General features: G+C 34.8%; 51 protein-coding genes (2 of these 51 cut by a window edge). 48 read left to right on the forward strand and 3 right to left on the reverse strand.

Going from position 1 to position 57671, the window contains the following annotated elements; genetic code table 11:
* The 13 genes from rpsM to ctlX all read left to right on the forward strand — a co-directional run.
* Window positions 1-131, forward strand: partial view of a 30S ribosomal protein S13 gene (rpsM, locus tag ACRDEC_RS04395; protein ID WP_431497113.1) — the 3' portion only. 244 nt of this gene lie to the left of the window's left edge; 131 of the gene's 375 nt are visible here — the last part of the coding sequence; the start codon falls outside the window, past its left edge; it ends in the stop codon at window positions 129-131.
* Window positions 132-142: 11 nt separating this feature from the next.
* Window positions 143-526 carry a 30S ribosomal protein S11 gene (gene rpsK, locus ACRDEC_RS04400; protein ID WP_135527158.1) on the forward strand — a complete coding sequence of 128 codons (384 nt, stop codon included), beginning with the start codon at window positions 143-145 and terminating at the stop codon, window positions 524-526.
* 87 nt (window positions 527-613) lie between these two features.
* Window positions 614-1219 (forward strand): 30S ribosomal protein S4, encoded by a 606-nt coding sequence (rpsD, locus tag ACRDEC_RS04405; RefSeq protein ID WP_431497114.1) that lies wholly within the window; start codon window positions 614-616, stop codon window positions 1217-1219.
* A 22-nt stretch (window positions 1220-1241) separates the two neighbouring features.
* Entirely contained in the window at window positions 1242-2234 is a 993-nt protein-coding gene (locus ACRDEC_RS04410; protein WP_135527160.1) for a DNA-directed RNA polymerase subunit alpha, read from the forward strand.
* Window positions 2235-2296: 62 nt separating this feature from the next.
* Window positions 2297-2803 (forward strand): 50S ribosomal protein L17, encoded by a 507-nt coding sequence (rplQ, locus tag ACRDEC_RS04415; RefSeq protein WP_431497115.1) that lies wholly within the window; start codon window positions 2297-2299, stop codon window positions 2801-2803.
* Between the two features lie 88 nt (window positions 2804-2891).
* A complete protein-coding gene (gene carA / locus ACRDEC_RS04420; protein ID WP_431497116.1) occupies window positions 2892-3998 on the forward strand; it encodes a glutamine-hydrolyzing carbamoyl-phosphate synthase small subunit in 1107 nt (368 codons plus the stop codon).
* A 90-nt stretch (window positions 3999-4088) separates the two neighbouring features.
* Window positions 4089-5381: a phosphopyruvate hydratase gene (gene eno, locus ACRDEC_RS04425; protein ID WP_431497117.1), complete on the forward strand. Its 1293-nt coding sequence runs from the start codon at window positions 4089-4091 to the stop codon at window positions 5379-5381.
* Window positions 5382-5663: 282 nt separating this feature from the next.
* Window positions 5664-7652 carry a tetratricopeptide repeat-containing sensor histidine kinase gene (locus tag ACRDEC_RS04430; RefSeq protein ID WP_431497118.1) on the forward strand — a complete coding sequence of 663 codons (1989 nt, stop codon included), beginning with the start codon at window positions 5664-5666 and terminating at the stop codon, window positions 7650-7652.
* Between the two features lie 38 nt (window positions 7653-7690).
* A complete protein-coding gene (locus tag ACRDEC_RS04435) occupies window positions 7691-8452 on the forward strand; it encodes a LytR/AlgR family response regulator transcription factor (RefSeq protein WP_431497119.1) in 762 nt (253 codons plus the stop codon).
* A gap of 118 nt (window positions 8453-8570) precedes the next feature.
* Window positions 8571-11099: a DUF7619 domain-containing protein gene (locus tag ACRDEC_RS04440; protein ID WP_431497120.1), complete on the forward strand. Its 2529-nt coding sequence runs from the start codon at window positions 8571-8573 to the stop codon at window positions 11097-11099.
* A gap of 191 nt (window positions 11100-11290) precedes the next feature.
* Complete coding sequence (locus ACRDEC_RS04445) at window positions 11291-12574, forward strand: citrate synthase (RefSeq protein WP_431497121.1); 1284 nt, start codon at window positions 11291-11293, stop codon at window positions 12572-12574.
* A 106-nt stretch (window positions 12575-12680) separates the two neighbouring features.
* Window positions 12681-13595, forward strand: a complete 915-nt coding sequence (locus ACRDEC_RS04450) for a dimethylarginine dimethylaminohydrolase family protein (RefSeq protein WP_431497122.1) — start codon at window positions 12681-12683, stop codon at window positions 13593-13595.
* 43 nt (window positions 13596-13638) lie between these two features.
* A complete protein-coding gene (gene ctlX, locus ACRDEC_RS04455) occupies window positions 13639-14595 on the forward strand; it encodes a citrulline utilization hydrolase CtlX (RefSeq protein WP_431497123.1) in 957 nt (318 codons plus the stop codon).
* 68 nt (window positions 14596-14663) lie between these two features.
* On the opposite strand, the gene ACRDEC_RS04460 is transcribed toward ctlX, so the two are convergent.
* Window positions 14664-15287 carry a MarC family NAAT transporter gene (locus ACRDEC_RS04460; protein ID WP_431497124.1) on the reverse strand — a complete coding sequence of 208 codons (624 nt, stop codon included), beginning with the start codon at window positions 15285-15287 and terminating at the stop codon, window positions 14664-14666.
* A gap of 126 nt (window positions 15288-15413) precedes the next feature.
* On the opposite strand from ACRDEC_RS04460, the gene ACRDEC_RS04465 reads away from it, so the two are divergent.
* On the forward strand, window positions 15414-15779 hold the full coding sequence (locus ACRDEC_RS04465; RefSeq protein ID WP_431497125.1) for a CoA-binding protein: 366 nt from the start codon (window positions 15414-15416) through the stop codon (window positions 15777-15779).
* 122 nt (window positions 15780-15901) lie between these two features.
* On the opposite strand, the gene ACRDEC_RS04470 is transcribed toward ACRDEC_RS04465, so the two are convergent.
* A complete protein-coding gene (locus tag ACRDEC_RS04470) occupies window positions 15902-17404 on the reverse strand; it encodes a sodium:solute symporter (RefSeq protein ID WP_431497126.1) in 1503 nt (500 codons plus the stop codon).
* A gap of 156 nt (window positions 17405-17560) precedes the next feature.
* Between ACRDEC_RS04470 and recR the strand changes: the two genes are divergently transcribed.
* The 25 genes from recR (at window position 17561) to ACRDEC_RS04595 (ending at window position 47552) form a co-directional block, all read left to right on the forward strand.
* Entirely contained in the window at window positions 17561-18181 is a 621-nt protein-coding gene (recR, locus tag ACRDEC_RS04475) for a recombination mediator RecR (protein ID WP_431497127.1), read from the forward strand.
* 75 nt (window positions 18182-18256) lie between these two features.
* A complete protein-coding gene (locus tag ACRDEC_RS04480; RefSeq protein WP_431497128.1) occupies window positions 18257-19048 on the forward strand; it encodes a polysaccharide biosynthesis/export family protein in 792 nt (263 codons plus the stop codon).
* A 9-nt stretch (window positions 19049-19057) separates the two neighbouring features.
* Window positions 19058-21502, forward strand: coding sequence for a polysaccharide biosynthesis tyrosine autokinase (locus tag ACRDEC_RS04485; protein ID WP_431497129.1), 2445 nt, complete (start codon window positions 19058-19060; stop codon window positions 21500-21502).
* 6 nt (window positions 21503-21508) lie between these two features.
* Window positions 21509-22489: an SDR family oxidoreductase gene (locus ACRDEC_RS04490; protein WP_431497130.1), complete on the forward strand. Its 981-nt coding sequence runs from the start codon at window positions 21509-21511 to the stop codon at window positions 22487-22489.
* Between the two features lie 4 nt (window positions 22490-22493).
* The gene (locus ACRDEC_RS04495) at window positions 22494-23765 is read left to right on the forward strand and encodes a nucleotide sugar dehydrogenase (protein WP_431497131.1); all 1272 of its coding nucleotides are present in this window, start codon (window positions 22494-22496) and stop codon (window positions 23763-23765) included.
* A gap of 53 nt (window positions 23766-23818) precedes the next feature.
* Window positions 23819-25204, forward strand: a complete 1386-nt coding sequence (locus tag ACRDEC_RS04500; protein ID WP_431497132.1) for a UDP-glucose 6-dehydrogenase — start codon at window positions 23819-23821, stop codon at window positions 25202-25204.
* Window positions 25205-25213: 9 nt separating this feature from the next.
* Window positions 25214-26260 (forward strand): dTDP-glucose 4,6-dehydratase, encoded by a 1047-nt coding sequence (gene rfbB, locus ACRDEC_RS04505; RefSeq protein ID WP_431497133.1) that lies wholly within the window; start codon window positions 25214-25216, stop codon window positions 26258-26260.
* A 6-nt stretch (window positions 26261-26266) separates the two neighbouring features.
* Window positions 26267-27145 (forward strand): glucose-1-phosphate thymidylyltransferase RfbA, encoded by an 879-nt coding sequence (rfbA, locus tag ACRDEC_RS04510; protein ID WP_431497134.1) that lies wholly within the window; start codon window positions 26267-26269, stop codon window positions 27143-27145.
* Between the two features lie 349 nt (window positions 27146-27494).
* Window positions 27495-27950 (forward strand): hypothetical protein, encoded by a 456-nt coding sequence (locus ACRDEC_RS04515; protein ID WP_431497135.1) that lies wholly within the window; start codon window positions 27495-27497, stop codon window positions 27948-27950.
* Window positions 27951-28054: 104 nt separating this feature from the next.
* Window positions 28055-29950 carry an asparagine synthase (glutamine-hydrolyzing) gene (asnB, locus tag ACRDEC_RS04520; RefSeq protein WP_431497136.1) on the forward strand — a complete coding sequence of 632 codons (1896 nt, stop codon included), beginning with the start codon at window positions 28055-28057 and terminating at the stop codon, window positions 29948-29950.
* A gap of 19 nt (window positions 29951-29969) precedes the next feature.
* Window positions 29970-31145 (forward strand): hypothetical protein, encoded by a 1176-nt coding sequence (locus ACRDEC_RS04525; RefSeq protein WP_431497137.1) that lies wholly within the window; start codon window positions 29970-29972, stop codon window positions 31143-31145.
* Window positions 31146-31153: 8 nt separating this feature from the next.
* Entirely contained in the window at window positions 31154-32521 is a 1368-nt protein-coding gene (gene wzx, locus ACRDEC_RS04530) for an O-unit flippase-like protein (RefSeq protein ID WP_431497138.1), read from the forward strand.
* 55 nt (window positions 32522-32576) lie between these two features.
* Window positions 32577-33158: a CatB-related O-acetyltransferase gene (locus ACRDEC_RS04535; RefSeq protein ID WP_431497139.1), complete on the forward strand. Its 582-nt coding sequence runs from the start codon at window positions 32577-32579 to the stop codon at window positions 33156-33158.
* Window positions 33159-33168: 10 nt separating this feature from the next.
* Complete coding sequence (locus ACRDEC_RS04540) at window positions 33169-34335, forward strand: hypothetical protein (RefSeq protein WP_431497140.1); 1167 nt, start codon at window positions 33169-33171, stop codon at window positions 34333-34335.
* Complete coding sequence (locus ACRDEC_RS04545) at window positions 34310-35407, forward strand: glycosyltransferase (RefSeq protein ID WP_431497141.1); 1098 nt, start codon at window positions 34310-34312, stop codon at window positions 35405-35407. The genes ACRDEC_RS04540 and ACRDEC_RS04545 overlap by 26 nt, the downstream gene beginning before the upstream one ends.
* Before the next feature lie 26 nt (window positions 35408-35433).
* Entirely contained in the window at window positions 35434-36531 is a 1098-nt protein-coding gene (locus tag ACRDEC_RS04550) for a right-handed parallel beta-helix repeat-containing protein (protein ID WP_431497142.1), read from the forward strand.
* A 3-nt stretch (window positions 36532-36534) separates the two neighbouring features.
* The gene (locus ACRDEC_RS04555) at window positions 36535-37428 is read left to right on the forward strand and encodes a glycosyltransferase family 2 protein (protein ID WP_431497143.1); all 894 of its coding nucleotides are present in this window, start codon (window positions 36535-36537) and stop codon (window positions 37426-37428) included.
* Window positions 37429-37443: 15 nt separating this feature from the next.
* Window positions 37444-38679: a hypothetical protein gene (locus ACRDEC_RS04560; RefSeq protein WP_431497144.1), complete on the forward strand. Its 1236-nt coding sequence runs from the start codon at window positions 37444-37446 to the stop codon at window positions 38677-38679.
* Window positions 38680-38734: 55 nt separating this feature from the next.
* A complete protein-coding gene (locus ACRDEC_RS04565) occupies window positions 38735-39889 on the forward strand; it encodes a glycosyltransferase family 4 protein (protein ID WP_431497145.1) in 1155 nt (384 codons plus the stop codon).
* A gap of 2 nt (window positions 39890-39891) precedes the next feature.
* Entirely contained in the window at window positions 39892-40494 is a 603-nt protein-coding gene (locus ACRDEC_RS04570) for a sugar transferase (protein WP_431497196.1), read from the forward strand.
* A gap of 1 nt (window position 40495) precedes the next feature.
* The gene (locus ACRDEC_RS04575; RefSeq protein ID WP_431497197.1) at window positions 40496-41089 is read left to right on the forward strand and encodes an acetyltransferase; all 594 of its coding nucleotides are present in this window, start codon (window positions 40496-40498) and stop codon (window positions 41087-41089) included.
* Window positions 41090-41094: 5 nt separating this feature from the next.
* Entirely contained in the window at window positions 41095-42234 is a 1140-nt protein-coding gene (locus ACRDEC_RS04580) for a DegT/DnrJ/EryC1/StrS family aminotransferase (RefSeq protein WP_431497146.1), read from the forward strand.
* A 109-nt stretch (window positions 42235-42343) separates the two neighbouring features.
* Window positions 42344-44308 (forward strand): polysaccharide biosynthesis protein, encoded by a 1965-nt coding sequence (locus tag ACRDEC_RS04585; RefSeq protein WP_431497147.1) that lies wholly within the window; start codon window positions 42344-42346, stop codon window positions 44306-44308.
* 68 nt (window positions 44309-44376) lie between these two features.
* Window positions 44377-45174: a polysaccharide biosynthesis/export family protein gene (locus tag ACRDEC_RS04590; RefSeq protein ID WP_431497148.1), complete on the forward strand. Its 798-nt coding sequence runs from the start codon at window positions 44377-44379 to the stop codon at window positions 45172-45174.
* Window positions 45175-45182: 8 nt separating this feature from the next.
* Entirely contained in the window at window positions 45183-47552 is a 2370-nt protein-coding gene (locus ACRDEC_RS04595; RefSeq protein WP_431497149.1) for a GumC family protein, read from the forward strand.
* A 45-nt stretch (window positions 47553-47597) separates the two neighbouring features.
* Here the strand turns inward: ACRDEC_RS04595 and ACRDEC_RS04600 are convergent, their stop codons facing one another.
* On the reverse strand, window positions 47598-48332 hold the full coding sequence (locus ACRDEC_RS04600) for a tyrosine-protein phosphatase (RefSeq protein ID WP_431497150.1): 735 nt from the start codon (window positions 48330-48332) through the stop codon (window positions 47598-47600).
* Between the two features lie 297 nt (window positions 48333-48629).
* Here ACRDEC_RS04600 and ACRDEC_RS04605 point away from each other — a divergent pair, with 297 nt between their 5' ends.
* The 9 genes in view from ACRDEC_RS04605 to ACRDEC_RS04645 are tightly spaced (at most 43 nt apart) and all read left to right on the forward strand, a layout consistent with a single transcriptional unit that may run on beyond the window.
* The gene (locus tag ACRDEC_RS04605) at window positions 48630-49499 is read left to right on the forward strand and encodes an ABC transporter permease (protein WP_431497151.1); all 870 of its coding nucleotides are present in this window, start codon (window positions 48630-48632) and stop codon (window positions 49497-49499) included.
* 43 nt (window positions 49500-49542) lie between these two features.
* Entirely contained in the window at window positions 49543-50829 is a 1287-nt protein-coding gene (locus ACRDEC_RS04610) for an ABC transporter ATP-binding protein (RefSeq protein ID WP_431497152.1), read from the forward strand.
* 1 nt (window position 50830) lies between these two features.
* Window positions 50831-51649, forward strand: coding sequence for a class I SAM-dependent methyltransferase (locus ACRDEC_RS04615; RefSeq protein ID WP_431497153.1), 819 nt, complete (start codon window positions 50831-50833; stop codon window positions 51647-51649).
* A 1-nt stretch (window position 51650) separates the two neighbouring features.
* Window positions 51651-52556, forward strand: a complete 906-nt coding sequence (locus ACRDEC_RS04620) for a glycosyltransferase (RefSeq protein WP_431497154.1) — start codon at window positions 51651-51653, stop codon at window positions 52554-52556.
* Window positions 52553-53503: a DUF6625 family protein gene (locus tag ACRDEC_RS04625; protein ID WP_431497155.1), complete on the forward strand. Its 951-nt coding sequence runs from the start codon at window positions 52553-52555 to the stop codon at window positions 53501-53503. The genes ACRDEC_RS04620 and ACRDEC_RS04625 overlap by 4 nt, the downstream gene beginning before the upstream one ends.
* Entirely contained in the window at window positions 53503-54531 is a 1029-nt protein-coding gene (locus ACRDEC_RS04630; protein WP_431497156.1) for an acyltransferase family protein, read from the forward strand. Before ACRDEC_RS04625 ends, ACRDEC_RS04630 begins: the two co-directional genes overlap by 1 nt.
* A gap of 16 nt (window positions 54532-54547) precedes the next feature.
* Window positions 54548-55672 (forward strand): polysaccharide pyruvyl transferase family protein, encoded by a 1125-nt coding sequence (locus ACRDEC_RS04635; RefSeq protein ID WP_431497157.1) that lies wholly within the window; start codon window positions 54548-54550, stop codon window positions 55670-55672.
* Between the two features lie 4 nt (window positions 55673-55676).
* Window positions 55677-56822 (forward strand): glycosyltransferase family 4 protein, encoded by a 1146-nt coding sequence (locus ACRDEC_RS04640; protein ID WP_431497158.1) that lies wholly within the window; start codon window positions 55677-55679, stop codon window positions 56820-56822.
* Window positions 56819-57671, forward strand: the 5' portion of a protein-coding gene (locus ACRDEC_RS04645) for a glycosyltransferase (protein WP_431497159.1). The gene runs 275 nt beyond the window's last position; the window shows 853 of its 1128 coding nt (coding positions 1-853); the start codon lies at window positions 56819-56821; its stop codon lies off the right edge, out of view. The genes ACRDEC_RS04640 and ACRDEC_RS04645 overlap by 4 nt, the downstream gene beginning before the upstream one ends.

The following is a 57671-nucleotide window of genomic DNA, read 5'->3' on the forward strand; positions in this document are numbered from 1 at the left end:
ATATCGGTTGTTACAGAGGGATTCGTCACAGATCTGGACTTCCATTAAGAGGTCAAAGAACTAAAAACAATTCTAGAACAAGAAAAGGTAAGAGAAAAACTGTTGCTAACAAGAAAAAAGCAACTAAATAATAAGTAGTAATATGGCGAAGGCAAGTACAAAAAAACGTAAAGTTATAGTAGAGTCAACTGGAGAAGCTCATATTAGTGCAACTTTTAACAACATCATCATTTCTTTGACTAATAAGAAAGGTGAAGTAGTTTCTTGGTCATCAGCTGGTAAAATGGGCTTTAGAGGTTCTAAAAAGAACACTCCGTATGCTGCTCAAATGGCTGCTGAAGATTGTTCTAAAGTTGCATTAGAAGCTGGATTGAAGAAAGTGAAAGTTTTTGTTAAAGGACCAGGTAACGGTAGAGAATCTGCTATCAGATCTTTGCATAATTCTGGTATCGAAGTAACAGAAATCATTGACGTTACTCCACTTCCACACAATGGATGTCGTCCTCCAAAAAGACGTAGAGTTTAATTTTATATTTAAGTATAACTAGGTAGAACATAGATTATCGGAGGATTTGACCTGAATTCATAATCTCTACCTTAATAATTTTTAGAAATGGCAAGATATACTGGTCCAAGTACTAGGATTGCTCGTAAATTTGGCGAAGCAATCTTCGGTGATGATAAATCATTCGAAAAAAGAAATTATCCTCCTGGGCAACATGGTTTGGCTAAAAAAAGAGGTAAAAAATCTGAATATGCTGTCCAATTAATGGAGAAGCAAAAAGCTAAATATTCTTATGGAATTTTAGAAAAACAATTCAGAAACTTATTTGAAAAAGCAGCTGCTTCAAAAGGTGTAACAGGTGAAATCCTTTTACAATTATGTGAAGCTCGTTTAGACAATGTAGTTTATAGAATGGGTATTGCTCCATCAAGAAGAGCAGCAAGACAAATCGTTTCTCACAGACACGTTACTGTAAACGGTGAGCTTGTAAACGTACCTTCATACCATTTAAAACCTGGTGACAAAGTTGCTGTTCGTGAAAAATCTAAATCTTTAGAAGCTATCGAACGTTCTTTATCAAATTCAAGTCATGTTTATGAGTGGATTACATGGAATAACGACACAAAAGAAGGTACTTTTGTTTCTGTTCCTGCAAGATTGCAAATCCCAGAAAACATTAAAGAACAACTAATCGTCGAATTGTACAACAAATAATAATTGACATCAGTCGAAATTTATGGCAATATTTAATTTTCAGAAGCCCGATAAAGTTATCATGATCGATTCAACCGATTTTGAAGGTAAGTTTGAATTCAGACCTTTAGAACCTGGTTACGGATTGACTGTTGGTAATGCACTTAGAAGAGTTTTACTTTCTGCATTGGAAGGTTATGCAATCACATCTATTCGTATAGAAGGTGTTGATCATGAATTCTCTACTATTTCCGGAGTGGTTGAAGATGTTACCGAAATTATCCTTAATCTTAAACAAGTACGTTTTAAGCGTCAAATTGAAGATGTTGATAATGAATCTGTATCTATTTCAATCTCTGGAAAAGATCAAATTACAGCTGGTGATTTCCAAAAATTCATTTCTGGATTCCAAGTCTTAAATCCTGAATTAGTAATTTGCAATCTTGATAGTAAAGTTAACCTTAATATGGAACTGACTATCGAAAAAGGTAGAGGTTACGTTCCTGCAGAGGAGAACAAAAAACAAAATGCTGCAATCGGTACTATATTTACTGATTCTATCTTTACACCTGTAAAGAATGTGAAGTATGCAATTGAAAATTTCCGTGTAGAGCAAAAAACAGATTACGAAAAATTAGTTTTTGAAATCAAGACAGATGGATCTATTCATCCTAAAGATGCTCTTACTGAAGCTGCAAAAGTATTAATTCACCATTTCATGTTGTTTTCTGACGAAAGAATTACACTTGAGGCTGATGAAATTGCTCAAACAGAATCTTACGATGAAGAATCATTACATATGAGACAATTGCTTAAAACTAAGCTTGTTGATATGGATTTATCTGTTAGAGCTTTAAATTGCTTGAAAGCAGCTGAAGTTGATACATTAGGAGACTTAGTATCGTTCAATAAAAATGACTTAATGAAATTCCGTAATTTCGGTAAGAAATCGTTGACAGAGCTTGACGAATTGGTTGCCGTTAAAAATTTAACTTTCGGAATGGATTTAGCTAAATACAAATTAGATAAAGAATAAATTACTTCATATTTTGCTCTCCAAAGAGGATTGAAGCAAGATGAAGTTAAAAAAAACACGTCATGAGACACGGAAAAAAATTCAATCACTTAAGCAGACAGACTGGACATAGAAAAGCTATGTTAGCTAATATGGCTTGTTCTCTAATTGAGCACAAACGTATTAACACTACAGTTGCTAAAGCTAAAGCGCTTAAACAATTCGTTGAGCCGCTTATTACAAAATCAAAGGAAGATACAACTCACAATCGTCGTATATGTTTTTCTTACTTACGTAGCAAATATGCCGTAACTGATTTATTCAGAGACGTAGCAGCTAAAGTAGGAGATCGTCCAGGAGGATACACACGTATTATCAAATTAGGTAATCGTTTAGGAGATAATGCTGATATGGCAATGATCGAATTAGTAGACTTCAACGAACTATACAATGGTGGTAAAAAAGAAGAGAAAAAAGCTAAAAGCCGTCGTGGTGGAAAAGCTAAAAAAGCGGATACGCCAGTTGCTGAAACTCCAGCTCCTGAAGCTCCAGCTGCATCTTCTGAAGAAACTACTGATAGTGCAGAATAATATGAATCTTACTTCATAAATATTAAGGATAAACTTTTACTAGTTTATCCTTTTTTTTTGAATTATTTTTGCAAAATAAATAACTACAATGCAACACACAACAAAACAAAAAGCCATTTTATTATTAAGCGACGGAACCATCTTCCATGGCAAGTCAATTGGAATCAGTGGAACGACCTTTGGGGAAGTTTGCTTCAATACCGGGACAACCGGTTACCAGGAAATCTTTACTGATCCGTCTTATTTTGGGCAAATCATGGTAGCTACTAATGCTCATATTGGTAATTACGGAGTAAACGCTAACGAAGTAGAATCAGATAGAATCATGATTTCCGGATTGGTTTGTAAAAATTTTTCGGTGAACCACTCTCGTCCTGATTCAGAAAGCGATTTATTCGATTATTTTCAAAAGCAGAACCTGGTTTGCATTTCTGATGTTGACACCAGAGCTCTTGTGAGTTATATTCGCGATAATGGAGCTATGAATGCTGTTATTTCTACAGATGGAACTTCGGTTGAAGAACTTAAAAAACAACTGGATCTGATCCCGGATATGAATGGATTGGAATTGGCTTCGAAAGTATCTACTACAACTCCTTATTTCTTTGGAGATGAAAATGCAACGTATAAAATCTCTGCTTTGGACTTAGGAATCAAGAGAAACATCTTGAGAAACCTGGCTAAGAGAGATTGCTATATCAAAGTTTTCCCGTACAATGCCACTTTTGAAGAAATGAAAGCTTTCAATCCTGACGGTTATTTCCTTTCCAACGGACCTGGAGATCCTGATCCTTTATTTGAGGCAATTGCTACAGCAAAAGAAATTATTTCAGGGAATTATCCGCTTTTTGGTATCTGTTTAGGACATCAGGTTATTGCCTTGGCTAACGGTGTTTCAACATATAAGATGTTCAACGGACACAGAGGGATTAATCATCCGGTTAAGAATCTGATTACCGGAAAAGGAGAAATCACATCGCAAAACCACGGATTTGCAGTGAATAAAGAAGAATTGGACAATCACGCTGATTTGGAAATTACGCATTTACATATCAATGATGAGACAGTGGCGGGAATGCGAATGAAGTCTAAAAATTGCTTTTCGGTGCAATACCATCCGGAAGCAAGCCCTGGACCTCATGATTCGTCGTATTTGTTTGACCAATTTATTGAGAATATAAAACTTTCAAAATAGTAATAGTATCATTAATAACATTCGATTTTTGAAGAAAAGCATTTTCAGGGATTGAATATATTTGTAATAACCTTAAATTTTAAAAATACTATGAGTATCATCATAAAAATACATGCAAGACAAATCCTTGATTCAAGAGGAAATCCAACTATTGAAGTAGATGTAATCACTGAAAACGGTGTTTTAGGCCGTGCTGCTGTTCCTTCAGGAGCGTCAACAGGTGAGCATGAAGCAGTTGAATTGCGTGACGGCGGAAAAGCCTTTATGGGTAAAGGAGTACTGAAAGCTGTTGAAAACGTTAATATAACTATTGCTAATGAATTGATGGGGACTTCTGTTTTTGAACAGAATCTTATTGATAAAACGATGATTGAATTAGATGGTACGCCAAATAAATCCAATTTGGGAGCCAATGCTATTCTTGGAGTTTCTTTGGCAGTAGCCAAAGCAGCAGCCAACGAATTAGGATTGCCATTGTACAGATATATCGGAGGTGTTTCGGCAAATACATTGCCTGTACCTATGATGAACATCATTAATGGAGGATCACATTCTGATGCGCCAATCGCTTTTCAGGAGTTTATGATTATGCCGGTAAAAGCCACTTCGTTTACACATGCAATGCAAATGGGAACGGAAATTTTTCACAACCTTAAGAAAGTGTTACACGACAGAAACTTATCTACGGCAGTAGGAGATGAAGGAGGATTTGCACCTAATTTACCAGGAGGAACTGAAGATGCTTTGGATTCTATTAAAAAAGCAGTTGAAAATGCAGGTTATACTTTTGGGGATGATATTATGATTGCTTTAGACTGTGCTGCTTCTGAGTTTTATGTAAACGGAAAATACGATTACACAAAATTTGAAGGAGAAACAGGAAAAGTAAGAAGTTCAGAAGAACAAGCAGATTATCTGGCAGAATTAACGCAGAAATACCCAATTGTTTCTATTGAAGACGGAATGTATGAAGATGACTGGGCTGGCTGGAAATACTTAACAGAGAAAATAGGTGATAAAGTACAATTGGTTGGAGATGATCTGTTTGTAACAAATGTACAGCGTTTGTCCCGAGGAATTTCGGAAGGAATTGCTAACTCGATTTTAGTAAAAGTGAACCAAATTGGAACTTTGACAGAAACTATTGCAGCTGTAAATATGGCGCATAATGCAGGATATACTTCAGTAATGTCACACCGTTCAGGAGAAACAGAAGATAATACCATTGCAGATTTAGCAGTAGCATTAAACTGTGGTCAGATCAAAACAGGATCAGCTTCCCGTTCGGATCGTATGGCAAAATACAATCAATTGCTTCGTATTGAAGAAGAATTGAATGAGGTAGCGTATTTCCCTGGAGTACGTGCTTTTAAAGTGAAATAATCTTAGATTATACATAGTATATGCACCCGTTGGCTAATTAGTCAGCGGGTGTTTTTGTTTGGAAGAGGCTGGATAACTTTCACGGAAGTGCTAAAATGACTTCCGGCTGAGCTAATCAGGCTTTTGGGGAAGACAATATGAAAATAGGAAGGACAAATAAGAAGATAATGTAACGGCAGTTTATCGAATTCTCATTCAAACCCGTCAAATTCTCATTTGTGCTTTGCTGTATGAAAGTAAAGATTATTTTTGTTTATCCCAATTTTTGGCAAAAAACCAGTTATGAAAATATACCATTACTTTCTTTTCCTGCTTCTTGTTTCTACTACTCGTGTTGCTTCTCAGAATAAAGCAGCTGACAGCCTGATTACTGTTTTTAAAAATGCAAAAAATGATATCGACAAGGTAGAATTGCTGAACGCTATTGCAAGCGAATACCGGACAGACAGTCCTAAAAAGATGCTGGATTATGCAGAAAAAGCACTGCAATTATCTCAAAAGATCCAATACAGATTGGCAGAAGGGAATGCGTATCTGAACAAAGGAAATGCATCTATTATTCTGGGAGATTATGTTTTGGCCCTGCAAAATTTTTCGAATGCACAAGCTGTTTTTGAAAGTGAAGAAGAAAAGAGAACCGGAGGAGAAAAAGCGGAAGTCAATAATGGATTGGCCCGTGCTTATGGAAGTGTTGGGATTGTTTTTTCGGAACAGAGCAATTATTCGAAAGCCCTTCAGTACCATTTGAAAGCCCTGAAGATTTATGAAGAAAGCAGGAATTATGAAAAAATGGCCAGAGTATATAATAACGTCGGTATTGTGTACAAAGCTCAGGGCGAGGATTTTAAAGCCCTGCAATATTTTATAAAATGCTTAAAAATACAGCAGAAAATAGGAGACAATACCGTAGGAATTACCACAACGAATATTGGAAGTATTTACCAGAACCAGAAGAATTATCCGAAAGCCTTTGAATACTATACCAAAGCCCAGCAGTTATTTGACAAACACCCAAATAATAGAGGGCTTGGAGAATTGTACAACAATATCGGGTTGTATTATAAAAATACGAATAATCAATCTAAAGCATTGGAGAGTTATTCGAGAGCGCTGGAACGGTTTGCTTCCATTGAAGATAAATTTGGTGTGTCAGATACTTATTTTTATATCGGAGATATTTATTATGAGCAGGGAAAATACCAGGAAGCTTTGGTGAATACCTCTAAATCGTTAGAACTTGCAAGAGCGCTTGATATTACGGAGCAGGTAGAGCATGCAGAAAAAAGATTGAGTGAAATTTATGAAAAGCAAGGCAAATCTGCGGAAGCGTTACAACACTACAAATTGTACAGCATTGCCAAAGACAGCGTGAGCAATCATGAAAGCATCCGCAACAGCGTGAGAGCCGAAATGAATTTTGAGTTTGAAAAGAAAGAAGCCATACAGAAAAAGGAGCAGGAGAAAAAAGAAATCGTTTATAAAGAACAAGTAAAAAGACACAGTCAGCAGATCGTGTTTACTGCACTTTTGATTTTATTGTTATGCGGTATCGTATTTCTGATTTATAACAGACTGCAACTTAAAAAGCACTTGACACTTCAGAAAGAATTGGCAGAATACGAGCAAAAAGCGCTGCACTTGCAGATGAATCCGCACTTTGTGTTTAATTGCTTAGGATCTATTTCGAGTTTTATTGTACAGAACGGTACGGATTCAGCGATTAAATACCTTTCTAAATTTTCGAAACTGATGCGACTTACTTTGGAATATTCGAAAGAGTCTTTAATCCCGATTGACAAGGAAATTGAAAGTCTGCAGAATTATCTTGAACTGGAGCAGCTTCGCTTCAATAAAAAATTTGAATTTGCCATTACCAAAAGTGGAGAAATAGAAGATGATATGGGACTGCCTCCTTTGTTGCTGCAGCCGTTTGTAGAGAATGCGATTATTCACGGTTTGATTCCGAAAAAAGAATCAGGGAAGCTGGATGTAGATTTTGCACTAAACGGAGAGAACCTGATTTGCACGATAACTGATAATGGTATTGGGTTTAATAAATCGAAAGAATTAAAAGAGAATCTTGTTTCAGTGCATAAATCTATGGCATTGGACATTACCAGAAAGCGATTGGAAATGATGGAAGCTTATACCTCCAAAAAAGCCAAGGTAGAAATAGAAGAACTTACCGAAAACGGAGTGGTTTTAGGAACTAAAGTGGTTTTGAATTTGCCGATACAGTTTGTGGGTGAAGAAGGAAGAAGCAAACGATAGAGAATAGATATAAATAGTTTTTAGCTTAAAGCAAGAATATGATAACAGCCCTATTAATAGATGACGATGCTAATTTGCGAAATGGAATGAAAAGCCTTTTGGAAAGATACGCGCCGGAAATAAAGATTATTGGAGAAGCCGATAGCGTGAAAACCGGAATCGAGACCATGCAATTGCTAAATCCGGAAGTTGTTTTTCTGGATATTCAGTTGGGTGACGGAACTGGGTTTGATGTTCTGGAAGAGATTGCAAATAAGAAAGGGAAGTCAACATCTCATATTGTGTTTATTACAGCTCATGAGCAATATGCTGTGAAGGCATTCCGATTTAGCGCGCTTGATTTTCTTTTGAAACCGGTTGATCCGGAAGAATTGGAAAAAGTAGTGGTGAAGCTTAAGAATGTGCTGCATAAAAATGACAGTTATGCCCACATAGATTTGTTGCTGGAAAACATTCGTAAAAAGGTAGACAATTTCAGGAGGATTGCGCTTTCAACTTCCGATGGAATCCATTTGTTTGAGATCAGTGATATTATCCGATGTGAAAGTGAAGACAATTATACGAAGTTCTATATTAAAAATAATAAACCGATTCTGATTTCGAAAACACTGAAAGAATACGAAGATATGCTGACAGAACATGGATTTGAAAGGATTCATCAATCGCATCTGATTAATCTTTCGTATTTGAAATCGTATATCAAGAAAGACGGTGGTTATGTTGTGATGGCAGATAACAGCAATTTGCCTATTTCGCAGCGGAAGAAAGAACGATTACAGGAATTATTAAAAACCATGTAGCAAATTCTAACCGAAACCAGTCGAATACTCAATTGCCGGAATAAACCATTTGTAAGTTTTTATTTTTACAGAAGAGAACCAAAACAAAAAACAACCAACCAAAAAATACACGATGATTATGAAAAAAATACTACTCTTACTTTTCTTGCTAACCGGAATTGCACAGGCCCAGATTGTGAATATTCCCGATGCTAATTTAAAGACGCAATTGCTGCAAGCAAGTCCGACATATTACATTGCCAAAAACTTAAGCGGGAATTTTTTTAAGATTGACAGCAATTCTGATGGTGAAATTCAAGTTGCAGAAGCTTCGCAAGTAAGTTATTTGTATTTAAGAGAAATGAATATTTCTAATATGACTGGAATTGAAGATTTTGTAAATGTAAATGAACTGATTTGCGAGAAAAATGAAATCAGTTCTTTGAATATTTCATCATTGCCAGGGTTAAGGATTTTAAGATGTGGAGAAAATAACCTTTCCAGTATTGATGTTTCCTTATTAGGTAATTTAGTACAGTTTGATTGTGAGAGAAATCAAATTACAACGTTAAATGTGTCTAACTTAAACAATCTGTTTAACTTTAATTGTTCACATAATCAACTTTCGTCATTGAATGTGAGTAATATGGCTGTATTAAGCCAGTTCTTTTTTAATGACAATGCAATAACTACAATAGATTTATCTGCGAATAATAGTCTGCGAGTTTTAGATTGTCAAAATAATCAGTTGTCCGCTCTAAATGTTTCAAACTTGGTGGAAGTTTCGGATATTTCTTGCTATGGAAATTTATTTACAAATTTAAATTTTCAAAATCTTCCCCAACTAAAATGGTTAGTATGCGGAAATACTCAATTAACCGCAGTGAATTTGGATAATCTGCCAGCTTTGAAACATTTATCAATTGGCGGAAGTGGTATAACATCATTGAACCTGTCTGCTCACACCGGATTAACAAGTTTAGGTATTGGAGGAACAAGTATAACGGCTGTAGATTTATCGGCATTGGTTAATTTAGTCACATTAGATGTAAGTGATAATCCAAATCTTTTATCGCTGGATTTGTCTTCAAACAGCAATCTTTACAATATTAGTATCCATTCGGATATTGCGCTTACCCATATCAATTTAAAAAATGGGAAAGTTCAGAATATTGACCAGTTATTCTATGATACTTCATTGCTTAGTTTACAATATATCTGTGGAGATGATGCCGAACTTGGGATTTTACAAAGCGAAATCGATTATTTTTATGCCCCATACAATATTTCGGTTAATACGTACTGCTCCTTCACACCGGGAGGAAATTACAATACGATCTCAGGAAATATGATTTTTGATTCCAATAATAATGGTTGTGATATCGCTGATTTGCCACAGTCTTTCCTGAAAGTGAAAATTAATGATGGGACAAATGAAGGATTTTCGCTTCTAAATGACAATGGCGAGTATGCTTTTCATACCCAAGCCGGTAATTTTACCTTAACACCAAATGTAGAAAATCCAACATTTTTTATTTTCTCTCCACCGAATGCAGTAATTAATTTTGGAAACAACAATAACAATAACGCGAATCAGAATTTCTGTATCACGGCAAACGGGTTTCATCCTGATCTGGAAATTGTGATCGCTCCGATTGTTCCTGCAAGGCCCGGCTTTGACGCGGTTTATAAGATAGTATATAAAAACAAAGGAAATCAGGTGATGACGCAATCTTATGGCATCAACTTTATGTACAACCAGAACCTAATGAATTTTGTTTCGGCTTCGCAAACTCCTTCTTCGCAAGGTGCTGGAGGGATCAGTTGGGATTATGCTAATCTAATGCCTTTCGAATCCAGAAGCATTACCGTTACCATGAATGTAAACAGTCCTACAGCGACAAATCCCGTAAATATTAATGATGTGCTGCAATTGACAGCGACTATTTTACCAATGGCAGGAGATGAAACAACGATGGATAATTTGTTTCAGTTCAATCAGACCGTTGTAGGTTCTTTTGATCCAAATGATAAATTATGTGTTGAAGGAAAAATCATTTCGCCTGTAAAAATAGGGGGATACCTGCATTATGTAATTAATTTTGAAAACACAGGAACGGCACCAGCAGAGAATATTGTGGTGAAAGATATTATCGATACGGTAAAATTTGATGAAAAAACATTGCAGGTATTAGACAGTTCGCATCCGGTGACTGCCAGAATTTCGGGAAATAAAGTAGAATTTATTTTTCCAAACATTAATCTTGGATATGGAGGGCATGGAAACATTTTACTGAAAGTTAGAACCAGAGATAATTTGATTGATGGAGATGCAGTGGAGAATAAAGCGGATATTTTCTTTGATTACAATGCTCCAATCGAGACCAATGTAGCCCGAACAACCTTCCAGTCTTTAGGTATTGATGAAAATACAATAGATAATGCAATAGCTATTTATCCTAACCCGACAAATGGTATGATTCATATAAAATCAATAAATACCATTCAGTCTGTCCAGCTTTTTGATGTACAGGGAAGAATATTGATGACAAGGGTTTCGGATGAACCAAGTGAATTGATTGATTTGACTTCAAGGGCTGCCGGAATCTATTTTATCAAGATTAGTACTGAAAAGGGAACCAAAGTTGAAAGAATAATTAAAAAGTAAATAATTTGTTTTAAGTTGGAAAAGGCTCAAAAGTTTCACTTTTGGGCTTTTTCGTTTTTTGGCTCATTGTCATTGAAATTGCTTTTTTGAAAGAATTAACTAAAACCTTACTTCAAAACTTTTTTATTTAGTTAAGAATTTATTAGATTTGTTAAATTATATTTTTTTAAGATTAATTCCCAAATTATATTATGTCAAAAACAGCAATATTAGAATTTGATGGCAATAAGTATGAGTTTCCGGTTTTAGTAGGAAGCGAGAATGAAGCAGCTATCGATATAGAAAAACTACGTGCCCTAACCGGCGCAATCACTCTTGATCCGGGGTATAAAAATTCTGGTTCTTGCCAAAGTGAGATTACATTCCTTGACGGAGAAGAAGGAATCCTGCGTTACAGAGGGTATGCCATTGAAGATTTAGCTGAAAAAGCGAATTTTCTAGAAGTATCTTACCTGGTTATTTTTGGAGAGTTGCCTGCAAAAGCAGAGTTGGCGCAATTTGAAACAGACATCAGGAAATATACTTTGGTAAACGAAGAAATGAAAAACATCATTGATGGTTTTCCTAAAACAGCGCACCCAATGGGCGTTTTGTCTTCGTTGACCAGTGCATTAACTGCTTTTAATCCAAAAGTTGTCAATGTAGAAAACGAAAAAGAAATGTATGAGGCAGTTTGTAAAACAATGGGTAAATTCCTTGTTATTGCTACCTGGACATACAGAAAATGCATGGGTTATCCTTTGAATTATTACGATAATACGAAAGGATATGTTGAAAACTTCATGCGATTAATGTTCGAATTGCCTACTGGACCGTATACAGTAAATCCGGTTGTGGTAGATGCTTTAGATAAATTATTTATATTACATGCGGATCACGAGCAAAACTGTTCAACATCGACAGTAAGAATCGTAGGTTCATCACATGCTGGTTTATTCGCTTCAATTTCTGCAGGAGTTTCTGCTCTTTGGGGCCCGCTTCACGGTGGTGCTAATCAGGCGGTACTTGAAATGCTTGAAGAGATTCAGAAAAATGGAGGTGATGCTGATAAATATTTGGCTAAAGCCAAAGATAAAGATGATCCGTTCCGTTTGATGGGCTTTGGTCACAGAGTGTATAAAAACTTTGATCCAAGAGCAAAAATCATTAAAAAAGCAGCGGATGAAGTTTTAGCAACTTTAGGTGTTGATGATCCGATTTTAGGAATCGCTAAGAGACTGGAAGAATCAGCTTTAGTTGATGAATATTTTGTGTCAAGAAAACTATATCCGAACGTAGATTTCTATTCAGGAATCATTTATCGTGCATTAGGAATTCCTACGGATATGTTTACGGTACTTTTCGCTATTGGCCGTCTTCCGGGATGGATTGCGCAATGGAAAGAAATGCGAGTAAACAAAGAGCCGATAGGCCGTCCGCGTCAGGTGTATACCGGACATCCTTTGAGAGAGTTTACTCCGATGGATAAGAGATAAATTAAATCAATTAAATAAATGAAAAGCTTCTCCCATCGAGAAGCTTTTTTTATATTTGCTTACAAGAGCGTCAGCAAACTGACCAAGTAAAGCCAAAAGCTATTTTATGCTACAATTAAATGTAAAAAACGAATCATCAAGATTAAGAGCCGTTGTTTTAGGTTCGGCAATAAATAATGGGGCAACGCCTTCAGTAGACGAAGCGTATGATCCTAAATCATTAGAACATATCCTTGCCGGAACCTATCCTGTAGAAGTCGATATGGTAAATGAAATGGAAGCTTTCAATAAAGTATTCCAGAAATATGATGTTAAAGTGTTTCGCCCGGAAATGATTGAAAATTACAATCAGATTTTCGCCAGAGATATTGGATTTGTTATCGATGATACTTTTATTAAAGCTAATATTCTTCCGGACAGAGAGCGCGAGTTAGATGCGATACAATATGTTATCGATCAGATAAACCCGTCTAAAATAGTCCGTCCTCCGGAAGAAGTACATATTGAAGGAGGAGATGTTATGCTTTGGGACAATTATATTTTTATAGGAACTTACAAAGGAAGCGATTACAAAGATTACATTACAGCAAGGACTAACATGGAAGGTGTACAGTATATCAAAGAATTGTTCCCGAACAAAATTGTCAAAGAATTTGATTTGGTAAAATCTAAAATTGAAGCCAGAGATAATGCATTGCATTTGGATTGCTGTTTTCAGCCTGTGGGAAAAAATAAAGGAATAATCTACAAAAGCGGTTTCCGTGAAGAAGCAGATTATATGTTTTTAGTACATCTTTTTGGGAAAGAAAACCTGTTTCATATTACACGGGACGAAATGTATCACATGAATTCCAATGTGTTTTCCATTGCGCCTGATGTAGTAGTTTCCGAAAAGAATTTCACAAGATTAAACAACTGGCTTCGTGAAAACGGATTTACGGTAGAAGAAATTCCATATGCCGAAATCGCTAAGCAGGAAGGACTTTTAAGATGTTCTACTTTGCCTTTAATTAGAGACTAATTTTATGTCATCCAAAAAAAGGATGAACTTAAACTAAAATAAAATGAAACAAACTACAAATTCAATATTGATGATTCGTCCAGTTGCTTTTCGCATGAACGAACAAACGGCTGTAAATAATTACTACCAAAAAGTATTAGACGGATTGTTGCCCGCTACAGTAAATGCTAAAGCACAACAGGAATTTGATGTTTTTGTTGAAAAATTGAGAGATGTTGGTGTCGATGTGACTGTCGTTGATGACACCTTAGATCCTGATACGCCGGATAGTGTTTTTCCAAATAACTGGATTTCGTTCCATGAAAATGGAGATGTAGCATTGTATCCGATGTTTGCCGAAAACCGAAGATTGGAGCGTCGTGAAGAAATTCTGGATTTGCTCGAAGATAAAGGTTTTCAAATTGAAAATATTGTCGATTATACTTCGGCGGAGGAAGATGGTATTTTTCTTGAAGGAACAGGAAGTTTGCTTTTAGACAGACAAAACGGAAAAGCCTATTGTGCGCTTTCGCCTCGTGCCGACGAAGAATTGTTTATCGAATTTTGTGAAGATTTCGAATTGACTCCGGTTATTTTTGAAGCATTTCAAACCGTAAACGGTGAGCGTAAATTAATTTACCACACTAACGTAATGATGTGTTTGGGTGAAACCTACGCTGTAATTTGTGCCGACAGTATCGATGATAAAAAAGAACGAAAAATGGTGTTGGATAGCTTGCGTGGGGATGAAAAAGAAGTAATCTTAATTACCGAAGATCAGGTGAATAATTTTGCCGGAAATATGCTGGAAGTAAAAGGAGCTAACGACAGAAGGTATTTAATAATGAGTGCTTCAGCACATCAGAGTCTGACTAAAAAACAAATTGCTCAACTGGAAGAACATGTAACCATCTTAAGTTCAAGTTTAGATACCATTGAAGCCTGTGGAGGCGGAAGCGCACGTTGTATGATGGCGGAAATTTTCTTGCCAAGAGAAGAAGAAGAAGAAGAAGAAGAATAGAAAGTCTTAAACATAAAAAAAGCCCGTTATAATTCATCATGACGGGCTTTTTTTATGTTTTATAGGAATTATATTCCTCTTATAATACTCAAAATAGAACTTATAATGTATTGAATTCCAATTGCGATGGTTAGGAATCCGACAATTCTTGAAATAGCAACAATTCCTGAGGCACCTAATATTTTTGACAGGTAATGTGCGCTTCTTAAAACCAGATAAATACTAAAAGAAACCGCGATGATTGATAATGTCGAGATAATCATTTCGTTAGGTTCATGATGTTCCTGGTAAAACGCAATCAATAGTGAAATAGAACCGGGACCGGCAAGCATCGGCATGGCAAGCGGAGTCAATGCAATATCGTTTCTGCTTTGCACATCAGTCTTTACTTTTTTATTAATACCCCTTTTTTTGCTGAATTTACCGGAGAGCAAAGAAAACCCTGAACTGGCAATAATGATACCTCCTGAAATTCGGAGTGCATTAATCGTAATCCCAAAAAAAGACAAAACATATTGGCCTATAAAAAAAGAGATAATCAGAATGATACTCACATTAATTGAGGTCCAAAGCGAAATCCGCGAACGCTCTGCTTTGTCATCATGTTGGGTAAGACCAACGAAAATTGGCACTGTTCCAATTGGATTTAATACTGAAAATAAAGCAAAAAATAGATAAATAAATAATTCCATGTTTTTTTGGCAAAAGTATAGGTTGGACAGTGATTGATTATTACGAAATCATCAATAATTTATAAAGATATAGATTTTAGTTTAAAGCAGCAATTTTGAGTACTTTTGTGGAAAAATAATCAAGAAATGAAGAATAAAAAAACTGTCGTACTTGGAGCATCTGCAAAATCGGATCGTTATGCTTTTAAAGCCGTTACTATGTTAGTCGAAAAAGGGCATTCGGTTATTGCAATAGGTCAAAACGCAGGAGAAGTGGCAGGAATTACAATACGAACAAAAAATATTCCATTGGCTAATATTCACACGGTGACACTTTATCTTAATCCGGCACGCCAACGCGATTATTATAACTATATTCTGGAGACCAAACCCAAACGTGTGGTTTTTAATCCGGGAACTGAAAATCCGGAATTTTACCAACTGCTCAAAGCAAACGGAATTCAGGTCGAAGTGGCTTGTACTTTGGTTTTATTGGCTACTAATCAATACTAAAAGGTTCAGGAGCTATTCCTGCTATCCGTTACAATCTGTTATTGCAGAAGAGTAATCTTTTGAATCGGATTTCTTTTTTTTTGCAATAACAGGATTTTCACTTCTATCAGGGCTAAAAAAAACTAAAATCGCGTTTCTTTTATCGCTGGCCTGCTGATTAATAACAACCCAAGGAAAGTAATGAGGCCATTCACAATGATGATTTCATAGGAGAAAACATATCCGTTAGGCCGTGTTTTGAAGTTTTCGTTAATTAAAAAAGTAATCAAAGGAGCTGCTACACAAATAACAGGAACAAGTTTGTCATTGACGGTTTTGGATTTCATGAACAAACCAAAAGCATACAATCCCAATAATGGGCCATATGTATAGCTTGCTACTGTGAAAATCATGGCAACAACTGAGCTGTCATTAAAAGAATTGAAAATTACAATTACCAGAAACATTAAAAAAGAAAACCCAATATGTACCAAATGGCGTTTTCTTACAATATTAGGCTTGTTTAAGTTTTCTTCTTTGTCCATTCCCAGAAAATCAACACAGAAAGAAGTTGTTAATGCTGTCAGCGCTGAGTCTGTTGTAGCGAAAGTAGCCGCAGTCAGTCCTAATAAAAAGACAATTGCAGGAAATAAACTCAAATGATGGAAGGCAATTTCAGGGAACAATAAATCCGTTCTTGGTTTTCCGGTGATTAAATCATTCGGTACATCAATTCCGTTTTTAGCTGCATAAATATAAAGCAAAGCTCCTACGCTTAAAAAGAAAATATTGATAATCACAAAAATCCCTGTAAAAGTGTACATGTTTTTTTGTGCTTCTCCAATGTTTTTGCAGCTCAGGTTTTTCTGCATTAAATCCTGATCCAGTCCAACCATAGCAATAGTTGTAAAAATCCCGCCCAAAAGCTGTTTCCAGAAATAGTTGCCTTTCAGATAATCTTCAAAAAAGAAAATCTTAGAATAACTGCTGTTTTTTACTTCTTCAAAAGCGCTGACGATGCTCAAATCCAAACTTCTGCAAATGAAAAAGATGGTCAGGAATACCGAAGAAACTAAAAAGAATGTCTGCAAAGTATCAGTAATAATAATCGTTTTTAAACCGCCTCGATACGTATAAGCAAAAATCAGTAAAAGCGACATTAATACAGTAAATGTAAATGGAATTCCGTAATACTCAAATACATAACGTTGCAAAACGATGACAACAAGATACAGTCTGAATGCTGATCCGATGGTGCGGCTAATCAGGAAAATAGTCGCTGCGGTCTTATAACTGATAACTCCTAAACGCTGTTCAATATAACCATAAATAGAAGTCAGATTCATTCGGTAATACAACGGAAGTAAAACTTTGGCAACGATAATAAAACCGATGGCATTACCTAAAATAAACTGGAAATATTTGAACTGAAGGTCCGGATTTCCTACTTCTCCCGGAACAGATATAAAAGTTACGCCCGAAAGCGCAGTGCCAATCATTCCAAAAGCAACCAGATACCATTTAGAGTTTTTATTTGCTTTAAAAAACGCATCATTTCCGCTGTTTTTCTTACTCACAACATGTGAAATAAGGAATAATAATCCAAAATAAATTACAATAAGTGATAAGATGGCGAATGGCGTCATTTTTAATACAATTTTAGTAGTGCCAAAATACAAAAAATATGTTCATTTGATTGTCTTGCTTATTTGTTTATTTAGAAAAAATGAAACTTCGGTCCGCTCTTTTTTAAAAAGCTAAAAATCCGACTCTCTAACGATCTAAATAACTATTTTTGTACCATGGAATTCTCATCAAAATTATTAGAAAACGCAGTTAATGAAATGTCTCAATTACCGGGTATTGGTAAGAGAACGGCTTTGCGATTGGTTTTACATCTGTTGAAACAACCCAGCGAACAAGTCCGGTTTTTATCGGAATCTTTGCTTAAAATGCGAGAAGAGATTAAATTTTGTAAAAACTGTCATAACATTTCAGATGTCGAAGTTTGTGAAATTTGCCGTAACCAAAGCCGTAACCAGGAAATTATCTGTGTTGTAGAAGATGTACGTGATGTGATGGCAATTGAGAATACAGGACAATTTCGAGGCATTTATCACGTTCTTGGTGGTAAGATTTCGCCTATTGATGGCATTGGACCTAGTCAGCTGAATATTTCTACTCTGGTTGAAAAGGTAAAATCCGGTCATGTGAAGGAAGTTATTTTTGCGCTGAGTTCAACAATGGAAGGAGATACGACTAATTTTTACATCTATAAGCAAATTAAGGAAACCGAGGTTGTAACTTCGTCTATTGCCAGAGGGATTTCGGTAGGAGATGAACTGGAATATGCAGATGAGGTTACTCTTGGGCGAAGTATTGTAAATAGAATTCCTTTTGAGAATTCTTTCAAAAATAATTAATTGAATTAAATGGATTTAGGGTTTTATTTTTGCAAATGAAAAACCTATATTTGTTTCCCAAAATTGTCACTAAAAATGAATAAAATATATAGTTTTCTGGGCCTTGTTTTTCTTTTTCTGGTTACCTCCTGCGTATCAAATAAAGATTTGGTTTACCTTCAAAAAACAAGTGGTTCCAGTCAACAGTCTGCAGTAGAGCCTATTAATTTAAAGCCGTATCGGGCTCAGGTAAATGACATCCTGACTGTGAAAATAAAAGCACTTGATCAGAAACTGGTTGAGATGTTTAATACTACCGAAGGAAGCGCTACACAATCAAATACTCCGGATAAATTGTATTTTGATGGTTTTTCAGTAGATGATCACGGGAATATCCGTGTTCCGGTTTTAGGCGAAGTTGCTGTAATCGGCTTAACACTTGATGAGATTCGGATTAAAATCGAAAAACAATTGTTAGACCAATATTTCAATAAAGAAGCTGATATTTTTGTTTCGGTAAAATTAGCCGGAATGCGTTATACGGTCAATGGAGAAATAAGCAGTCCGGGAACCAAAACACTTTTTCAGGATAAAGTAACGATTCTTGAAGCTATCGCAAATAGTGGAGATATAACTACTGTTGGTAATCGCAAAGAAGTAATGGTAATAAGGCAGTATCCGCACGGTACTGAAATGCATTCGTTAGATTTAACCAATGTTGATGTAATGAAATCCCCTTATTATTACATTCAGCCAAACGATTTTATCTATGTTAAGCCTTTAAAACAGAAATCCTGGGGGTTTGGAGTTAATGGTTTGCAGTCATTTACCACTATTTTAAGTGCTTTTACCTTATTGGTAACCACCTATTTTTTGATAAAAAAATAATTTCATCTGATGCTTGACACGAAAGACTTTTCTTTTTTTGAAAATCAAAACAGTTTTGATTTCAAGGCTTTTTTTACAAAAATACTGGGCTATTGGAGTTGGTTTCTGGTAAGTTTAATCATTGCCTTTACAATCGCTTATCAGGTAAATATCAGAAAGCAGAAAATATACGGCGTGTCTACAACTATTGCCTATAAAGAAGAAAACAATCCTTTTTTTACTTCAAATACAAGCTTAGTTTTCAATTGGGGAGGGACTTCAGATCAGGTTCAAACCCTAACAACCACCATAAAATCCCGTTCACATAACGAAATGGTTGTTAAAGAACTTAATTATTTTATCGAATATTTAAGACAAGGAAAATACAATATTGAAGATGCTTATGGTGAAGTACCTTTTTATGTAAATATCAATAAAAACCTTCCACAGCTCAAAGGACAACTAATCAACATCAGATTTGTGAGCCCAAATGAGTACGAGATGGTCATTAATTTTGAAGAGCCAAGTGTTGCGTTGTTAAATTATACTACTGAAACAGAAAGTAAAACAAATGTTGTCGTTGGGGAGTTTAAGAAGCGGTATAAAATCGGTGAGCAAGTTTCATTGCCATTTTTACATTGGAAACTGGAGCTGACTAATAATCCTGGTTTTTATGAAGGATCAAGCCACATGGTGCGATTTGCTGATTTTAATAGTATTGTAAATAAATACAAAGATATTGACATTCAGACAGATGTAAAAGGAGGTGCTATTTTAGAGTTAAACCTGCAAGGTACAAACAAGGCCCGAATGGTTGATTATTTAAATGGAACTGTAAAAAAACTTATCGACAGGCAACTACAAGCTAAAAATCAATTTGCAACAAATACTATTGCTTTTATCGATAGTACTTTAGTTGCTATGGAAGGACAGCTGAAGAATACAGAAGATGAGTTAAAAAACTTCAGCAAAGACAAAAATATATTTGAAGTCGAATTAGGAGGTGAAAAATACACAAGCCAAATTACCGATTTAGATGTTGAAAAAGATTTAATCAACAGAAAGCTGGCGTATTACAATACTTTAAAAGCGTATCTGATAAACAGCACTGATTTTTCTAAACTTCCTGCTCCATCCGTTGCCGGGATAGATGATCCTAATATTGTTGCGAATGTTACAAAATTAACGGCCTTATCTACAGAACGTTCGGAACTGTCGTACGCAGTTAAAAACGATAAAAAGTTTAAGGACTTCGATTCGCAAATGGAAGCGCTTAAAAAAGTATTGCTGGAAAATATTTCTTCAGCAAAAGCATCTATTCAGTATGATCTTTCCGCGGTCAACAGAAAAATAGGCTATGCCGAAAGTACAATTAAGAGATTGCCGGAACAACAGCAGGAATTGGTTAAAATCAATAGAAAATACGATTTAAATAAAAATGTTTACAACTCATTTCTTGAAAAAAGAAGTGAAGCTGATATCGTAAGAGCTGCCAATTTATCCGATATTCAATTTATTGATTCTGCAAAAGATACCGGAGGTGGATTAATGGGGCCTAAAACAAGTGTAAATTATGTTCTGGCTTTGTTTTTAGGATTGTTATTACCACTTCTGCTGGTTTTCGGAATTACTATAATCGATAATACTATTAAAAACACTGACGATATTACTAAATTGACAAAAATCCCTATCCTTGGTGTGGTGGGTAAGAAAAATACGAGAGGTAATCTGTCAGTGTATGAAAAACCTAAATCTGCCTTAGCCGAAAGTTTTAGGGCAGTTAGATCATCATTACAGTTTTTATATAAAAGGCAACAGGCTGGTTCTAAAACTTTGATGCTGACTTCTTCCATCAGTGGGGAAGGGAAATCATTTTGCAGTATAAACATTGCTACTGTTTTTGCTTTAAGCGAAAAGAAAACGGTTATTGTCGGTCTGGATTTAAGAAAGCCGAAAATTTTCGATGATTTTAACATCGAAAATACAGTTGGTGCTGTCAATTATTTAATTGGGCAAAAAACACTGGAGGAAATTACACAGTCAACTTCGATTCCCTATTTGGATTTTATTCCGGCAGGGCCAATTCCTCCCAATCCAGCCGAATTGATCATGGGTGAAACCATGAAAGAAATGCTAGATGAACTGAAAGAAAAATATGATTATATCATTCTGGATACACCGCCGGTCGGATTGGTTTCAGATGCATTAGAGCTGACTCCTTTTTGTGATGCGACATTGTATGTGGTAAGACAAAATGTAACAAAAAAAGAAATGCTGTCATTAGTGAATAATAAGCACAAAAGAGGTGAATTAAGTAACATTAGTATTGTATTTAACGATTTCGAACAAAAAGCGAAATACGGTTACGGTTACGGCTATGGTTATGGTTACGGAAATTATTCTGATGGGTATCATGAGGTTGAGAAACCTGAAAACCCAATAAAAGTATTCATTCAAAAATTATTCAAAAAATAAGTGCTAATGCAAGAGATAAAGAGTAAAATAGTAATAACAGGAGGAGCGGGTTTTATTGGATCGAATTTGTGTGAACATTTCTTGAGCAAAGGCTATCAGGTTACATGTCTGGACAATTTTGCAACGGGTCATCGTCATAATATTGAACACTTATTAGGTAATACTGATTTTACTTTAATAGTTGGCGACATTAGAAATTATGAAGACTGCAAAAATGCAGTTGAAGGAGCTCATTATGTATTGCATCAGGCGGCATTAGGCTCGGTGCCAAGATCTATTGCTGACCCAATTACATCTAATGAGGTCAATGTTTCCGGTTTCTTGAATATGCTGTCAGCCGCTAAAGAAGCTAAGGTGAAGCGATTTGTTTACGCAGCAAGCTCTTCTACATACGGAGATTCAGAATCTTTACCTAAAATCGAAAATGTAATAGGGAAACCACTTTCGCCTTATGCTATTACAAAATATGTGAATGAGTTATATGCGGAAATTTTCAGTAAAACTTACGGTATAGAAACTGTCGGTTTGCGTTATTTTAACGTTTTTGGAAGAAAGCAGGATCCAAATGGAGCGTATGCTGCGGTTATTCCAAAATTTGTAATGCAATTCATGAAGCATGAAAGCCCTGTTATCAATGGAGACGGAAATTATTCAAGAGATTTTACATACATTGATAATGTAATTCAAATGAACGAGCTGGCAATGACTTCACAAAACCCGGAAGCAGTGAACACCGTTTTCAATACTGCTTATGGAGACAGAACGACGTTAAACGATTTAATTCAATATTTACAAAAGGAATTGGCTAGGTTTGATCCTAAAATTGCCGATGTAAAAATAATTTATGGACCAACCAGAGCAGGTGATATACCGCATTCGTTGGCCAGTATAGATAAAGGAAAAAAAATATTAGGTTATAACCCACAATTCTCTTTGCAGCAAGGGTTGCAGGAGGCTGTTCAGTGGTATTGGGATAATTTAAAATAAGAAAATGAAAATAGGAGTTATAGGATTAGGGTATGTAGGCTTGCCATTAGCCAGATTGTTTGCTACAAAATACGATGTGGTTGGTTTTGATATTAATACCAAAAGAGTTGCTGAGCTAAATTCAGGATTAGACAGTACTTTGGAAATTAGCGCCAGTTTGCTTCAATCAGTTTTGAAAACTGAAAACTCATCTGAAACAGGACTATATTGTTCTACTTCAGTTGAAGATATGAAAGACTGCAATTATTATGTAGTTACAGTTCCTACACCAGTAGATAAAAACAATAAACCGGATTTAACACCGCTTTACAAATCAAGTGAAACCGTAGGGAAAATACTTAAAAAAGGTGACATCGTTATTTATGAATCTACTGTTTATCCTGGAGTAACGGAAGAAGAATGCGTGCCTGTTTTAGAACGTGTTAGCGGATTGAAATTTAATGTTGATTTCTTTGCCGGTTATTCGCCCGAGCGTATTAATCCAGGAGATAAAGAGCATACAGTTGAGAAAATTCTAAAAGTAACTTCAGGTTCAACTCCTGAAATTGGAATAAAAGTTAATGAGCTATACAAATCGGTTATAACAGCCGGAACGCATTTGGCTCCAACTATCAAAGTGGCTGAAGCCGCAAAAGTGATTGAAAATTCACAACGTGATATCAATATTGCTTTTGTAAATGAATTGTCTAAGATCTTTAATATTCTAAATATTGATACACAGGACGTTTTAGAAGCAGCCGGTACAAAATGGAATTTTCTGCCTTTTAAACCAGGCTTGGTTGGCGGACACTGTATAGGAGTTGATCCATATTACCTAGCTCAAAAAGCGCAAGAAATGGGGTATCATCCTGAAATTATTCTGGCGGGAAGACGACTTAATGACAGTATGGGTGAATATGTAGCTTCGCAGGTAGTGAAATTGATGATTAAAAAAGGAATCAGCATTAACGGTGCTCAATTATTGATGTTGGGAATTGCTTTCAAAGAAAACTGTCCTGACGTTAGAAATACTAAAATTGTGGATGTAATTGCGGCTCTGAAAGAATACGGAATTCAGGTTACGATTTATGATCCATGGGTAAATCCGGAAGAAGTTATGCATGAATATAACTTGGAAACTACGACTGAATTACCTTCTGCTATTTTTGATGCCGTGGTTTTAGGTGTGGCTCATAAAGAGTTTTTAGCGACTGATTTGAAATCGCTGCAGAAACAAAATTGTGTTTTATATGATGTTAAAGGGATTTTAGGCAATCATGTCGATGGAAAACTTTAATTTTACGGAAATTTTAAATTAATCTAAAGCTCACTTTAGAAGAAAATATACTAATGAAAATTAATTCTATTTGTTGCATTGGAGCAGGTTATGTAGGAGGTCCTACTATGGCAGTTATTGCTCAAAAGTGTCCTGATATAAAAGTTACTGTTGTCGATTTAAATGAAAATAGAATTGCAGCATGGAATGATACTAATTTGGAAAATCTGCCGGTTTACGAGCCTGGTTTAGATCAGGTTGTTGCGGAAGCAAGAGGAAGAAATCTGTTTTTTTCAACGGAAGTTGATAAAGCGATTGATGAAGCCCAAATGATTTTTATTTCGGTGAATACGCCAACAAAAAATTATGGTGCAGGAAAAGGAATGGCAGCCGATTTAAAATATATTGAATTGTGTGCCCGTCAAATTGCAAGAGTAGCCAAATCGGATAAAATTGTAGTTGAAAAATCAACTTTGCCGGTTCGTACTGCAGAAGCTATCAAAACAATTTTAGACAACACAGGGAACGGGGTACAATTTCAAATATTGTCCAACCCTGAATTCTTAGCCGAAGGAACAGCTGTACAAGATTTGCATAATCCGGACAGAGTACTTATTGGCGGACATGAATCTCAAGCTGGGAAAGAAGCCATACAGGCATTAGTTGATGTTTATGCACAATGGGTTCCTAAAGACCGGATTTTAACCACAAACGTATGGTCCTCAGAATTATCAAAATTGACGGCAAATGCGTTTTTGGCGCAAAGAGTTTCGTCTATCAATGCAATTTCTGAACTGTGTGAAAAAACCGGAGCTGACGTTTCTGAAGTAGCTAAAGCCATTGGAATGGACGCAAGAATCGGTTCTAAATTTTTAAAATCATCTGTTGGTTTCGGAGGATCTTGCTTTCAAAAAGATATTCTTAATTTGGTTTACATTGCAAAATCATATGGTTTGCACGAAGTAGCTGATTATTGGGAACAGGTGGTTATTATGAACGATCATCAAAAAAGCCGTTTTTCGAAAAATATAGTCAAAACATTATATAATACGGTGTCCGGAAAGAAAATTGCACTTTTAGGATGGGCTTTCAAAAAAGATACTAACGATACAAGAGAATCAGCGGCTATTTCGGTAGCAACCGATTTAATTGCAGAACAGGCACAGGTAGTTGTGTATGACCCGAAAGTTTCGGAAGAACAAATTATTTCGGATTTGAATTATTTGGAAAAAGAAGATTTGCAGCATATCAAAGTTATTGCAAATCCGTATGAAGGCTGCAAAGATGCGCATGCAATCGCAGTTCTTACCGAGTGGGATGAATTTAAAACTTACGATTGGCAAAAAATATACGATAGCATGTTAAAACCTGCTTTTGTTTTTGACGGAAGAAATATATTAGATAAGCAACAAATGAAATCGATAGGATTTACGTATGTTGCAGTAGGAAGCTCTTCATAAATAGAAAAGATGAAAAATGTATTAATCACAGGAGGAGCTGGTTTTATCGGTTCGCATGTTGTCAGGAGATTTGTTCAAAATTACCCGGATTATCATATTTTTAATCTCGATGCCCTGACATATGCCGGGAATCTGGAGAATATTAAGGATATTGAAAATGCGGACAATTATACTTTTATTAAAGGAGATATTGTTGATGAAGTTTTTATTAACGATATTTTTGCTAAGTACCGTTTTGACGGTGTTTTGCATTTAGCAGCTGAATCTCACGTGGACAGGTCAATAACGGATCCTTTATCTTTCGTAAAAACCAATGTTATTGGTACGATGAATTTACTCAATGCGGCTAAAAATCTTTGGAAAGATAATTTTGAAGGAAAAAGATTTTATCATATTTCTACTGATGAGGTTTATGGTTCGCTTGGTGCCGAAGGATTGTTTACTGAAACGACTCCTTACGATCCAAATTCACCTTATTCGGCATCGAAAGCCAGTTCAGATCACTTTGTAAGAGCTTATGGAGAAACGTACGGATTACCTTATGTTCTGACCAATTGCTCCAATAATTACGGGCCATTTCATTTTCCGGAAAAATTAATTCCATTATTCATCAATAATATCATCAATAACAAACCGCTTCCGGTATATGGAGACGGAAATTATACCCGTGACTGGCTATTCGTAAAAGACCATGCGGTTGCGATTGATTTGGTTTTCCATAAAGGAAAAAATCATGAAACGTATAATATTGGTGGTTTCAATGAATGGAAAAATATTGATCTGGTAAAACTGCTGTGTGGTGTAATGGATCAAAAACTGGGAAGACAGGAAGGCGAATCAGCAAAATTGATTACCTATGTCAAAGACAGACCAGGACACGATTTGCGTTATGCTATTGATGCATCCAAGATTAATAAAGAATTAGGCTGGAAACCGTCTGTCACTTTTGAAGAAGGACTTGAGCAGACTATCGATTGGTATTTAAGCAATACAGAATGGTTAAATAATATCACTTCGGGCGAATATGCTAAATATTATGAAAAACAATACAATTAGAAAAGTATGAAAGGAATTATATTAGCAGGAGGTTCCGGGACAAGATTACATCCTTTAACCCAAGTGGTTTCTAAGCAATTGCTGCCTATTTATGATAAACCGATGATTTATTATCCGCTATCAGTATTAATGTTGGCAGGAATCAATGAAATTCTGATTATTTCTACACCACAGGATTTGCCTAATTTCAAACGATTATTTGGAGATGGAAATCAAATCGGACTAAAACTTTCTTATGTTGAGCAACCTTCGCCTGATGGTTTGGCACAAGCTTTTATTTTGGGAGAAGAATTTATTGGTGATGATGATGTTTGTTTGGTTTTGGGAGATAATATTTTTTATGGAGCCGGATTGCAAACGTTGCTTAATAATTCGGTAACTATTGTCAAAGAAAAGCAGGAAGCCGTTGTTTTCGGGTATTACGTTGATGATCCGGAGCGTTATGGTGTGGCTGAGTTTGATAAAGACGGAAAAGTATTGAGCATCGAAGAAAAACCTACTGATCCAAAATCTAATTTTGCAGTTGTAGGCTTGTATTTTTACCCGAATTCGGTGGTGGAAATAGCCAAAAATGTTAAGCCCTCACATCGTGGAGAATTAGAAATCACCACTGTAAACCAGGAATACCTCGAAACTGAAAAACTTAATTTGCAATTAATGGGGCGTGGATTTGCCTGGCTGGATACCGGAACTCATGAATCTTTGACAGAAGCAACTGAGTTTGTTAAAGCGGTAGAGAAGCGTACAGGCCTTAAAATTGCCTGTATTGAAGAAGTTGCCTTCAGAAAAGGCTTTATTGATGCTGAAAAATTCCAAGATTGTGCCAGCAACCTGGGAAAAAGCAGTTATGCTGATTATTTGAGGAAAATCTCTAAAAAAGGTTAAAAATTATATAAATCGAAAAAAAAAGCTAATTATCTCCGGATTAATTGGCTTTTTTTTATTTAATGAAGTAAAATTAAGAAATGCTTTGAGAGGAATTAATCGTTTTTCTTATTTTTCCTCTCATTGTTTATAAATTTTATGATTTATTTAACTGATTATGGCGGTATTCTTATTTTATTTTTATATTTTTCACCTCGTGATTTTATTGGTGCTGAATAAAATTTGGGCCAAAAAAATAATCGAAGTTTTACTTCTTCAACAAGGAAAAAGTATTTCGGATTTTATTTTTTAAATATGTTTAACTGATTGATTGATGAGTTGGATTAAGAAATTATTTTTTGTAATACTGATGATAATATCATCAGCGGACTTCGTTAAGGTTTATGCTGAAAATTCTGAAGACAATTTAAAAAAAGAACAAATTACCTCTTCGGATTTCAGTAATGGAGTTGCTGTTACATGTGCTGTTGAAATAAAACCTTTGATTGGTATTGAGGCTACATCTGCCAATCATCGGGATAATTTTATTCTTTGGGATTTTAATACTGTTTCGCAAGATTCTGAGATTAGTTTCAGTAATCAGCAATTAAAAGCATACCGTCGCTACGCCCTTAAAAAAGAGACAAGAGTCAAGAAAAAAAAACACAAATTAGGAAAGGCAAACTTTCCGTCTTATACTGCAAATAAAGAAAATCTGATTCTGGATGAAGTAACAATTCAAATGCCTTCAAGGCTTGTAACCAATTTTGAAGGAAATAAAAAACAATTCGAACGTTTTTGTAATATTGAAATAACGCCTGATTAACCTACTTAGAAAAATAGTACTGATTATTATTACTATGATTCAATGGCGTATTTTTAATAAAATATTAATTGCAAATAAAATTTGCTAAATATAATTACATTCAAATGTGTGGTATAAACGGTTTTATTACGAACCTCGAATTAAATAAAGACAAAGGGCAATCTATTTTAGATGATATGAATAGCTTAATTCGTCATCGCGGCCCTGATGAGGATGGAAGCTTTTTTGACCAAAGCGATTCTTATAAAGTAGGTATGGCAATGCAACGCTTGTCCATCATAGATTTGTCTACAGGGAAACAACCTATATTTTCCGAAGACGGACAAAAAGTAATTGTTTTTAACGGAGAGATCTACAATTATCCTGTCATTAAAAAAGCTCTTCTGGGGCAAGGGATTGAGTTTTCGACTACTTCGGATACCGAAGTTATTCTGAAACTATATGAACTGGAAGGGCCTTCCTCATTTTCAAAACTTGATGGAATGTTTGCTTTCAGTATTTACGATAAATCAATCGACAAACTTTTTATTGCACGTGATTTTTTTGGTGAAAAACCATTGTATTATACGATTCAAAATCAATCGCTGTATTGGGCTTCTGAATTAAAATCGATTGTAAAAGTACTGCCTCAAAAACCTGAAATTTGTACAAAAGGACTTAATTTGTTTTTGCAGCTGAGTTATACTCCTGCACCCTTTACTATTTATAAGGGAATTCAAAAACTGAATGTGAGTCATTATTTGGAAATCGATTGTACTAATTTGGCTGTAATAGAAAGAGAAATTCCTTCCGTTGCACATACAAGTTATAAAGGAATCTCGAAAGGAGAAGCTGTAACACTTACGGCTCAAAAAGTGCGTGAAAGCGTAAAAAGCCGTTCAATTGCGGATGTGTCATTAGGGACGTTTTTATCCGGTGGAGTTGATTCTTCCATTGTGTCACTATGCCTGGCAGAACAATCGTCATCAAAAATAGATACTTTTTCAATTGGGTTTGAAAAGAAGGAATTTGACGAATCCGGAAAAGCGAGAACGGTATCGGAATTAATTGGAAGCCAACATCATGAACTGATAATTTCTGAAAAAGATTTAGAGAAGGATTTACATAAGATTATTTTGAATTTTGATGAACCTTTCGCGGATTCTTCAGCTCTGCCAACTTATCTGGTTTCTCAGCTTGCATCAGGAAGTGTTAAAGTTGCGCTCACTGGTGATGGTGGTGATGAAGTGTTTGGAGGATATAATAAATATTTTATTGGCCGGTTAAATCATCGATACACTAACATTGTTCCTAAATCCGTACATAGGTTTGGTCAGGAAAAAGTCGAAAAGCTATTACGGGTTCATGAAGATAGCCGAGGGATTAAATTTAAAGTGAACAGATTGGTAAAAGCCATAAATTACGAAGGGAACTTTTATCTGAATATCATTTCGCTGGCATTTCAATCCTATGAATTGCCCAAAATTTTAAAACCGGAGTATTTACAGAAAGACAGTTTTAATCATTTCAAAGAAAGCATCGGAAGTCAAAACAAGACGCTGACAGATTTCAGAAATATAGACAGAAGATTAAGTTTAGAAGGAGATCTGCTGGTAAAAGTCGATAGAACCAGTATGCTGAATTCAATAGAATGCAGGGCACCTTATCTCAATCAGGAACTTTGGAATTTTACTTCTCAGCTGCCAGAATCGTTTCTGATAAGAGGATGGGATAAAAAGCACATCCTGAAAGAAGCTTTCAAAGATCACTTCCCAAAAGATTTTCTGGATAAAAGCAAAAAGGGATTTGGTGTTCCAGTAGGGGATTGGCTGAGGACACATTTACAGAAAGAGTTACTCTCTTTTATAGATCCGGGGTTTATTGAGAAACAGCAAATTTTTCAATTAGAAGCAGTTTCAAAATTAGTGGAACAGCACATTTCAAAACAAGTCGATAATACATTTAGAGTTTGGACATTTTATTGTTTTCAATTATGGTATAAAACTACTTTTCAAAAATAATTTTTATAAAAATAAGTGAATGAATTTCATTTTTCTTTTAGCATTGCTGATTTATATTGGTTATGTTACTAAATCTTATTACCAATACCAAAAACAGCCTCAACAAAGGCTGTTTTTGGTATTACTTTTTATAATTCATTATTTAGGGGTGTATCTTGCCTATAAACATACTGATGGAGTCATTGGTACAGACGCTTTTAGTTTTTATCTCAATGCATTGTATGCTGATTCCTGGTTTTCCTTGTTTAATATTGGCAGTCGTTTTTTTTCTTTTTTAATTTATCCTCTGGTAAAATCAGGAGTTTCAATGTTTACTCTTACTCTTTTATTTGGAACATTAAGTTATCAGGGGTTTCTATGGTATTTCAGACAAATGGCCAGAACTTCGGTTAATTATTTTGCTGTTTTGAAAATCCCTGTTACCCAATGGATATTATTGTTGCCTTCTTTGCATTATTGGTCTGGTTTTTTAGGTAAAGATGCCTTGGTATTTTTTATCTTAACTCATTTGTTATTCCGATTTAAAAAAGTAGTGTATTATAATTTTACAGATGTATTGTTTTTATTAATCTTAGCATTATTAAGACCTCATATTTTTACTGTATTAGTCCTGGTTTTATCCGGATTTTATCTGACGAACACTCAAATACAAAAGAAAACCAAAATACGACTGGTCTTTCTTTCACTGACAGTAATTGGTGTGATTATTCCTGTTCTGATGCGATTCATTAAGATGAAAACGTTCACTTATGATGCCTTTTTACAGAAGGTAAGTAATCTGAATACTTTAGCAATTAGTACTGGCAGCGGAATAAATTTGTCAGAATCTTCGTTTATAGAACGAATTTGGCTGCTATTATTCAGGCCTCTGTTTTATGATGCGGATTCTGTTTATCAATGGGTCGTCTCAGTCGAAAACGGAATTGTATTGTTGTTTTTTGTCAGTATAATAATTATTTTATTTACGAACAGACATAGGATTGTTTCTTCAAAAGATGTTAAATTTGCACTGTTTTCCGGGATAGGGATATTCCTGATGATTGCGTCTTATATATATAATCTAGGTTTGGCGAGTCGGATGAGGCTTATGTTTCTGCCTTTTTTATTTTATGCCATTAACCAAATGATTAATTTAAGGAGTGTTGAGGCTAAGTCGTCATTATTTAATGAGGAGAAAGAACAAAATGTTAAGTGAAATAATATATGATAATAACTAAAAATGATGTTTTGTGGAATTATGGAGCCACTTTTCTTAAAATTGCATCTTCAATTATTATCTTGCCTTTGATATTAAAGATGATGCCTCCGGAAACGGTTGGCGTCTGGACTGTATTTACTACAATTACGACATTTGCAAATTTACTCGATTTCGGATTTAACCCTTCTTTTGCCAGAAACATCACGTACGTATTCAGTGGAGTAAAAGAATTGAATGTAAGCGGATTTGAAAAAATTGATTCTTGTGATTCGGTCGAGATAAATTATGGGCTACTGAAAGGCGTAATAAGTGCCATGAAATGGATTTATTTAAGAATGGCTTTGGTTCTATTGGTCATTTTGTCTACAGTTGGGACATATTATATTTACACCATACTTCAAAATTACAAAGGAGACAAACAGGAAGTTTATATTGCCTGGATTTTGCTGTGTGTGATCAATACCTATAATTTATTTACACTTTACTATGATTCTTTACTACAAGGGAAAGGGCTCGTAAAAAGATCAAAGCAAATTATCATTATTGGTTACTTGGTTTATTTGGCCATTGCCATGCTTTTTATCCTTTTTGGATTTGGGCTGATTGCTATAGTCACGGCACAAATATCGTCTACTATTATTATAAGGATATTGTCGCATCGCGCTTTCTTTACTGCTGAAATGAAGCAAAAATTATCCGATTCTACTCCAAGGGACAAAAAACAAATTCTGGATATTATTTACCCGAATGCTTTGAAGGTTGGTCTGACATCGCTTGGCGGTTTTGTGATTCAAAAATCCTCCATGATTATTGGAGCTTTGTATTTGTCACTAGAAAATATAGCTTCCTATGGAATCAGTATGCAGTTTATTGCTGTAATTTCAAGCTTGGCCAGTATTTATTTAGCTACATTTATACCCAAAATTGTGCATTTGAGGGTTGTTGAAGATATTAAATCAATCCGGAAAATATACCTTCAAGGAGAATTGGTTCTGGTGCTGTCTTACTTAGTTGGAGGTGGGATGTTCCTACTGATTGGTCCATTTTTATTAGGTTTAATCGGAAGTCAGACAAAATTAATGCCTTTGAGCTTATTGGTTTTGGCATTGTTGCTCTCTTTTGTAGAAACGAATTTGAGTAATGCGGGGAATATTTTACTAACTAAAAATGATGTGCCTTTTTTTGTGTCATCGTTGGTTTCAGGGGTTTTTATAATTGCAGGATTGTTTGTTTCCCTTCGGTACATGCAAGCTGGATTATTGGCCATTTTGGTAGTTCCGCTGCTGGTAAATTTATTTTATCAAGGATGGAAATGGCCTGTGGAAGTGATGAAAGATTTAAAAGTCAATATGTTGGATTTGTTTAAAAATTAAGATGCTAATGGTTTTGAGTTTTATAGTTTCAAAGATAAATATGATTCGGTTTCGCTTGAAGTGGAAAAGTGCAAACAAGCATAATTACATTGTCCCATGGGCTATTTTTCCAATGGAGAAAGTACGTGTAGGCAAAATGAGTTATGGCCCTTTGGATGTCAAATGCTTCGGAAATACTGATGAAAGCCTCATTATTGGAGATTATGTGTCTATTTCAAGCCATGTGATTTTTATTTTAGGCGGAAACCATCAAATAAATACTCTTTCGAATTATCCGTTGCATTCAAAACTTATCGGACTTTCTCCACAAAGAGACGCAGCAGTAAAAGGACCGATTATAGTAGAAAATGAAGTTTGGATAGGCACTGGCGCTATAATTTTATCCGGGGTTACATTGGGCAAAGGCTCTATTGTTGCTGCTGGAGCAGTAGTCACAAAAGATATCCCTCCATATGCTATTGCAGGAGGAAATCCGGCCAAGGTAATCCGATACCGGTTTGATGAAGCTACAGTCAACCAGTTGAAGGATTTGTCGATTTCAGATTTTGATGAAAAGACTATAAAGGACAATATCGATGAATTTTACAAGCCATTAAGTGATGACCAAATTAATGTGCTGAAAAAATTAAAGAAATAAAATACCTATAATGACATCAGAAAATACTTTAATTTCGAAGGTTAAGTGTATCGTTTTGGCTTTATTGCCGGTACTGGGCATATATCACTATTTGCAGGGCATATCATTGGGTCTTTTTGTGCTTTTGGTTTTCATTCCATTTGATTTTATCTTCTTAAAGACAAAGCGGGACGTTAATTGGCCTATTATTTTATTAATCAGTACTTTCATTATGATAAACCTATTCTCTTATCATATAAACTATAAACATATAAAGTACGATATTTTTGTTAATAATTTACTGTATCTGGTTTTCTTCATGTTTATTTCCGTTTACTATACTTCTAAAGAAATCAATACAGAATTTTTCGAGAAAACGCTTGTTTTTTTGGGTGTCTTATTTAGTGTAGCTGTCTTGATTCAGGCATTTTACTTCCTGATAAAAGGGGAGTCGATCAGTTTTTTATTGCCTTTAGCAACAGATTTAGATCAAAATGTAGATTCGATCCAATTTAACGGAAGACCTAATTCAGTATTTCAGGAACCTGCTCACTTTGCTATATTCATGGTTCCGTTGCTTTATACTGTGTTGAACAAAAAGAAAGTATGGCTTACCGTGCTTTTTACGGTAAGTATATTCCTTTCGACAAGTACCTATGGATTAATATTAACGCTCATCGTTTATTTAATTTATGCTTTGAGGAATAAGAATGGTAAAATTTATTTTTTATTGATTTTAATATTCTGTGCGTTGTTATTTTTCTTCTTTTATGACTTTTTTCAGGCGGTATTGACAACTAATATCAATAAAACCCAGGAATCAATGGATTTAACAGCGAATACCAGATTTATGGGTGGTATAGAAAGCGTTGAATTTATGGATTTCTTTCAGGATTTGTTGGGCATCGGTTATAATCAGACTAAAGATTTCATGGAGTGGCATTATTTATCCAACCCTACAAATTATTCCAATTCGTTTTTATTTTCTTTTTATGCAGGAGGAATTTTAGGATTTACCTTTTTGCTTTTATATTTAAAGAAGCTGTATAAAATTAATATTGATAAAATTTATTTTTTCATTTTTTTTCTAACGCTATTAACAGACCAAATCATATTTAATCAGAACTTTTTGTACCTCTTGTTTGTTATTTATTTTATAAAACCTAATTATAATGAAAATTCTCCATCTGATAAATGATTTAGGCTCCGGTGGTGCTGAAAAACTGCTTACAGACATACTTCCAATCATGAAGGAGGAAGGTCACGAGGTAAGTCTGATTATTCTAAATCAAAACAACAGTTTAAGTTTTTATAAAGAAAAACTTGAAACTATAGGTGTTAGGGTAATCGATTTTAAAAAATCATTTTACAGTCCAATCAATATTTTTTATTTAATACAATTACTAAAGAAAGAAGGTTATGATATTGTTCATGCCCACTTATTTCCTTCTTTTTATCATTTGGCAGTAGCGTCCCTATTCATATCGAAGAAAACAAAGTTATTCTATACAGAACATAGTGTTACCAATAACAGAAGAAAATATATTTCATTAAAACTTCTGGACAAATGGGTTTATAATAAATACGACCGGATTATCTGTATCACTGATGTAGTAAAAAAACGATTGAACGAATGGATAAATGAATCATGGAAATCAGTTGTAATTAACAACGGAGTCAATCTGAAAGAAATTTCTTCTGCTCATAAAAATATAATTGAAGAAGATTATAATTTTATTAATTTTAATAAAAAAAATCTTTTGATGGTGGGTAGGTTCAATCTGGCCATAAAAAACCAGGAATGTTTAGTAAAAGCATTCACCCTGTTGGATGATACCTATCATTTGTATTTTGTCGGGATTGGTGATGGTGTAGATGATATTAAGAATTTGTGCACACAGTTAGACATTGATAATCGTGTTTTTTTTCTGGGGCTGCGAACAGATGTATACCAATTAATGCATTTAGTCGATCTGAATATTCTTTCTACTCACTATGAAGGTTTGTCTGGCGTTGCATTGGAAGGCTTGGCAAGCGGTAAACCATTTATTGGTTCAGATGTTGAAGGTGTTAAAGAAGCGGTGCCTAATAAGGATTTTTTATTTCCGGATGATAATCCTCAAGTATTGGCTGATACCATCCAAAAAGTTCTTAATGATAAGGCAATCAGTGATTATTTGGTTTCAGAAGGCTTGAAATTTGTTGAAAACTATTCAATAGATAAAATGGCATTGTCTTATCTTTATGTTTATAAAGAGATTCTCAATTAGTTTAAATGATTTTTTTCAAACAGAAGATGAAAAAGTGCTTACTACTATTATTTTTCACCATGTCTTTCTGCTCTTCACAGAAGCAGGAGCATTCAGGCAGCTTGCCTGCTAAATATTTGACACCGTTCAAAATTTCAGAAACAGAAAGAAAAGCTGTAATTAAGCAATTTAAGCCGGTAGACCTAACCCGTTATTTACCCGAAAAATATGTGACTAACGGTTCTGTTGACTATACAGAATACTTACAAAAGGGAATTGATGTGAACCATAATGTATTGCTGCCCGATTTTCCAGTTAAGATTAATCAAAAAGGATTGGTATTGAATAGCAATTCTAATGTAATATTCAATAAAAAATCAAAGCTTATCATTATGCCTAATTCCCAAACAAATTATGGGATTTTAAGCCTGGTTGAAAAAGAAAATATTACCGTTTATTATGCAAATATAGAAGGGGATAAGTATTCCCATTTGAATCAAAAGGGAGAATGGGGAATGGGAATTAATATACTTGGTTCTAAAAACATTACAATAAAATACCCTAAAATTGAAAAATGCTGGGGTGACGGTATATATATTGACGCTTATAAAGAGAATCAGTCAGAGCATATTACTATTTATAAAGGAATCCTGAATGATAACAGAAGAAACGGTTTAACCATTATTTCAGGATCATTTATAACAATAGATTATCTTTTATCAGCTAATACAAAAGGCACTCTGCCGGAAGCAGGAATAGATATCGAGCCGGATGATAATAAAAGGGTTTTAAATAATATTACATTGAATAATGTTACAACATTCAAGAACGGAAGAGATGGTATTCTGATTGCATTAGAAGCTTTTGTGGGGCTTCAATCAAAGAAAGTTGCCATTGATATTAATAATCATTTTGATGATTCTTCCGCTGTAGGGCTCCATTTTTATAATACGACTTATAAGTTGCCAGCTCATGGGAAATTGTTGGAAGGCGCAGTAAATGTAACGAATAGCGAGTGGATTAATAACAGTAAATTGCCTTTATGGTATGATACGGATAAGGTAAAAATGCCTTTGGTTCTCAAGCTGAAAAAAACAAAGTCAGGGAATAAGTCATTGGATAAAACGATAGAAGGCGGGGAATAAAGTATGGATGTTTCAGTTATCATTGTCAATTATAATACTTGTGAATTAACGCTGCAGGCTATTGCATCAGTTTATGAACATACTCAAGGTGTGGATTTTGAAATCATATTAGTTGATAATTTTTCAAAAGACGCTACCGTATCAGAAGTAAGAAATAAATACCCATTAGTTAAAATTATTGAGAATTTAACCAATGAGGGTTTTGGAAGAGCAAATAATGCCGGCGCAGCCATCGCAATAGGAGAGTATATTTTCCTGCTGAATTCAGATGCTTATATTACATCCAACGCTCTACAACTATTTTATGAGTATATGAAAGCCAATAAACAGGTTGGAGTTGTTGGTGGCGAATTGTCGACTGGGAGGGATTTCGATACGGTTTCGTATGGAAATTTACCTTCTCTGCTGGAATATTTCAGTTACCTGGGCTTTAAAAAAATGTATAAAAATTATTTTGAAACCAAACTGGCAAGCGGTATAGTTAACAAAAGCAGTGAAATCAAAAAAGTAGGCTATGTTAATGGCGCCGATATGTTTATCAGAAAAAGTGTTTTTGATGCAGCAGGAGGTTTCGATAAGGATTTTTTTCTTTATTTTGAAGAAACAGAATTGTCATATAGGATTCAGCAGCAAGGATTTGATTCTATGATATTGCCTTCGGTTAAAATCGTACATTTGGTCAGTTTTTACAGAGACAGTTTTGCAACTTTCAATTATAACAAACACCGGATTTATTCCAAAAGTCGATTTATGTATTTTCAAAAATGCAATGGATTGCTTGTAGCATACTTAACCAATGTTATTACCGCTTTACTTTTTGTTTTACAAGGTGTTCTCGGAAAGGATAAGGATAATTATATGAAAAAAGCCTTAATTTGTCTGACTTCCCATTCTTAATGTTTTCCAAGTTTTATGATTGAAACAGTAAATACGAATACTTCCGATTCCAATAGTAAAGCAATTATTATTATGGACAATGTGATAATTGGCAATAACCATTTGGTTGTTAATTCATCTATTATAAACATTGCGCAAAATTTATTAAATGAATCAGGTTCTGGCCAAATACTATTTTACGGCGAGTCCCGGCATATGGAAACATTGGCCACTCTTGCAGATACCGAAAAAGATATTTCGCTGCAATTTAATTCCATTGAAGTTACTCAGCCACATTTTAATAAAGTATTACGGATAATTTCCTGGGGCAAAAAATTATACAAAGATGCTGTCTGTCTAAAACAAATAGTAAAAGAAGCCGATAGAATCAAACCGCGTTTTTTTATCGTTTCTACAATGATTCCGTTGAATATTTATCGGTTTATGAGTATAATGAATAGCCATAAGAAGCAGAATTTCCTGATGTTCCTTCATGGTGAATTGGAATTTATTTTCAAAAAAAAGCCAACAACAGGCCAAAGGATAAAAGGTTTTTTTATTGAAAAAGCCATTCAAAAGGCCGGTCCGAATGTCCGTTTTATTGTTCTAAGTGATTATATAAAAAAAGAGCTGGTTCGAAAACTGTCTTTAGATTCAAGACAAATAATCAGTATCAATCATCCGGTATTGCAGTACACCAGAAAGAACATACAATTGTCCGATCCGATAGTTTTTGCTCATTTAGGTGTTGCCAACAAAAGGAAAAATTCGAAATTAATTTTCCCGTTAGCTGATGCTGTTCAGGAATCGAATTATTCTGAAAACGCCCGTTTTGCTATCATTGGAAGGATTGAAGAGCAGGAAATTCAGATAGCATCGGATCATGTGGATGTCATGTCAAAAAACAAACAGGCTATTTCTCAGGAGGCCTATATATCACATATTGAAGCAGCGCATTATTCGCTTATCTTTTTATCTGGTGATGAATATGTTTATCGTATCAGCGGATCATTATTGGACTCGGTGCAATTTCAGATTCCAATCATAGCGCTGGAACACCAATCGGTTGTTGAATTATTTGAAAAAGGCGGTGATATTGGCTTTCTATGTAAAGATTTTGATGAAATGAAACAAGTTGTAATCAAGTTGTCTCAGAAAGATCCTTTATGTACAGACCGATACGCAACTCAAATAATTAATTTGAAAAAATTATCAGAAAAATTTTATTCCAAAAATGCCTCTGAAATTATTTCCGAAGCGACAAAATCATAACAGATGTTATTTTTTTGTTTTATTTTGTTTAAAATTAAAATCCCGAATTCGTAAAATGAAGCAAAAACTGGTCAGAATTACTACAGTCCCGATTTCACTTGAAAAATTATTGACAGGGCAGTTGCGTTTTATGAATTCATTTTATGATGTTGTTGCTGTTTCTTCTGAAAAAGAAAATCTGGAAAAATTTGGGAAAGCAGAAAGTTTATCTGTATTTCCAATTGAAATGACAAGAAAAATCACACCCATAAAAGATTTTTTGGCCATCATCAAATTATTTTTCTATCTCAAAAAGCAAAAACCTTCGATTGTTCATACACATACTCCTAAAGCCGGTTTAGTTGGTATGATTGCCGCAAAAATGGCTGGAGTTCCGCATCGTTTGCATACGGTTGCCGGGTTGCCACTTCTTGAAGCTGTCGGAACAAAAAGAAAAGTGCTTGATTTTGTTGAAAAAATTATTTACAGTTCGGCTACTGTCATTTATCCTAATTCGTATGGATTGTATAAAATCATTGAAGAAAATAAATACTGCAGTTCTGGAAAAATGAAGGTTTTGGCCAATGGAAGCTCCAACGGAATTGATACCGCTCATTTCGATCGGGCATTGTTTTCTGACGCACAAAACCAGGAATTAAAAATGCAATTGGCTATTTCAAAAGATGATTTTGTCTTTATCTTTGTTGGCCGATTGGTGAAAGACAAAGGAATTAATGAGCTGGTGAAAGCTTTTGAAGTACTAAATTCTGAGAATCAACAAGTAAAGTTGTTGTTAGTGGGGAATTTTGAAAGCGATTTAGATCCTTTGGATGAAATTACAATGAATGCAATCAATACCGGGAAAGGGATAATCAAAGCCGGGTATCAAAACGATGTAAGGCCTTATCTGTCCATTGCTGATGCTCTTGTCTTTCCTAGTTACAGAGAAGGGTTTCCTAATGTGGTAATGCAGGCTGGTTCGATGGGATTACCTTCGGTAGTTTCAGACATTAACGGTTGTAATGAGATTGTCATCGAAGGTAAAAACGGAATCATCATCCCTGTCAAAAACAGCGATGCGATTTATACAGCAATGAAAACAATCATTTGTGAAAAAGAATTGATGTATTCCATGAAGCAAAATGCACGTCCTATGATTGTGTCACGATTTGAACAAAAAGTGGTTTGGGAAGCCATTTTGAATGAATACCGCCAACTTGAAAATAAATGAAATTGTACCAGAATACCATAAAACCTCTATTTGATTTTATCTCGGCGCTTATTGGCTTGCTGCTCTTATTGCCTTTTTTTATTATCGTCTACATTTTACTTAAGATTGCTAATAAAGGAAATGCTTTTTTTATTCAGGAAAGACCGGGTAAGGATGGTAAAATTTTCAAAATCATTAAATTTAAAACCATGACAGATGAAAAAGACAGTCATGGTGTTTTGCTTCCGGATGCGGAGAGATTGACCAAGATAGGTTTGTTTGTGCGTAAAACATCATTGGATGAGATTCCACAGCTTATTAATATTCTGAAAGGGGATATGAGTTTGATAGGGCCAAGGCCATTGCTGACACATTATCTGCATTTATATGATGACTTTCAAAACCGACGCCATGAAGTTAAACCGGGAATAACCGGATGGGCTCAAGTCAATGGACGTAATGCTATTAGCTGGGATCAAAAATTCCAATATGATGTCTGGTATGTAGATCATTGTTCGTTTTTGGTTGATGTCAGAATTCTCCTGAAAACAGTATTGAAAGTAATAAAGAAAGAAGGTATTAACGCGGCTGATGCTGCCACAATAGAACCATTTAATGGACAATAACATCGTTTTATACGGCGCAAGCGGACATTGCAAAGTCATTATTGATATATTGGAATGTAATAATCAATCAATTGAGACTATAATAGATGATGCGCCAAAATCATCTGTGATTCTTAAGAGACCGGTGCTAAATTCAAAACAATTTGACTTTTCTTCGGTTCAAAATATGATTTTATCTATTGGAAACAATAAAGTCAGAAAGAGGCTGGCTGCTGAACTGAAATTCAACTTTGCAAAAGCGATCCATCCTAAAGCGATAGTCTCAAATCATGCTAATCTAGGAGAAGGAACTGTGGTCATGGCTGGAGCGATTGTCAATCCTGACGCGCAGATAGGAAAGCACTGTATCATCAATACCGGAGCAGTTGTTGAGCATGATTGTTTAATCAGCGACTATGCTCATATTTCTCCAAAAGCTTCGCTGGCAGGAGGAGTTATTGTTGGAGAAGGTACGCAGGTGGGAATTGGCGCTTCGGTAATTCAAGGGGTAAAAATAGGGAAATGGACAGTAATTGGAGCTGGAGCAGTAATCATAAATGATATTCCGGATCATGTCACTGTCGTTGGAAATCCGGGTAGAATATTAAAAAAATAACGTAAATGAGTAATAATTCAAAAATATGGCTTTCATCACCACATATGGGTGGAAGCGAACAGCGGTTTGTGAAAGAGGCCTTCGATACTAATTGGGTTGCGCCATTAGGACCTAATGTTTCAGGATTTGAAAAAGATTTAGAACAATATATCGGACAAAACTCCCATGTAGCTGCTTTGAGTTCTGGGACTGGAGCAATTCATTTAGGTCTTATTCTGTTAGGTGTTCAGTCAGGTGATGAGGTGATTTGTCAAAGCATGACTTTCTCAGCATCAGCGAACCCTATTATGTATTTAGGAGCTATACCTGTCTTTGTTGATAGCGAGCCGGAAACTTGGAATATATGTCCAATTGCTTTGGAAGAAGCTATTATTGATAGAATTGCCAAAGGAAAAAAACCGAAAGCAATTATTGGTGTACATCTTTATGGAATGCCTTTTAAGGTAGATGAAATTAAAGCGGTTGCCAGTAAATACCAAATTGCTCTTATTGAAGATAGCGCTGAAGCTTTAGGGAGCACTTATAAAGGGCAAAAATGCGGTACTTTCTGTGATATCGGTGTTTTGTCTTTCAATGGAAATAAAATCATTACTACTTCTGGCGGAGGTGCTTTGGTTACTTCAAAACCTGAGATTAAAGAAAAAACAGTCTTTCTGGCTACCCAAGCAAGAGATAATGCACCTCATTATCAGCACACTCATGTAGGTTATAATTACAGGATGAGTAATATTTGCGCTGGAATAGGAAGGGGTCAAATGGAGGTTTTAGACAAGCATGTAGGTTTAAGAAGAGATATGCATCAGTTTTATGCTGACTTTTTTGCAACCGTTGATGGAGTGACAGTTTTTTCAGAACCTTCGTCTGATTTTTATTCCAATCACTGGTTAAGTGCCATTGTTATTGATCCTTCGAAAACTGGAGGAAAGACCAGTACTGATTTGCGTTTGGCTTTGGAAAAAGCAAATATTGAAAGCCGTCCATTGTGGAAACCAATGCATTTGCAGCCTATTTTCGAGCATTATTCGTATTACGGAAGCAGTATTTCTCAAAATTTATTCGAGAATGGCTTGTGTTTGCCTTCGGGTTCTAATACCACAGAGGAAGAAAAAAACAGAATATTTACCGAACTTCAACTATTTTTTTAGTATTTTGCGAAACCTTTTAGAAAGGGATAGGTAGTTGTCAACAGCTTATTTGTGAGTTGTTTAATGGAGCTGATTTTTTTTGAATAACGCGTTTTAAAGTGTTTTTACTTTGGATATAGAAGAGAGAGCTAAAATAAAATCTATTTTACATCAGATAGTGATGTTCAATACCAAAGCAGGATTAAGCTTAAAGAATTTAGGATACTTACCTCGTTGGGTTATTCTGCTTTTTGATATTTTAGCTGTTGGTTTTTCAGGAACTTTAACATTTTACTTGCTTAAAGGAATTGGATTGAGTTACTTTTCTCCTTTTTATGGGTTTAAAGTCGGGTTGTATTTTGGGGTTAATATTTTCTTTTTCTGGTGGTTTAAAACGTATTCCGGAATTATCCGACATTCTTCGTTTTTAGATGCAATCAAAATTTTACTGTCTCAAACTTCCGTGTTTTTTGTACTGGTTACAATTAATTTGATTTTTTCTCTTTTTAATAAAGAAAATCTGTTCTTGACCACAGCGTTGCTAATCAACATTATTTTCTCTTTTTTTCTCTTGTTTTTGTATCGCGTTTTGGTGAAGCAATTTTTTGAGGTTTATATTAAAGGATTTAATGAAGGGAAGTTGGTCAGGGCTATTGTTTATGGTTCAGATGCTAATGCTATTTCGGTTTCGAATGCTTTGGTTTCAGAGGTGCCAACTCGTTTTAAGTTAGTTGGATTTATAGATAAATATAACCTGAATGAATCCAAAAGGATCTTAGATTTACCTATTCTGAACCTGAAGAAAAAGATTTCAGTAATTATGCGTTCCATGAATGCAGAAGCTTTAATTATCGCAGACAAAGGTTTGTCTAAAGATGAACAGCTGGCTATTGTAGACGAATGTTTAGAATACAATTTAAAAGTATATACCGTTCCGCTTATTTCCGATTGGGAAAATCAAAAAGAAATTTCAAAGAAAATCAAAAGCTTTCAGATTGAAGACTTACTGGAACGTAAACCAATAGTATTGGATAACAAATCTATTTCATCTCAGATTAAGCGAAATGTTATTTTAATTACCGGTGCAGCAGGTTCTATCGGGAGCGAAATAGTAAGGCAGGTTATAGATTTTGAACCGGAATTGTTACTTGTTCTAGATCAGGCAGAAACTCCTTTGCATAATCTTACATTGGAAATTCAAAAATTAAATTCAAAAATTAAAATTGTTTCTGTCATTGCCGATATCAGAAATAAACCTTGCTTAGAAAAAATATTTCAGAGGTACAACCCTAATTTGATTTATCATGCGGCAGCTTATAAACATGTGCCTCTGATGGAAGAAAACCCGTCTCAAGCTATTTTTGTAAATGTGATGGGGACCAAAAATCTGGCCGATTTGTCGTTGCAATACGGTGTGGAAAAATTTGTAATGGTTTCTACTGATAAAGCGGTAAATCCTAGCAACGTTATGGGTGCCAGTAAGCGTATTGCTGAAAAATATGTACAATCTCTTTATTTCAACGAGCTCAAAAATAATTCAGATACAACTAAATTCATTACCACACGTTTTGGAAATGTTTTGGGTTCAAATGGCTCTGTTGTACCACTTTTCTCGAAGCAAATTGCTGAAGGAGGACCAATCACGATTACACATCAAGAAATTATAAGGTATTTTATGACAATTCCGGAAGCCTGTCAGCTGGTTCTTGAAGCCGGAGCTATGGGTAGAGGAGGAGAAATTTATATTTTTGACATGGGTAAGCCGGTTAAAATTTACGATTTAGCTACTAAAATGATACGTTTAGCGGGCTATGTTCCTGGAAAGGATATCAAAATAAAAATCGTAGGCTTGCGCCCAGGTGAAAAATTATACGAAGAATTATTAAATGATACTTCCAAAACATTGCCTACACATCACGAAAAAATAATGGTGGCACAAGAAGAGATCGACAATTATAAGTCAGTTAATGAATCGGTATTTGATATTATTGAAGCTTCTGGGAAGTTTGACAATAATGTGGTGGTTTCAAAAATGAAATTGCTTGTTCCTGAGTTCAGAAGCATGAATTCAACTTTTGAATTTTTAGATAATTAAATAAAAATCGCACAAAGAAGAAGCTTTTTTATTCAAAAATGTATCTTTGTATGCCAAATCAAAAAAAAATGAAAAAAACCTGCTTTTATAACTACGTGCTTTTAGTACCTATAATTTTACTCACTTTTTCATGCAGTCAGAATAAGCAAATTGCATATTATCAGAATATTGACAAAATGAGCAGCGAGCAAAGTGCGGTTTCTTATGAGTCGACAATACAACCGGATGACTTGTTAATGATTATCGTTTCAGCTCCTGATGCAGAAGCGGCTATGCCTTTCAATCTTGAAACTACCAATGTTCCTGCTATGGGAGGACAATCAGGATTAGCACAGCGTCAACAACAACTTTATTTAGTTGATAAAAACGGAATGGTTGATTTTCCGGTTTTAGGAGCCTTGCAATTTGGCGGAAAAACAAAAGTAGAAATCGTAGCATTTCTTAAGGAAAAACTCAAGACGTACCTGAAAAACGCTATCGTAAATGTCAGGATTATGAACTATAAAGTATCGGTACTTGGTGAAGTTGTCAGACCTGGTTCATTTAATATAAACAGTGAAAGAATTACATTACCTGAAGCATTAAGTTTAGCTGGCGATCTGACTATTTACGGAAGAAGGGAAAACGTGATTCTGGTTAGAGAAATTAACGGAAAGAAATCATTTAACAGAATAGATTTGACCAAAGCAGATTTTATGAATTCCCCTTACTATTACTTAAACCAGAATGATTTGATTTATGTTGAACCAAACAAGGCAAAATCGAATACATCATCTGTTTTTAATCAAAATATACCAGTCTGGATATCAATTGCGTCGTTAGTGTCATCAGCCGTTTTTTCCATTCTATTAATTAATAAAAATTAAGCATTTCCATGCAAAACAACAATATTCCAAATCTTACGGAAGACACCTCCTTACATTTGCGTGACCAGTTATTCAAATACTTAATACACTGGAAATGGTTTTTATTAAGTCTCCTGGCTTTCTTGACTCTTGCAAAATTGTATTTGCGTTATTCAATACCTGAATACATTGCACAAACGACGATATTAATTAAAGATGAGGATTCGGGAGGGATAGCTTCAGAGCTTTCGGCATTTAAAGACTTAGGGTTGTTATCAGGTGCCAAAAATGATATTGATGACGAGATAGAGATCTTAAAATCAAGAACATTAGCAGAAAAAACGGTTAAAGCTGGAGATTTTAATATTTCCTATATCTCCGAAGGACGCATCAAGTCATCGGATGCTTATGGGAAAAGTTTCTTTAATATTGATTTCAAAAGGAAGAACGAAGAATTCTATGCGAAGGATACTATTCTCAATATTAATGTGTTGTCCTTTGATAAATTCGAATTATTCAATCAGGAAAATAATCCTTTAGGTGTTTATAAATTCGGACAAATTATAAAATCTAAAGTTTTAGGGGAATATGTAGTCAATAGAAAAGAACTTTTAGTTGAAGATGATAAGGCGCTTGAGGAAGTAAAAGGAAAAACTATTGTAAGGTTGTCATCCTTAAAAAATGCTACGGATAGCTTCAGAGGCAGGATTAATGTGGTTCCTTTAAACAAATTAACCAATGTTCTGGAGATTTCCTGTATTGATCAGGTGAGCGAAAGAGCTATCGATTTCTTAAATCTGTTGGTGACCATTTATAACAATGATGCCATTACTGATAAAAACATGATTTCTGAAAAAACGGCTCAATTTATCAATGAGAGATTAGGTATTATTACCAAAGAACTTGATGGTGTTGAGAAAGACGTGGAATCATACAAGAAAAATAATAAAATTACAGATTTACCTACGGAAGCCGAATTGTATCTGCAAAATGCAAGCGAATTCAAAAAGAGTTCTCTGGCAGTAGAAACGCAAGCACGGATAGTAGATATTATGATTGATTTTATGCGCACGAATAAAGGATCAGATATTATTCCGGCTAATATTGTGCCGGATGATAATGCTTCCTCAGTCTTAATTGCGGATTATAACGGCTTGGTTGTAGAAAGAGACAGAATCCTGAAAAGTTCTACTATGGAAAATCCAATGGTAGTGAGAATGAACGATAAGATAAAGGCATTACAGTCGAGTATCAATGAAAGCCTTAGGAGACTGAAATCTACACTTGCTGTAAAAAGCAGTGATGTAAACAGACAGACAAATATCTTAGGAGGAAGAATATCTCAAATACCAAAACAAGAGAGAGAGTACAGAGGAATTTTCAGACAACAGCAGATAAAAGAAGAATTGTATTTGTATTTGTTTAAAAAACGAGAAGAAACTGCAATAACGCTTGCCGGAACAGCTCCTATCTCAAAAGTGGTCGATTCCGCCTATTCTTCAGATTCGCCGGTATCTCCAAAAAAATCGGTGTTTTACCTGATTGCTTTTATGATGGGTATTCTTGTTCCTACGGCAGTTATCTATTTGCGTAATTTATTAGATACTAAAGTAAAAACACGTTACGATGTAGAACGTCTTGGCATTCCTTTTATTGGAGATGTTCCACATTCGGACTCTCATAATGAAATTATCCAATCAAATAGCAGGACAAGTTCTGCAGAAGCAATACGTATTGTAAGAACCAATTTGGAATTTATCCTTAATTCGGTTGAGAAAAACAAAGCGAAGACTATTTTTATGACGTCAACACTTCCTAAAGAAGGAAAGACATTCATTGCAGTTAATCTGGCAGCTACCATTGCTATCTCAGGTAAAAAAGTTTTACTCATCGGAATGGATATTCGTAATCCTAAATTAGATGAATACATCAAATTGCCTTCAAGAGGTTTGACAAATTATCTTTCGTCAAATGATGCTGTCCTTAAAGATTTTGTTGTAAGACAAAAAGGGTATGAACATTTTGATATTTTGCCAGCGGGAATTATTCCTCCGAATCCTGCAGAGCTGCTAATGGGGCAGAAAGTTGAAGCAATGTTTGAACAGTTCAAAACCGAATACGATTATATTGTAGTGGATACTGCACCTGTGAGTCTGGTTACTGATACACTGTTGATTTCTAAAAACGCGGACACTTTTATTTATGTTGTACGTGCTAATTATTTGGAAAAAGCACTGCTGAAAACACCGGAAGTACTTTACAGAGAGAGAAAGCTGCCTAACATGTGCGTATTGCTTAATGACACCGATTCTATAAATGGGTATGGATATGGCTACGGTCAGGAAGTTGTGAAAAAACCATGGTATAAAAAAATATTCAGTTTTTCTTTCTTCGGATAAGAATAGGGGGAATACATATAAAAAAAGAGGCAAATGCCTCTTTTTTTATATAAATAACTGATTGTTGCTTATTGCTTCTTTCAGCGGGAGTAGGTCCTTTAATAATACTTTTTTATTAAATGATTCAATGTGTTTTTTGTGATGAATATCGGAACCGACAAAATCAATTAAACCTTTTTTAAGTAATTTTTTTGCAGTTTCAGCGACACCTTCATTGTAATATCCTACTATAGATAATAAGTTAAGCTGAAATAAACAACCGGCATTTTTTAATTTTAAATATTCGTCAAAATTCTGGTGGTAAAAGGAATATCGTTCCGGATGTGCTAAAACAGGCTTGTAACCGGCTACCTGCAAATCGAAAATAATGTCGTAAAGCTGAATCGGAGCATTTAAATAGGACATTTCAACCAATACATAATTGTCTTTCAAAGTCAGTATTTCTCCTTTTTTAAACAAAGACACAAAATGATCATCCATTAAATATTCGGCAGCAGCGCGAATGGGAATATTGATATTATTTTTTTCTAAATTGGAAACAGTCTCTTTTTCAGTTGCCTGAATCTTGTCTTTTGTATTATCCCAAAAACCGCTGAAAATATGCGGAGTAGTAATTAGGTTAGAAAATCCGAAGCTTTTCATGCTGTTTACTAAAAAATGGGTGTCTTCAAATGTTTGAGCACCATCATCAATACCGGGCAGTATATGAGAATGGATGTCTATATGGTTATCAGGAATTAAGTCCCGAAGAATGGATTTATTTTTCTTAAAAAACAACACTTTGATTTGGATTTAGATAGGTTAATTGCAAAAATAAGGTTTATATGTGAAATTTAGCCATGTTATTTTCGAGTTTGCAAATAGGGTTATTCTTATTTATATCAAAAAACATGATTTTTGGCATTTCAAAAGAAACAGCATTCTTTTGTTACCAACAGTCGATTCCTTAAGAGATGAGATGTTATTCAGATTAGGAGAAGCGTCTTTTTTATTGCCGTTGTCGGGTTATTTTTTCAGTTTTTTGCTTCACTATTTCAATTAAATTTATAGTTTTACCGAAAATATATTTAAGATTTCGTGGTTACAAAAAATGATGATAAAGATGCGTGGTTGTTTGAAATCACTCCAAAGAATGACTTCTTTTCACTGCATCTTGGCGAAGTGTGGCGTTATAGGGACTTACTAATGCTTTTTGTTAAAAGAGATGTGGTCACAGTATACAAGCAAACTGTTTTAGGTCCGTTATGGTATTTGATACAGCCCTTGCTGACCTCAGTGATGTTTACCCTTATTTTTAATACGGTTGCAGGAATCAATACAGGAACTACACCTCCTTTTTTATTTAATTTAGCTAGTATTACAATTTGGAATTATTTTACCTCCTGTCTGAATGATACTTCCGATACATTTAAGAAAAATGCTTCTATTTTTGGTAAAGTATATTTTCCAAGGGTGATTATGCCTATATCAGTAGTGATATCCAATTTACTGAAATTTGGAATTCAATTTGTCATTTTTATTGTTTTCTATATTTATTTCTACTTTAAAGGTGCTGATATAAGTATTTCATATTTAGTATTGTTTTTTCCATTACTGGTTTTATTAATGGGGATTTTAGGATTGGGCTTGGGCATGTTTATTTCTTCTTTAGTTACTAAATATCGTGATTTTACTTATCTGATTGCTTTTGGGGTACAATTGCTGATGTATATTTCTGCAGTAATTTATCCGATGTCGCTGATTCAGGAAAAAATTCCGGATTATGCTTGGCTGGTGCGTTTCAATCCTTTGGCTTATATTGTTGAAACGGCCCGTTATTTATTATTGGGAGTAGGAGATGTGTCAGTCATAGGAATGATATACACGGTTATTGTTACTGTAATAGTTTTCTTTATAGGATTGCTGTTTTTTAATAAAACCGAAAAACGATTTATAGATACGGTTTAAGAGTCGTATCAGGGAGAATGAAGTTAGATGTTTTAAAATTTACATGAGCAAAAAAGATATTATATTAAAAGCTGAAAATATATCCAAACAATACCGGTTGGGTCAGGTGGGAACAGGTACACTTTCCCATGATTTGAACCGATGGTGGCATTTGGTCAGAGGTAAGGAAGATCCTTATTTGAAAGTAGGAGAAGTTAATGACAGAAGTACTAAAGGAGGCAGCGATTATGTTTGGGCTCTGCAGGATATTAGTTTTGAAGTAGAACGAGGTGAAGTTTTAGGAATCATTGGAAAGAATGGCGCCGGAAAATCGACTTTACTGAAAATACTTTCCAAAGTTACTTCACCTACTACAGGAAGTATTAAATCAAGAGGTCGTATCGCTTCACTATTAGAAGTCGGAACAGGATTTAATCCCGAATTGACCGGAAGGGAAAATATTTATCTTAATGGAGCCATTTTAGGGATGACCAAAAAGGAAATAGCTTCTAAACTGGATGAAATTATTGAATTTTCAGGTTGCGAACGTTACATAGATACTCCGGTTAAGCGCTACAGTAGTGGTATGACGGTTCGTCTGGCATTTGCAGTCGCTGCTTTTTTGGAACCTGAAATTTTAGTAGTCGATGAAGTTTTAGCGGTAGGTGACGCAGAATTCCAAAAGAAAGCAATTGGAAAAATGCAGGATATTTCAAGAGGAGAAGGAAGAACTGTACTTTTTGTAAGTCATAATATGGCGGCCGTAAAGAGTTTGTGTACTAAAGGTGTTGTCTTAGAGCATGGAAAAGTTGTTTTTTCAGGAGGTGTTGATGAAGCAATTGATGAATATTTCAGAAATGCAGATCAAACCGCAGGCAGGGAATGGCAAAAGGAAAATGCTCCCGGCTGTGATTTTTTCAAACTTTTAAAAGTCAATGTCATTAATTCGGATGAAGAAGTATCACTCAATCATTTAATATCAAATGAAATTAAAGTTGAGTTTACTTATGAAATTCTAAAAGAAAATCAATTATTTACACATGGATTTAATTTATTTAATAGCCACAATATACATATTTTCAGTTCACACGATAAAAATTCGGAGACATTAGCAACGCCATTAAAAAAAGGAATTCATAAAAAAACAATTTCAATTCCAGGCAATTTCCTTGCTGAAGGTGGTTACACCTGTAGTTTTGCGATAATGAGATACAATCCTTTTCATGTCGAATTTCAGGTGAGAGAAACTGTTTCGTTTAATGTAATTGATGAAGTTAATACAAATACTGTAAGAGGAAATTATTCCGGACATTTTCCGGGAGTAATACGCCCTCAATTAAAATGGGAATAGAATGAAAAAAAAATGGACAGGCGAAAGATTGGAAACTTATGTGTACACCAGAGATACCATAGACCATTTGCACAGATATGCAATTATTTCCAAGTATGTTGAAGGAAAAGTTGTTTTGGATATTGCCAGCGGCGAGGGTTATGGAACGAATCTGATAAGCAAAAAAGCAAAATTTGTTTATGGTGTCGATATTGACGCACAATCCGTTGCCGATGCGAAGCATAAATACCAAAAAGAGAATATCGAGTTTTTAGTAGGCAGTACAGATGCTATTCCTTTGCAAGATGGAAGTGTTGATGTATTAATCAGTTATGAAACTATCGAACATCATGACAGACACGAAGAAATGATGCAGGAAGTCAAAAGGGTATTGAAGCCCGGAGGAATACACATCATCTCTACTCCGGATAAATATTTCTATAGTGATAAAAGAAATTTTAAAAATAAATTCCATGTAAAAGAACTTTATAAAAATGAGTTCGTCGAATTACTTTCAAAATATTTCAGTAAGATCCAATTGTTAGATCAGATGTTTGTAAACGGAAATTCGATTATTTACGATGCTGCTGAAATGGCAAAATCTGAAGTGGTTTCCGGAGATTTTTCAAATATAACAGTAGAAGAAAAAGAAGCAACTTATTTGATAATAATAGCATCAGATGAAAGTTTTATTCCACACAATCTGTCTGTATTTAATGGAATCGGAGTGACAAGTCTTGAAGAAAACAAATTAGCGGCTCATTTTAAAAACAGTAATTCATACAAAGTCGGAAGTTTTATTTTAGCGCCATTTAAATTTCTAAAAAGTCTGATGAAGTAAAATGTTAGCGATAATTGTCCCATATTATAAGCTTACTTTTTTTGAAGATACATTAAGGTCACTGGCGAGTCAGACAGATAAACGATTTAAAGTTTATATTGGTGATGATGCCAGCCCGGAAAACTGCGCTTTGCTTTTGGATAAGTATAAAGGCACTTTTGATTTTGTTTATAAAAAATTTGAAACCAATTTAGGTGGTATTTCATTGGTAAAACAATGGGAAAGATGTATCGCGTTTATTGGTAATGAAGAATGGATTATGATTCTGGGCGACGATGATTTTATTAGCCCCAATCTGGTTGAGTCTTTTTATGCTCATTATGAAAAATTTGCATCAAAAAGCCAATTAATTCGATTTGCAAAACAAAATATATTCAAAAAAACTGGTGCAAGCATGGAGATACAATATAATCCTGAGTTTGAATCAGCTTCAGATGCATTTTACAGGAGAATTACAGGCGGTACTACGATTACACTGTCCGAATATATTTTTAAAAGAAGCAGTTACGAGAAATATGGGTTTTATTCTTACCCGCTTGCATGGCATAGTGATAATAGAGCTTGGATAGAATTTGCAGAAGAAAAACCTATTTATTCCATAAATGAAGCAGTTGTAACGGTTGTCAATTCAGAATTAAGTATTTCAGGAAGCTCTTTATTTTCACATCAAAAAAATCAGGCAAGTATAGCTTTTTATAGGTATCTTATGGAAGAAAAATTACCTTCTTTTTCTAAACAACAAGCCATCCGTGTTATTCATAAATACGAAAACGCCATAAGTAGAGTTAGAAAAATCAGTATAAAGGATCGATTGTTTCTATTTCCCTATTATGTAAAAAATTATGAACCGAATTCTTTTAAAAGTAATTTAAAAAAAATAGTTAAATCGGTTTTTAATATACAATGAAATCAATTCTCTTAATATTGCCTTATTTTGGTAAGTGGCCTGTTTGGGCTGATGCTTATTGGTTGTCTGTGGCAAAAAACAATACCATAGACTGGCTTATCATTACCGATTGTGAAATAACTCAGGATCATCCAAAAAACATAAAGTTTGTACCATCCACGTTGCTGGGATTGAGCAAGCATGTAAATGAGGTTGTAGACGCTAATGTGCCGTTAACACCCCGGAAATTTTGCGATTTAAAACCCGCTTATGGAGATATCTTTGAAGAATATACCAGAGGATATGATTTTTGGGGGTTTTGTGATATGGATATTGTCTGGGGAGATATAAGAAAGTTCATTACCGATGATATTTTAAATCAATATGATATCATTTCAAGTAGGAAAGAAGCGATATCAGGGCATTTTAACCTGTTTAGGAATTCAGAGGCAATCCGGAAATTATATAAAGAAATCCCAAATTACAAATCGTTGTTTGAACAACCTAAATTTATGTGGTTTGACGAACATATAGTAACAGATTATTTGCAGGAAAAACAGCATAACGGATCGTTAGAATATTCAATTTTTTGGCCAAAAATCCTTCTTAATCAGGAAAGGGGAGTCGATTCCCGCCAGGAATATAGCTTAGATAAGTGGCTGTGGGATGACGGAAAGATTTTTGAAGTAAAGAAAAACGGAGCATTAGACGAAGTGCTATACCTTCATTTTATCAACTGGAAAAAAACAATGAAAAGCTGCGAAGTAAACGTTGCGGATTCTCCAACCCATTTTTATATTTCGTATACGGCAATTCATCTGAAACAGCATTCCAATTTTGAAAAATGGAAAAATACCTTCAGGAATTTATACGATGGTTATTATGTTCGTTTATGGAAAAAACAGAACGCTCAAAAAATCAGAACTATTAAAAAAAGAATAGGCAATTATTTTAAATCGGCTAAATAATGTTTGGAATATTAAGAACCCTATTGGCAATTTATGTAGTATTGCTTCACATATTTAGTTTCCCAACGTTAGGAAATTATGCCGTTTCCTTCTTTTTTATTTTGTCAGGATTCCTAATGACCTATGTAATGCAGAAATCATATAGCTATGATTTTTCAGGTGTAAAATTATTTTGGGCGAATCGGTTTCTAAGATTGTATCCAACATATTGGCTGGTTTTGCTATTGAGCTTGGTGGCTATTTTCGCTTTAAGCGGGAACGGATTAAATCCTGCCATGTACTTTCCATCCTCCTTTAAAGAATGGGTTTCCAATATTTCCATGCTTTATTTCGATATTGTACCTCATAGAATTAAACCAAGAGTAGTTCCTACAAGTTGGGCTTTAACCAATGAACTGGTTTTTTACCTTCTAATCTCCTTTGGAATTTCAAAAAACAAAACAAGGACTTTTATCTGGCTGTTCTTTAGTATATTGTATTATGTCGGTACTTATTTCTTTTATGACTTGCCGACATTCCGATATAGTGCGATTCCGGCTTCCTCATTACCATTTGCCATTGGTGCAGCATTATTTTGGTTAAATGAAAGACAAACAAAAATAAAAGGAAACATCAGCCTTATAATATTCTTGATGCTGTTATTTAATGTTAATGCAGTGTATTTGGCCAATACAGGAATAACGATTTATACGGAAATATCAATATATACGAATTATATACTTTCGGCAGCGATAGTTTTGCTTTTGTTTCAGGTGAAATCAAATAAAAAGATAAAGCAAGCCGATAATTTTATTGGTTATTTCAGTTATCCGATATACCTGTCCCACTATTTAATTTGTGCGGTTTATATTTATTTTTTTAACCCAAATCATGGTACTAAAGCATATAAACTGCAAACAGATGCGCTGATAGGTTATTTTTTAATACTGTTTGTTTTCTGTTTTGCTATTGTTTATTTTATAGATATCAGGATTGACAGGTACAAAAGAGAATTGCAGCTTGCAAGAAATATAAAAGCAAATAATTAAGTCTTAAATTTGTAAAATGTTAAACAGCCTTGCCCATTATATAAAAGTCATAAAACAGGAATTCATACTGTTTCCACAACTGCTGAAATATCTTTTTTCTTCTAAGAAGAGAGCAATATATGTAGGTTGTACGGGAATGGGGAATCTTGGTGATGAAGCCATTCTTACTGCTTTGGAAAATTATATAGCCGATAAAATCGTTCTTTATGAAATCCCTTATAAGAATCCAAAAGCCGGACATATAGCAAGAAAATGGTTTGTTAAAAATCCGGACTTAATTATTTTGGGAGGCGGAACTATTATTAAAAAAGGAAAGAAAGAAAGTTATCTGAAAATTATAAACCAACAGATACAGTTATATCCCGATGCTCAATTGGCTGTTTTAGGCCCAGGCGTTGCCGATGAGGATTTTGCCAAGAGCTTTGGTTTTACGATAGATACACAAAGCTGGAAAGACTTTTTGGATGCCTGCAGTTTTGTAAGTGTTCGAGGTATTCAATCCAAAAAACAGCTGGAAAAATGGAATGTCAGTAGTGAAATTAATATTTTCCATGATCCGGCCATTTACTATTCCAAAAAAGAAATAATCCCTAAAAGTAAAAGTAAAAAGATCGGGATTAATTTCGCTTACATAGGCAATAGGATTTATGGTGAAAATCCAAAGCTTGTAGAGCAATTTGCAAAAGAAATTGTGGGTCTTTTACTAAAAGATAACTGGTCTGTATTTTTATATCCTACTACAAAATCGGATTTGGATTACATGCTGAATACCATCGGATTGAAAGAATTTAAAGAAATTTCTATCTATGAAAATTATACAGATATCAATAAGTCACTTTCGTTTATTGAGTCAATGGATATTTTTTTAGGGCAAAGGCTGCATTCAATAATATTCGCAGCAAATACGTTTACTCCTTTTCACGCCATCGAATACGAGCCGAAAACAAGTGACTTTCTGCTGACAACAGGATTCGAAGGTTATACTTCGAGAACAGATTTATTAGATGCACAAAAGGTTTTGAATAGAATAAACACTTTATACGAATCAATAGACCAGGAACAGCAAAAAATAGCCGGCCTGATGCAGGTGGCCAAAAAAGAACAGGAGCAATGCGTACAAAAATTGCTGTCTAAATATTAAAATCATGAAAGTAACTATATTACATCCTTTTACGCCAAAAGCAGCTGGTGTTGTCGAGAAAAGCGTTCCTACTTATCATAGCCAGCCGCATGTTAAGGCAATGTCAAATTTAGCCAGACAAAAAGGCTATACTTGCTCGATGGAATATTTTACGCCAAAAATAGTCCGTTATTCCACTTCAGATGCTGTCTTAAAATGGGATTTTTTCCCGGTTAAGCTTACATTTAATGGTGATCATAAAAAATGGAAAAAACAGTTTTCGAATTCTTGCTTAAAGCAATATGAAAAGGAAACTCCGGATGTGAGTATTATTAATATGTCCGGTCATTCCAGCCCGTTTTCTTATGAATTGTCCAAAGTTATACTAAAGAAAGACAAAAAATATATTGCCATGCTTGGAGGTCAGCACTATACTGACAGTGCCTGGTCAAGAGACTATTACAAAAATGCAGATCATATATTAGTCCATACCAATATGCAGAAAAAAGCAATGGAGGAAATGGAAATGTTTAAAGGTTTAGATATTAGAGTTTTTCCTTTAGGTGTTGATTGTGAAGTTTTTAAACCATCTTCTCACGGAAATGCAGAATCAGATGCGCCAAAATTACTATATGTAGGCAGGATAGTGCAATGGAAAAGAGTACATCTGGCTATCGAAGCGATACATACATTAGTGCAAAACGGATTTCCTAACGCTACTCTTAACATCATCGGACCTGTAAGTTCAGAAGAATATTTAACAGAATTGGAAGAGTTGGTAAAAAAATACAATCTTTCCGGAAATGTTTTTTTTCTCGGACATAAAGAGCATGCTGATTTGCCACGGTATTTTCAGGAAGCAGATTTGTTTGTATTGCCAAGTGATAAAGAAACCTTCGGAATGGTAATGATTGAAAGCATGTCATGCGGAACTCCTGTCGCCGGGATCAATTGTCCAGGCGGACCTGCCGATGTTATTGCTAATAATGTCGACGGATTACTGTCTTCCCCTGAAAACTACCCGAACGATATTCTTCAGTTATTTAAAAATAAAGAATTGCTTAGGGAAATGAAATCGAATGCCAGAGTAAAAGTTTTGGAAAAATACAGCATTGAAGAAACTACTCGGGTTTTGTTTGAATCGGTAAATTCAGCCTTAAGTTCAATATGAGCGATTACATTGTAAAAATATATACTCCTCAAGAGCTGAATCATTCTTCGTATATTCAAACCGGATTGTTTGAACTGGAACGGGACTCTTTTATAAAAACGAAGGTTGTCCTGTCTCTCGCCAAACGTCTCGGAACGATAAGAGTGACTGATTCAGGAATAAAACAAACGAATCAGCCGCATCCCAAAACCTCTTTTTATCAGTTAATTGATACGAAATCAGGAAGAAAAATAAACTTTGCTGCCGATCTGTATGATTCCTCCGATTCTTTTTCGGCGTATGCCTTAGAACATTGCGATTATATATTCAAACGAAATTTTGAAGCTAAAAATGTCGAGAAACTTCCAAAAGAAGCCAGACATAAAATACATCCTTTAGGTTTGGTTTTCGGAACACATTCCAAACATCAAGAGGGAATCCTTAAATTTTTCCTTGGCTTATTGTTGACCAATCTTAGCATTGATTCAAAAGCAGACAGGAATTTTTTAAAAAGAATCCGGATTTCATACCAAAAGCAAATCAGTCACTGGAAGTTTACAAGAACAACCCGTCTCATTGATCATTTTGAAAAAGTAACACCATTCACCGAAAATTCGGTTTTCTTCCAAACCCGTTGTTTCTCATCAGAAGAACAGGAAGATGTAAAGCAAATACACCAACAGCGTTTTCGTATTATTGTATTGCTTAAAGAGAAATTTAAAGAAAAGTTCAAAGGAGGAATCATGCCTTCCGCTTTGGCAAATGAGAAATATAAAGAAGCACTTACAAACCTACCGACTGATCCTGTGTCCTACCTAAATATGGTAAAAAGTGCCAAAGTGGTTATTTACTCTCGCGGTCTGCTTTATT

This window comes from Flavobacterium sp., assembly GCF_050696275.1.
Lineage (GTDB): Bacteria > Bacteroidota > Bacteroidia > Flavobacteriales > Flavobacteriaceae > Flavobacterium.

Coding starts and splice junctions, on each gene's coding strand:
- ACRDEC_RS04640 (WP_431497158.1), top strand. CDS start 55,677: ATGAAAGTAACTATATTACATCCTTTTACGCCAAAAGCAGCTGGTGTT.
- carA (WP_431497116.1), top strand. CDS start 2,892: ATGCAACACACAACAAAACAAAAAGCCATTTTATTATTAAGCGACGGA.
- rpsD (WP_431497114.1), top strand. CDS start 614: ATGGCAAGATATACTGGTCCAAGTACTAGGATTGCTCGTAAATTTGGC.
- recR (WP_431497127.1), top strand. CDS start 17,561: ATGGAATTCTCATCAAAATTATTAGAAAACGCAGTTAATGAAATGTCT.
- ACRDEC_RS04615 (WP_431497153.1), top strand. CDS start 50,831: ATGAAAAAAAAATGGACAGGCGAAAGATTGGAAACTTATGTGTACACC.
- ACRDEC_RS04465 (WP_431497125.1), top strand. CDS start 15,414: ATGAAGAATAAAAAAACTGTCGTACTTGGAGCATCTGCAAAATCGGAT.
- rfbB (WP_431497133.1), top strand. CDS start 25,214: ATGAAAAATGTATTAATCACAGGAGGAGCTGGTTTTATCGGTTCGCAT.
- ACRDEC_RS04545 (WP_431497141.1), top strand. CDS start 34,310: ATGAAAATTCTCCATCTGATAAATGATTTAGGCTCCGGTGGTGCTGAA.
- ACRDEC_RS04525 (WP_431497137.1), top strand. CDS start 29,970: ATGAATTTCATTTTTCTTTTAGCATTGCTGATTTATATTGGTTATGTT.
- ACRDEC_RS04470 (WP_431497126.1), bottom strand. CDS start 17,404: ATGACGCCATTCGCCATCTTATCACTTATTGTAATTTATTTTGGATTA.
- ACRDEC_RS04460 (WP_431497124.1), bottom strand. CDS start 15,287: ATGGAATTATTTATTTATCTATTTTTTGCTTTATTTTCAGTATTAAAT.
- ACRDEC_RS04560 (WP_431497144.1), top strand. CDS start 37,444: ATGATTGAAACAGTAAATACGAATACTTCCGATTCCAATAGTAAAGCA.
- ACRDEC_RS04620 (WP_431497154.1), top strand. CDS start 51,651: ATGTTAGCGATAATTGTCCCATATTATAAGCTTACTTTTTTTGAAGAT.
- rplQ (WP_431497115.1), top strand. CDS start 2,297: ATGAGACACGGAAAAAAATTCAATCACTTAAGCAGACAGACTGGACAT.
- ACRDEC_RS04450 (WP_431497122.1), top strand. CDS start 12,681: ATGCTACAATTAAATGTAAAAAACGAATCATCAAGATTAAGAGCCGTT.
- ACRDEC_RS04410 (WP_135527160.1), top strand. CDS start 1,242: ATGGCAATATTTAATTTTCAGAAGCCCGATAAAGTTATCATGATCGAT.
- wzx (WP_431497138.1), top strand. CDS start 31,154: ATGATAATAACTAAAAATGATGTTTTGTGGAATTATGGAGCCACTTTT.
- ACRDEC_RS04435 (WP_431497119.1), top strand. CDS start 7,691: ATGATAACAGCCCTATTAATAGATGACGATGCTAATTTGCGAAATGGA.
- ACRDEC_RS04565 (WP_431497145.1), top strand. CDS start 38,735: ATGAAGCAAAAACTGGTCAGAATTACTACAGTCCCGATTTCACTTGAA.
- asnB (WP_431497136.1), top strand. CDS start 28,055: ATGTGTGGTATAAACGGTTTTATTACGAACCTCGAATTAAATAAAGAC.
- ACRDEC_RS04515 (WP_431497135.1), top strand. CDS start 27,495: ATGATAATATCATCAGCGGACTTCGTTAAGGTTTATGCTGAAAATTCT.
- rpsK (WP_135527158.1), top strand. CDS start 143: ATGGCGAAGGCAAGTACAAAAAAACGTAAAGTTATAGTAGAGTCAACT.
- ACRDEC_RS04550 (WP_431497142.1), top strand. CDS start 35,434: ATGAAAAAGTGCTTACTACTATTATTTTTCACCATGTCTTTCTGCTCT.
- ACRDEC_RS04485 (WP_431497129.1), top strand. CDS start 19,058: ATGCTTGACACGAAAGACTTTTCTTTTTTTGAAAATCAAAACAGTTTT.
- ACRDEC_RS04495 (WP_431497131.1), top strand. CDS start 22,494: ATGAAAATAGGAGTTATAGGATTAGGGTATGTAGGCTTGCCATTAGCC.
- ACRDEC_RS04445 (WP_431497121.1), top strand. CDS start 11,291: ATGTCAAAAACAGCAATATTAGAATTTGATGGCAATAAGTATGAGTTT.
- eno (WP_431497117.1), top strand. CDS start 4,089: ATGAGTATCATCATAAAAATACATGCAAGACAAATCCTTGATTCAAGA.
- ACRDEC_RS04630 (WP_431497156.1), top strand. CDS start 53,503: ATGTTTGGAATATTAAGAACCCTATTGGCAATTTATGTAGTATTGCTT.
- ACRDEC_RS04595 (WP_431497149.1), top strand. CDS start 45,183: ATGCAAAACAACAATATTCCAAATCTTACGGAAGACACCTCCTTACAT.
- ACRDEC_RS04580 (WP_431497146.1), top strand. CDS start 41,095: ATGAGTAATAATTCAAAAATATGGCTTTCATCACCACATATGGGTGGA.
- ctlX (WP_431497123.1), top strand. CDS start 13,639: ATGAAACAAACTACAAATTCAATATTGATGATTCGTCCAGTTGCTTTT.
- ACRDEC_RS04480 (WP_431497128.1), top strand. CDS start 18,257: ATGAATAAAATATATAGTTTTCTGGGCCTTGTTTTTCTTTTTCTGGTT.
- ACRDEC_RS04430 (WP_431497118.1), top strand. CDS start 5,664: ATGAAAATATACCATTACTTTCTTTTCCTGCTTCTTGTTTCTACTACT.
- rfbA (WP_431497134.1), top strand. CDS start 26,267: ATGAAAGGAATTATATTAGCAGGAGGTTCCGGGACAAGATTACATCCT.
- ACRDEC_RS04440 (WP_431497120.1), top strand. CDS start 8,571: ATGAAAAAAATACTACTCTTACTTTTCTTGCTAACCGGAATTGCACAG.
- ACRDEC_RS04490 (WP_431497130.1), top strand. CDS start 21,509: ATGCAAGAGATAAAGAGTAAAATAGTAATAACAGGAGGAGCGGGTTTT.
- ACRDEC_RS04635 (WP_431497157.1), top strand. CDS start 54,548: ATGTTAAACAGCCTTGCCCATTATATAAAAGTCATAAAACAGGAATTC.
- ACRDEC_RS04540 (WP_431497140.1), top strand. CDS start 33,169: ATGACATCAGAAAATACTTTAATTTCGAAGGTTAAGTGTATCGTTTTG.
- ACRDEC_RS04590 (WP_431497148.1), top strand. CDS start 44,377: ATGAAAAAAACCTGCTTTTATAACTACGTGCTTTTAGTACCTATAATT.
- ACRDEC_RS04610 (WP_431497152.1), top strand. CDS start 49,543: ATGAGCAAAAAAGATATTATATTAAAAGCTGAAAATATATCCAAACAA.
- ACRDEC_RS04500 (WP_431497132.1), top strand. CDS start 23,819: ATGAAAATTAATTCTATTTGTTGCATTGGAGCAGGTTATGTAGGAGGT.
- ACRDEC_RS04625 (WP_431497155.1), top strand. CDS start 52,553: ATGAAATCAATTCTCTTAATATTGCCTTATTTTGGTAAGTGGCCTGTT.
- ACRDEC_RS04555 (WP_431497143.1), top strand. CDS start 36,535: ATGGATGTTTCAGTTATCATTGTCAATTATAATACTTGTGAATTAACG.